The following is a 57,671-nucleotide window of genomic DNA, read 5'->3' on the forward strand; positions in this document are numbered from 1 at the left end:
AAAATATAAATGGGGGCTGCCAACTGGCAAGCCTAAAACCCCAAGGCACAGTGGTCTGTAACGGTGGAGAAAAGCTCTACTCCCCAGAAAACCAATACGGAGCAATCGGAAGCTGCGGCACCGTACTCCAAGATACAATGACAAACGTCTCTGCCTACACCCAAACAGTCAATAACTCCCAACTTGTCAACGGCCAATCAATCGGAGCCCCAACCTTTCAAGGTCTAAGCGGAGTTAACGACTTTAGCTGGAACGGCAGCACCAATAGCCACTGGGTACAAACTCTATATCGCCCCCGAGACGGTCAAGGAAACGAAATCACTAACCCTCAAATCGTCCGCGGAATCGAAGACCTCTCTACACCAAGTAACCGCACCATCTACGAGCACGTAGACGGAAACTGGCGCCCCGATAAGACCTACTTTAATTTCTCCCTCGGCGGAGAAGTCGGTGGACCAGACTTCTTTGAAACTCGCGTAAAACGCCTGGAACTAGCAAGCACAACACAACGCCCTATCGAAGCCGTCTACCCGTTTAATCAATCCGAAGCCTACCAAATCCCAGATTGGGGCAGCACTAGCTACCAAAATCAATACGACTACAACCGCGACTGTAATCTTGACTACGAATGCGAAGGCCGAAACGGCACCTACCTAACCCTAGAAGAAAGACTTCGCGCCTACGCTGCTCTAGAACTTCCCGTAGCAAGCGACCCACAATATACATTTGCCTACAACGACCAAATGCTACGCACGGTAGAAGCCTCCGAAGCTACAAACCTACCAGCCTGTAGCCCATTAAAACCCTACTGCTCAGTGAAGACAGAAACCTCAGTCGACCTCGGAGTATTTCGCATCAGCCAATACCCATCCGGCCCTCCAGCCTGCCACGATGGCACCTACACCCGCTGTACTAGTGAAGTTGTCGGCAATATCGAAGAGCCCGGCGACCCAGACCGCTACGTTGACGTGGAACTAGCCAAAGCAGTAGGTCTTCAAGAAATCGAACGCTTTAATCCCGGCTACGAACGCGATTGTCAGGATCCGTCCTGCGCTAAAATCGAAGTTGAAATGACCTCGCCAATTACCGCCACCGTGAAAGCAAGCTACGAAGTGCCGCTCTTCTTCCCACTCGATATCCTCCTCGGACATCCCTCAATCAAAGTGTCCTCGGAAAAAGAAGAAGTCTATGAAATGGCTTCAGTCGGACGCGGATAGGAAAGCTCGGATTAAGCTGTTTTCTACCGTATAAGGAAACAACTTGAGTAAGTCTTTTTACCGCGAATTAAAATGACTCAAATTTGTCCCTGTAAAACATTCAAATTGGACAATTTATTCTACATTGGCTAGTTTCAACAGTGACGCTGGTGCAAGAGAGGACCGCAAACCCCGCCAGGACCGAAAGGTAGCAACGGTAGCGTGCCCTCCTCTGTGTCATCGGCGTCTTTTGAAGTGTTTCGAAAAACACTTCTTCCGCTGCAGCCCCGATTTTATGATTAGGCGTAAGTGGATCTGTCATGCATAGCTTCCAATATGTCGCACTTAGTCCTTGCTCGAAAATGCCGTCCTCAAACCTTTAAGTCCTTAATCGGGCAAGATTATGTTCGCACAGCTCTTGCCAATGCAATCTTACGCGGACGAGTGCCCCACGCACTCCTACTTACAGGACCACGTGGAGTCGGAAAAACTAGTACAGCACGAATCTTTGCCAAGGCTCTAAACTGCCAAAAACGCGCTGACGAATTTAGCGCTGAGCAAGTCGCGCAAAATAACTCCGACCTCGTCGAACCTTGCGGCCAATGCCAAAATTGCAAAGAAATCGCGCATTCAAATTCATTAGCAGTCTGGGAAATTGATGGCGCTTCAAATAATAGTGTGGAAAACGTCAGGGAATTAATTGACTCCCTACACACACTCCCGCCACCCGGTTCACGCTACAAAATCTATATTATCGATGAAGTGCACATGCTTTCTGCTGCAGCATTTAATGCGCTGCTAAAAACTCTCGAGGAGCCTCCTCCACAATCAATTTTTATTTTTGCCACAACTGAGCCGCATAAACTACCTGAAACCGTGATCTCACGTTGCCAGCGACATGACTTTTCTGCACTTTCCACAGAAACTATTTTTAACGAACTCAAAAATATTGCCCAAAACGAAAATTTCAAAATCGAGGACAAAGTGCTCGGACTCTTGGCAAGAAAAGCACGCGGCGGAATGCGCGATGCTCAATCTATGCTCGAACGCATTATCGCTCTTGGAGATGAGTCGCTCACACTAGAATCAGCAAATAAGATTTTTGGCTTTGTTGACCGCGAGTTCTTTTTTAAACTCTTTGACGCAATTACTACTAGTAACAGTGCGCTGGCCCTCAAACAACTCTCAGAAATGTTTCAGCAGGCCTTACACATCCGGACATTTCTCGAAGATTTTCTGCTACATTCAAGAAACCTATTAGTTTCTGCAGTTGAATGCACCAAAGCAAAACCCGATCATGAATTATTAGCTCAAATACTTATGTGCGATAGATCTGAAGTTGAACGCTTCATCGCCCAAAGCACTAAACTAAGCTTATTCGAGGCTCAGCGCTTATTTGATGCTGCCGAACGTGGCGTGAGTATTGCCCTGACTAGCCCTGACCCAAGATTTTCACTAGAAGCAACAGTAGTCAGAATGTCTACACTTGAAGACTTAAAACCTATTGCCGAGATTTTACAGCAATTAACACAAGGCGGTTTGACTAGCACCAAACCATCAGCCCCAAGTAAATTCGAGCCCTCTGGTAAATCAACCAGACTCGCCGCCGAAAAGAATCAACCCGTGGTGACCCAAGCCCGACAAGAATCACAAGGCTTTAACCCCTCCTGGGAGGCATTTGTTCATTTCGTCAACAGTCACTCCGAGCTAATGCTCGCCCAGCACTTACGTCGCGTTTCAGTCAAAGAATTTAATCCTGGAACACTACACTTGGTGGGATCCGAATTTGATGTTAAGTCGCTTGAAGATGCTGCAACAGCAAAACGACTTAAGGAGATTTTAGCCTCATATTCTACCCACCCTAAATGGGCACTAAAATTAGAAATCCTTACAACACCAAACCAATCAGCTGTAACATTTGGCGCACAAGGGTCAATTGCTCATACTGAAGCTCAAATCAATGAAATGCGTAAGGCCGAACTCGACCAAGAAGCGCGTAGTCACCCCGTGGTTCAAGAAGCACTATCACTTTTTTCTGGCAGCACAATTGAAAAAGTGCAAATCATTAAATCCTAATGAACTATCCAGGTTTTCCACAATCGTTACGGAAGCTCGTAAACGAATTATCCAAGTTACCTTCGATTGGCGAGCGTAGCGCGCTGCGTCTGGCATATCACTTAATTGTCAAAGATAAGGATTTAGCATTACGCATGACTGAATCAATTGCAGAAGCCCTAGCAGCGGTAGCACTCTGCAAGGAATGCTTTTCATTGGCCGAGACGAACAATCGTAACGAGGCGCGCTGTGAAATTTGCCTTGATACTTCGCGTAATCCCACAATGGTTTGCGTAGTTGAAAAACCAGTCGATGTTTTATCGATTGAAAGAAGTGGTCAATATCGTGGTCTCTACCATGTGCTCCATGGACTCTGGTCACCAGTCAGGGGCATCACACCTGAAATGTTAAAATTTAACGAGCTTTTAACGCGCATTAAAAATTCTAATCCACGAATTTCTGAAGTAATTCTTGCAACCGGCACAACTGTCGAGGGAGATGCAACTGCACTTTATCTCGGGCAAGCCCTTGCAGAGCTTCAAGTCCAGACAACTCGATTAGCGCAAGGACTGCCTAAAGGTGGAGACTTGGAGTACGTTGATGATGTGACTTTGAGCTACGCACTTTCCGGAAGGCAAGAACTGGGAAAAAGCTAACCCCTAGAGGGTTAGAGCAGTTCGCCGCGCGATTTCTTTCCCAGATAACCGCCATGATGACGCTGCGCGAAATCTTCTTTGGTAAAACCCCGCTCCTCCATTGCGACTAACGCAAGGGCATCTGAAAGCGCAATCATTGCTGAGGTACTGGCTGAAGGTGTCATTCCCAATGGACAAGGTTCTTTAATATCCCCGATCGAAAGCACTAGATCACTTTCTGCTCCAAGTGGAGTATCGGGATGCGAAGTAATTGAAATAACTGCATCTGCGCCAAGATGCTTAGCGAAACCAATCACCTCAAGAACTTCTCGAGTTTTCCCGCTATTCGAATAAGCAATTAAAATATCGCCGGGAGTGACAACGCCAATGTCCCCGTGCGGGGCATCACCGGGATGCAAAAACACAGCAGGGGTTCCAGTTGTAGAAAACGTTGAAGCCGCCTTTTGTGCCACATATCCAGCCTTACCAATACCGGTGGTGAAAACCTTGCCGCGGCATTTGACAATCATTTCAACAGCGCGCACAACATTTTCATTGATGGGCACGCCCTTAATTGCTTCAGCTTCTGCTGTGAGAATTCGAGAAATGCGTTCTTTAATCATGCATCTTTTCTACTAGAAATTAGCAAGAATTTCAAATCACGTCGGTCTTAATCTACGCGAGCTTGAACTGTTGAGCAGTTCCTACAACTAACCCGTGCCTTCAGTGGAGTTTTTGCAAGATCTCCCCTGTATGGGAAAAGACCTCGTGGCAACTTATACTCGCCAATAGATAGGGCTTCAATCGTAGTTGGCCCCAGCGCCTCAATCCATTTTCTAGTGAAAGGAACTAAGAATTCAACGACCATGCCTTGTGCTTCAATCGCCGCGGTGTTTCTCAGCGTAAGATGTAATGCCTCAACATCCTGATCACGAACTTCGTTTTTAACGCTAATCCCAATAATCTCTCCTGTTCGACTACTCAGCTCTACTGGACTGACCTCAACTCGCACTTCTCCGCACGCTTTGCGATAAGCAAGAATTGCATCTTTGTACCCATCAATGCAGATTACGCTGCCATCAGCATCTTCCCTCAAACCGCAGTCAACACCGCCATGATCATTGCAATTTGCTGGAATTGACTGCTTAATCGACTTAATTTTTGCATTAATATTTTCGCGACTAATTTGTGGCAGCTCTTTTGCTTCAGCACCAGGGTTTAAAGCCTTATTTGAGTAATGCACCCGTCCCTGACTATCGGTCCAGCTATAAGCCTGCGCGCGTAATTCCAGTGGGGGTAGAGCGCAGCAAAAAAGAAAAAGAAATTGTATTAATACTTTAAATGTCCAAGCCATAATCTTTGATCTTATTTTGCAAAGACTTCAAACTAATTTCCAATAACTGCGCCGCTTGAGTACGGTTACCCTTTGTCACAGTTAGTGCTTGAGTAATTAACTCACGCTCCATTTTTCGCACAGCTTCAGGGATCGATAGATTCTCTGCAGCGACTTGCGGGTTAACTTTTGTCCGCTCTACATCTAAAATTCCATAGCGAATATTGAGTGGCAAATGTTCAAGCTTAATTACCTGTCCGTCAGAAAGGATTAAGGCCTGCTCAATGCAGTTTTCAAGCTCGCGCACATTACCTCTCCAACTATAAGCCGTCATTGCCGTTAAAACTTCCGGCGCGAATCTTGCCTCAGGCATGCCGAAATTACTCCGATGTTTTTGCAACAAAGCCTCAGCCAAAACCAGAATGTCATCTAAACGCTCACGTAAAGGTGGAAGCGTAATATTGACCACGTTTAAACGGTAATAGAGATCTTCACGAAATCTTCCAGCTTGTACGTCATCAAGTAGATTGCGCAATGTTGCTGCAATCACACGCACATCGACCTTAATTGCGGTATTTGCACCAACCGGTCGAACCTCGCTTTCCTGCAATGCACGTAACAGCTTTACCTGTAGATGAATTGGCAATTCTCCAATCTCATCCAGAAATAGCGTTCCACCACTTGCTTCCTCAAAAAGCCCTTTCTTATCGCGCGTAGCATCTGTAAACGCTCCGCGCTTGTGCCCAAACAACTCGCTCTCTAATAAATTCTCAGGAATCGCCGCACAGTTTACGGCAACAAATTTTGCATCTTTGCGATCCGAACTATAGTGAAGCGCACGAGCGACAAGTTCTTTGCCTGTTCCAGATTCGCCTTCAATTAAAATCGTAGCTTTATAATCAGAGACCTTTTTAATTTTCTCGAAAACTTCCTGCATCTTTGCGGATTTTCCAATAATCGCGGTGAAGTCATAGGTCTTTTGCAGCTGAGTTCTTAAGGCACGGTTTTCTGTTTTGAGACGCTCTCGCTCTTTTGCTTTATCGACAGTAAAAAGTATTTCTTCAGGAGAAAACGGCTTAGATATGAAATCGTGGGCTCCAAGTTTAATCGCTTTTAGCGCGTGCTCTGCAGTACCATAGGCAGACATCAGCACAATCACGGCTTGCGATTTGATCGCTTGCAAATGTTTAATAAAAGTTAAGCCATCTTCGTCCTTAAGCTTCAAATCTGTAATAATTAAATCAAATGGTTGTTTTTCGAGTAGCGCTTTTGCTGAACTAATATTGTGTGCAGAACTTACAGTATATCCAGCCTCAGAAAAGACGGCAGCAAGGGCATGCGTTACATCAATTTCATCGTCCAATATCAGCGCATTTTCGTTAGCCATAATCAGAATTTAAAGAACGGCAGATCGAAGAACATATATGAGAGAATTCCAGCAGAAAGCCAGGGCCCAAAAGGAATTTCTAAGTTCCGACCTTCACCTTTGATAAACATCAAACCGATACCAATAATTGAACCCAGAAGTGACCCAACAAAGATAGCTGGAGCAATAGAGCGCCAGCCTAATATCGAACCCGCCATGGCCATGAGCTTGATATCTCCACCCCCAAGACCTTCCTTGCCGGTGACGCGATAGTAGACTTCAGCAATCACAAAGAAAAATCCACCCCCGGCAAGAAATCCGAAAAGCGAATCGGCTAGACCAGTTGTAATTGGGAATTCAAAGATATTTAGAAATTGACTTAGTCCGCCAATAATAAAGCCAATAATAATTCCTGGTAAGTCAATTACGTCGGGAATAATTTTAAATTCAAAATCAATAAATGTAATTACAATTAAAGCCGCTGAAAATAAATAAACGACAACGCCAGTTGGAGTAAGGCCGTAATAAAAATACGAGGCTAAAGCTACACAAAGTGAAAGTACTTCAACTAGCGGGTAAACAGGAGAAATCGGCAAGCGACACTTACTGCACTTGCCCCAAAGTATGAACCAGCTTAAAACGGGAATATTTTCCCACCACAGGATTGTTTTGTTACATTTTGGACAAAATGAGCGGGTCGGAAATGCGACTGACAATTTTCTGGGGACACGATAAATACACGCGTTCAAAAAACTGCCAATTCCAAGCCCGAGAATCACAACATAAACTAGACTTAAATCAATCATAATTCCTCTTGATTAGGCTATTTGTACACGCACTTTGCCTCGTTTGCACAGCTTGTTGTTGTTTTAATTAAGAGTTAGATGTAAAAAATGTAGGCAAACACTAATTAGACATGGGCAAACTCAAGAAATTACCATCTCCAAAAATCCGCAAAATCACAGGCGGTAAGGAACCGGCAAAGCTCGTTGAAGAGTTTTTAGTAAGTCGTGGATTTAATCCGGAAGAATGCCTACAGCAGCGCTCAGCTGATGCCGCAAGTTGGTCAGTGCCGATTGCTCCCGAAGAAGAATTAGAAATCAGCATTGAAGGCTTAGGTCGGACGAACGAAACTACGATCTACATGGGGATTAATATCATGACGATCCCGACAAAGAATTTTCATAATGCCTTAGTTGCAGCTTTAACAGTTGCAGATACTTTAATTGGTGCAAAGCTAAGTCTAGTGAATTATGACCTAGTGCTGAGCATCACTTCTTACGCCAATGATATTGGTGCTCACGACCTTGATTATTTATTTGAATTGATCAGTAAGCAAAAGACCCACATCTACGATGCCTTGATTGATGAGATTAAGTAGATCTTCATCTGGCTGTTTGAGAATTGAGTTTGCTTTTTCGATAATTAAATTTCGAAATTTTCCCTGATCACATAATAGCGTTTGATATAGCTCTGTTTCCATTTGTCGTCCTGGAATCGGCATGACCACCAATGAACTGGGGTCTTCACTCATCTTCATCCTGACAGGGAGATCCTACACACGGCACGGTATCCGCTCATGAGGACGAGCTGTTTTGAGCTCAGTTCCCGCGCTTTCCCATATCAACCCAAAATTACTACTTTTTTAGGTGTCGCTTTTCTAATTTAAACTCGTTCTCAATTTGCCATAAATTCTCAAAATTCCTCAATTTTTCTCTGCTATCGAATAATTTATTGAAAAATATTTGATGGCAGCGTATAAATTGCGAATGCGTTATGCGAGAACTCTTAACCTACTACAGTTATTGGATAAGAAATCGTTTTTCCTTTTTGGACCTCGTTCTACCGGGAAGACCTCTCTCATCGAAGAGCAGCTTGGCGAAAAGGCGACGATTGTTGACTTACTAAACGCCGACACTTTCATCCGACTCACAAACCGACCTTCCGAACTCGAACAGATTATCGAAGCAGGGGGCCAGAAACTCGTGGTCATCGATGAAGTTCAGAAACTGCCAGTTCTTCTGGATGAAGTGCATCGCCTGATCGAGAAAAAGAAAATCTGCTTCCTGCTCACCGGTAGTAGCGCTCGCAAACTCAAACACGGTGGGGCAAATATGCTCGGCGGTCGGGCATGGGAGGCACGGCTCTTTCCTCTTGTTACCAAAGAGATCACCGATTTCGATCTCGACCGATATTTGCAGTTCGGTGGGTTACCACAGGTGTATACTTCAGCACTCCCAAGCGAAGAGCTAAATGCGTATGTAAACGTTTATCTCAAAGAAGAGATTCAAGCTGAGGGGCTCGTGCGTGATGTTGGTCGTTTTACAAAGTTCCTTCATCTTGCCTCGCTCTCAACGGGAGAAGTGCTTAACTTCTCCAAACTCGCCAGTGATGTCGGTTCAGCGCCGTCAACTGTGATCGAACATTTTCGAATTTTAGAAGATACCCTCATCGGTTTTTTTATCGAACCCTGGGGACGGTCAAAAAAACGGAAAGAGATCTCCACAGCAAAATTTTATCTTTTCGACACCGGTGTGACGAATACTCTCGCGCGAGTAAAACATTTGGAGCGAAATTCGAATCTCTACGGACGAGCATTCGAGCAATTTATTGCAATGGAATTGCGGGCAGCCTTATCTTACCACCGTGTGCCAGAAGAGCTTACTTTCTGGCGTACATACGAGAAACATGAAGTAGATTTTGTTATTGGAGAGCAGTTCGCTGTAGAGGTAAAAGCAACGGTAAAATCTTCCGACCGCGATGCAAAATCCTTGCGCCTCTTTGCTGATGAGACCTCTGTCCCGAGGCTCTATCTAGTCTCCCAAGACCCCATCGAACGGGTCGATGGTAGGTTGCACTTCATCCATTTTGAAAAATTTTTGAAAAATCTTTGGGATGGTAAATTATTCTCCTGATTTTCATTCAGAACAATTCAGGATTCTATGTAGTAAATAGTTAGATGCTCTAAGTAGCGCTTGCAACCAGTATAATCTAAAGCGTTTCTTAAGATATTTTTCTGTCTAGGCGTAGGCAAGGCTTTTGGGGCTACCCCAAAAAGTGAAACGCTCTAGTCTGTCGCCCTCCCTAGATACTCGCAATCGCCAAGAATAAACAATGGTGGCGGAAGCTTAACAATCCAACATACCAATTAGCTTACCTAAATGGATAAAAAATGGATATATCATGGAAACGGGCGCGTTAAAAATATCGCCAGAAATGCTCCGGCTGATCGCGGAGATCGATGAGTTCAAGGGAAGCTGGCGGACGCTGACAACGCTGGCCCCGGAAAAGCTGGCCGTGTTGAAGCGCGTCGCCACCATCGAGAGCATCGGGTCTTCGACGCGCATCGAGGGATCGAAACTGACTGACGCGCAGGTCGAGACTTTGCTGGGGCGGCTAGAGACAAAGTCTTTCGTCAGTAGCGACGAACAGGAAGTCGCCGGATATGCCGCGGTCATGGACGTGGTGTTCGATACCCAGGCCTCCATCTTACTGACGGAAAATTATATAAAACAGCTTCACGCCATGTTGCTGTGCCATTCGATCAAGGACGAATGGCACAGGGGCGAATACAAGAAGCTGCCGAACAATGTCGAGGCGTTCGACCCGGACGGGAAAAGCATCGGCATCATCTTTCAGACCGCTTCGCCCTTCGATACGCCGTTCAAGATGCAAGAACTTGTCGCCTGGACGCGTGAGGCGATGACAGATCGCGCATGGCATCCGCTGATCGTCGTCGGGCTGTTCGTCGTAGTGTTCCTGGAAATCCATCCGTTCCAGGACGGCAACGGGCGGCTGTCGCGCGTGTTGACGACGCTGCTGCTGCTCCAGGCGGGCTATTCCTATACGCCGTATTCGTCGCTGGAAAGCGTTATCGAAGCAAACAAGGAAGGCTATTATCTGGGGCTGCGGCGAACGCAAGGAACGCTGACGCGTGACAAACCGGATTTCGAGCCGTGGCTGTTGTTCTTTATGCGGTCGCTGAAAAAACAAAAGGACCGGCTGGCGGAGAAGATCGCACGGGAGCCTGGAGCGGAAGGGCTGCACCCGGACGCGATCAAGATTCTGGAGGAAGCGCGGCGCGCGGGGCGCATTACCACGGGCGAGGCGGAGAAGCTGACGGGCGCGCCTCGGCCGACTGTCAAGACGCGGCTGGCGGAGTTGGTGAAGCGCGGGCTTTTGATGCGCCAGGGGAAGGGCAGAGGGTCTTGGTATGGATTGCCGCCCCGGTAGCCCGCGCTTATCCCGACGATACCGCGTTAAAGTCTCCTATCATGGTCAGCTACCAGATCCTCTAACGCCGCTCGTTGGAGCTTCTTATCGTACAGCTTGGTAGTTCTGGAGATTGTTGAGCCAAAGAACAATCCCGGTGCGGCTTTCGGCGATGATACTAAAAATTTCTTGAATAACCTCAGTTCTGAGATTTAATCAGATAGATAATCTGTCTTTTTCAAAACTCACATGAACTCGCTATTTACTATGTGAGATAGCGTGAGATTATGTGAAAAAAGTGAAGATTTCTCTGCTACTAAATTATTTCTGAACAAAATTAGTATCTTAATAAGCGTGATTTCTGCCAGAAATTAACTCGACTGGAATGTCTCTTAAAAATCTAGACGGTATGCCGCCAAACCAAGAATTTCCGCGATAGGCCTGACGATCGGCAGCACAAGAAATAAATAGTTTTTTACGTGCACGAGTAATTCCCACATAACAAAGTCTGCGCTCTTCCTCAGACTCTCGAGGATTATCGAGCGAGCGCACGTGCGGCAATAAACCTTCCTCGAGCCCAACCATAAAGACGGAATTAAACTCCAGGCCCTTAGCTAAGTGTAGTGTCATCATCAAGACTGGTCCAGTAAACTTCTTAGCATTTTCACCTTGAGAACTTGTATCGTTTTCTTGGTCGGTTGCAAGATTGGCGCGATCTAAAAATCCAACAATTGACGGCGTTAAGCCTTCCTCAATACTAGCACGCACGAATTCGACGGCGACGTTTAAAAGCTCCATAATGTTCTCTTTCCGAGCTTCAGCTTCAGGTGTTTCTTCCTTGTCGAGCTTCGAAAGATACTGCGACTTATGGGCCAAAGTATTTAAAAAATGCGCCAAGATTTGCGTGCGATCATCAATCCCTCGGCACTCTTCTGCAAGTTGCAACAATACACTGTCGACTCGCACCGCCTCATCAATAAAGCCAGAAATTAATTCGTGAAACTCACGAAAGCGATTTTTATTTGCCGTGCTAATAAAGCTACTTGCACCTGACTTTAGGCCTTCACGCAAAGCTTCAAAGAGTGAGAGTTTGCTCTCGTCTGCATATTTAATCAGGTTATTAATCGAATTCGCACCAAGTCCGCGCGTAGGAGTGTTAATGATGCGTAAAAATGACTCGTTATCTCTCGGGTTAATACTAAGCTTTGCATAAGCGAGGATATCTTTGATTTCCTTACGCTCATAGAAGCGTCTGCCGCCGATAATCACATAAGGAATTGCGTATTCAAGTAGGCATTCTTCGAGTGCGCGTGAGAGCGCGTTAGTGCGATAGAAAATTGCGATCTCACTAGAGTTTACACCCTGGTCGACAAGGCGCAGCACTTCACGCGCAACAAACTCCGCCTCATCACGTTCATCTTCACCTTTAAAAAACGAAATTTTCTCGCCCGCTTCATTCTCAGTGCGCAGTTGCTTATCTTGGCGTCTAGTATTCTTAGAAATCACAGCCTGGGCTGCATTTAAGATTGTTTTAGTTGAACGATAGTTCTGCGAAAGGGTAATAATTTTTGCTTCAGGAAAGTCACGCTTAAAGTTTAAAATATTCTCAATTGTCGCACCACGAAAAGCATAAATTGACTGATCGTCATCGCCGACAACGCACAAATTGTGATTTTCTTCAGTCAATAATCGAATTAACTGATATTGCACACGATTGGTGTCTTGATACTCATCAATCAGAAAGTAGCGGAAATGTTCTTGGTACTGTTGCAAAACATCTGGAGCTAAACGAAAGAGCGTCACAACATTACAAATTAAATCGCCAAAATCCATGGCATCGGCTGTTTTTAGTTCTCGCTGATAACTCTCATATAATTCAGCAATTAATTCCGCCTGTGGCCCGCGCGCCCAGTTATTTTTTCTCAGGTCATCAGGAAATAAATATTCATTCTTGGCACGGTCAATCTGCGACATCACGGCACGTGGTTCAATTAAACGAGAGTCAATATTTTTCCTTTTAAAGACGCGCTTCATCGCTCCTTGAGAGTCACCATCGTCGTAAATCACAAAGCGCTTAGAATAATCGAGCATTTCTGCATGCGTGCGTAAAATGCGCACACACATTGAATGGAAAGTCGAAACCCAACTCGGCGGACGTTCCCTTGAGAACAGGCCCGCTACACGTTCTTTCATTTCACGTGCAGCCTTATTCGTAAAAGTCACGGCTAGAATTCTCTCTGGAGCAACATCCTGAGTTAAAACTAAATGTGCAATTCGTCGTGTCAAAACACGAGTCTTACCACTTCCAGCTCCAGCAAAAACCAAAAGCGGACCATCAACCGTAGTGACAGCTTCGAGTTGTTCTGGATTTAAATTTTTTAAATGCTCGCTAACTTGAATCACGAATGGGCAGTAGCTGATTCATCTGAATCAAACAAGAAGAGCTCTAAATCTGAGTATTTAGAGCTCTCTCTTTTAGAGGGTTAATAAAAATAAGTTGGAAACTGATTTAATTTCTTAAAACTGTTGGCGGCTGAGAGATTTTTTCGGCAAGAATAGACTTTTACCTACTTGAGATGAACACCAAAGCGGCACTAAAAATCTATCTCTCAAAGCTTCATTCCCGTTTTCGATTGCTTGCGGGTTAATCACTATTAACCGAGCAAAATAGCAAAGAATTGTAGCTAACGTTGCAAGTTGGAAAACTATTAGAGGGTCTCGTAAGATAATTTCCTGTATCATTTCCTTTCTCCCGCAAATTGGATAATAAAAAAGCAGTTTACTGCGAACTCAATGGCAAATAGTAAGTAGCTGCTTTCTATTTTGATTATATAGAAAAAGAATAGAATAAAGTCAATAGAAAAAATGTCTGGCAAATATAACAGAAAGGATCACTTATATAATCGAGCAAAATCAGAGGGTTATAGATCTAGGGCAGCATATAAACTTCAAGAGCTACAGAAAAAGTATAGAATTTTTCACTTATCTGACTCAGTTCTCGACCTGGGTTGCTTTCCAGGTGGATGGTCGCAAGTAGCTTCTGAGTTTATCGGCCCCAAGGGAATAGTCCTTGGAGTAGACCTTAAGGCGGTAGAGCCCCTGACGAGCGCAGTAAACCAGTCCCCTGTCCACTTTGTCATGGCAGATATTTTCGACCCAGCCACATTTGATTTCACCTCACTGCCCAGTGATTGGTCCCAAGCATTAGCAGCAAAGTTTAATGTTTTCATTTCCGATCTAAGCCCCTCACTTAGCGGCGTTAAAGACCGTGATATTGCCCAAAGCGTTGAGCTTGTAGCAAAAGTATTTGCGCTAGCTAAAACTTTACTTAAACCACAGGGAACAGTTGTAGCAAAAATATTTCCTGCCCCTGAAACAGATGAATTGATTAAGGAGCTTAAGGGCAATTTTTCACAAATTACTCGTGCGCACTTGAAGGCAACGCGCGATACTTCGTCTGAGTTTTACATCGTTGCGCAAAAATATCTGGCGAGGAATTAAAATCAATGTCTCTGGAAATGACTCAAGCTAAACCGTTTTTTATTTCACGCCTCGGAGCATCGGCAATCGAATCCCTAGAGAATCTAGGGAATGCGACAATTTTTTTATTGAAGATCATGCTGCGCTCCCTAACTCCACCCTACCGCCTAAAACTTGTAATCGATCAGCTTTATGTAGTGGGCTTTCAATCGCTTTCAGTGATTACGCTTGTGGCAATTTTTACGGGTGCAGTGCTGGCAGTCCAAGGCGAATATACTTTGTCAAAATTTGGGGCCACTGCCTACACTGGCCCCGCTGTTGCCTTGAGCTTAATTCGGGAGCTTGGTCCCGTGCTCACTGCCTTGATGGTAATTGGCCGCGCTGGCTCTGCAATGACTGCGGAACTTGGGATTATGAAGATCACTGAGCAAACCGACGCACTTGTGTCGATGGGGGTAGATCCGCTGCGCTATTTAATTGTCCCACGCTTCTTAGCTTGCTTGATCGCTGTTCCCCTGTTGGCCTCAATTTTTAATGTAGTTGGAATCCTTGGCGGGTATTTGGTTGCTACGGCAACACTAGATCTTTCTTCGGGAACATTTATTTCGCAAATGGTTCAGGCAATTCGTGATGTCGATGTAAATTCTGGTTTAGTAAAATCAATCTGTTTTGGGCTCTGTATCGGATGGATTGCCTCCTACAAGGGTTACACCTCCGGCTTAGGTGCTGTCGGCGTTAACCGAGCAACAACGCAATCGGTTGTCACAGCCTCTGTTACAATTCTAGTGCTCGATTACTTCTTAACATCAATTCTTACGCAAGTGTTCATGTAGAATGATTTCTATTCAAGCTGTTTCCAAACGTTTTGGCACCTTGCAAGTTCTCTCGAACATCTCACTTGAAATTGAAAGTGGAACGACAACGGCAATTGTTGGTCCAAGCGGCACGGGCAAGAGCGTTTTAATTAAGATCATCATGGGGCTGCTCGAACCAGACACTGGCCAAGTGCGGATTAACAGCACCTCAATTACTCAAGCCGATGAATCCACACGTAATCAATTACGTAAACGCATGGGGGTATTATTTCAGCGTGCAGCTTTATTCGACTCTTTAACACTACTTGAAAACGTCGCCTTCCCGCTTCAAGCTCATCAAATCTGTTCAGAAAAAGAAGCCTACGAGCGCGCCTGGGCAAAGCTTGAAGATGTCTCCCTAACTAAGCACGCAAATTCACTTCCTGGAGAAGTCTCGATTGGTATGCGCAAACGTGCTGGCATCGCACGTGCCCTTGTAACCAACCCCGAGCTTGTGCTTTTCGATGAACCAAACACGGGGCTTGATCCCGAAACCGGACAAGAAATCTATGATTTAATTAAAGAGACTAGCGAGCGTTATCATTTTACTGGCCTCGTAATTAGTCATGAAATCCCGGAAGTTTTTCAAGTTTGCTCGCGCGTAGTTGTGCTTTTTGGTGGTCAAATCGAATTTGACGGCAACATTGCCGAGTTTAACAATTCTTCAAGTGCAGTGGTGAGGCAATTTGCCCAAGGTTTAATCGAAGGACCAATTACGATTTGATAGTTATGTTAACGTTTAGATCTTATTCAGAATATTATAGTTTGCCCAGTACTTGATTAAATCATAAAAAGGTTTAAAGTCAGAGCTTGGGATAAACAAATCGTAGGGGATCGTCAATTGACTCCGACTATTGGTATCGTAATTGCAGGTGGAACAATCTTAATGGAGCGCAATCAAGTTGGCGCTCTGATACCAGCCAAAGATCCCTTCGCCAGATTTACCGAATCATACGGAAAAACATTAAATACAATTACCAATTCAAAAATCAGCTTAGTCGTCAATAAAGATAGTTCGAATTTAACGCCCTCTGATTGGGAAGAAATCAACGCTGCAATTTATAAATTTATCTGCGACCCTGAAGTTTCAGGTGTTGTCGTCGTGCATGGCACAGATACTCTAGCCTATAGTGCCGCTGCCGCTGCTTTTGCCCTGGGGCCAAATTTAAATAAACCGGTTGTTTTCACTGGCGCGCAAGCTGCTCCGGATGTTGCGGCAGGTGATGCGGAAATTAATTTAATCAATTCAGCGCAAGTTGCGCTTTCGCAATTAGCTGAAGTCGCAATTGTTTTTGACCGCTGCATTATCCGTGGAGTTTCGGGATCGAAAACCGATGAACGTAGTTATCGTGCCTTTCGATCGGTAAATATGCCCGCCGGGTTAGGCACGGTGACAGCTCACGGAGTAGAGTTAAGCCCCTTAGCAAAGAGGCGTGTTGAACCTAAGCTTGAAAAACCAGTTCAATTTTTGAATAACTTTTCTAACCGCGTAATTTCACTACAACATTCGCCAAATAACACGCTTAATTGCGATCACTTTAAATATTTTCTTGAAATCCCAGATCCTGAGAATCAAGGCCTTGCCTACTATCGCGCGATTATTATTACCGCCTTAGGGGCTGGAAATGTTGCTGAACCTTGGATTGATTTCATTCAAGAAGCAACTAAGCGTGGAATCGCGGTGATCTTAACTAGTCCTTTCCCTGGGCATTCAACGCTCAACAGCGATTACGATGCTGGCTATAAAGCTGTCCAGGCTGGGGCATTACCTACAGGTAACCTCACGCATGAAGCAGTTAAAGCTAAAGCTCCTTGGGCGATTGGTTGTTTACTCAAGAACGGCCAGAAGCACGGATACGATTTCATCAAAGCGCTAGGTGAGACCCTGAACCTCCCCTATATTGGCGAAACTGGCGAAGCGATTAAAGCATAAAGCCGCTCCTTTCGTAGATATTTTCCAGCTATTGTGTCGATAAATTAAACCACAGTATATACGTCTAATTGATTTATAGGAGGACGGGGTGGCGGAAAACGCTCAATATACAATTCCCAAAAAATTATCGACAGAATTTTTCGTTGGCATTTTTGTGCTGATGGGTTTGCTGGCCTTTGGTTATCTGGCGATTAATCTTGCCCGGATTAAACTTTTCGACCGTGGTTATTACCACGTCACTGCAGTCTTTGGCAGCGTTGCAGGGCTGCAAACTGGTGCTCCTGTTGAAATTGCAGGCGTTGGCATTGGCGATGTAGAAAAAATTAATCTTGCAGCAAACGAAGCTTTAGTGACCTTGAAAATTAAAGATACTGTAACCTTAACAGCAGAAGATGTTGCGGAAATTCGCACTAAAGGGATCATTGGCGATCGCTACATCATGATTATTCCTGGCCTTGGTGAAACAATTAAAAACGGCGGGAAAATCACCCAAACCACCCCTCCCGTTGAACTTGAAGATGTTGTTAAGAAATTTGTAAGTAAAGTCGAATAAAGATTAGGGATAAATGAGGATGAAACGGTTATTATTTTTATTTTGCTTGCTCAACTTAGCCTGTGCTTTCTCGGTCAGCGCTAAAGATCTTGTCACCGATCCGGGTAAACTCGTGCAAACCACAGTCTTACAGGTGCGCGAAACTGTTAAGTCAAAAAAGTCGGCGATTCCTCTCGAAGAACTGGATCGTTTACTAGAGGCGCAAATTCGCCCAGTTTTTAGTTTTAATGAAATGTCCAAGCAAAGCTTAGGCATCCATTGGACCAAGGGAACTAGTGCTGAGCAAGATGAATTTGTCAATCTTTTCAGCAATCTCTTAGCACGTACTTATTTAGCTAAAATCCGCGATATTGACCAAACTGAAATGGAAATGGCCTCGGAATCGATTGATGAGGAAAAGGCAATTGTAAAAACAATTGCTACATCTAAAGGTGAAGACTTCTCGATTGATTATCGCTTGCGCAAGGAAAATGGCGCTTGGCGCGTTTACGATGTAATCGTTGAAAACGTCAGCATCATCAGCACCTATCGCAGTGAGTTCGGTGAGGAAATACGTAAAAATCAATTTTCAGGTTTGATCAGTAAATTGCGCGATAAAATTGAGAAAAAGCAAACTTCTTAAAACTTAGAGCAATTCACTATTCGATGTAATGCGAATAGCGAATTGCTCTAGAGAAGAGTTGACACTAAGTCCTGAATAATTCGATCAGCAAGTCGCATCCCGCCGCGGGTTAATTTAAAACGTGCTGGGTCGGACCGGTCCACTACTCGGTGTTGTGCAAATTCTTCTAGAATTTGCAGCAATTTATCGCGGGAACTAGCGGCAAAATTACGCTCTAAGCAATCTCGGCTTAATCCTTCTTCGAGCCGCAGTGCTAAATAAATCAATTCAATTTGTTGCTGCCTGTCTGAAAGTTCTTCACGCATCTGCTCTGGTAAAAGTCCTTGCCGGATACGCTCGAGATAAATTTTTGGTGCCTTAATATTCGAATAGCGAATCTCTGAAGCAAGAAAACCGTGGGCACCTGCCCCCAGACCTAAATAAGGCACGCGCTTCCAATAGTTTAGATTATGCACGCATTGAAATCCTGGTCGGGCATAATTTGAAATTTCATATTGTGGATAACCTGCTTGGGCTAAAGCTTCTTGAGTGTATTCGAATAAATCGGCATGCAGATCTTCATCTCCAGTCAAAACCTCGCCACGCTTACTACGCACTCCAAACTCTGTATTTGATTCAATCGTTAAACTGTAAGCCGAAAGATGTTCGGGATTTAAGGCAATCGCAGTTTCTAAATCAGTCTGCCAACTTTCAAGAGTTTGACCAGCAGAGCCAAAAATTAAATCTAGATTGATGTTTTTAAAGCCCGCGCGACGACAAGCTGTAAGCGCCTTGGTCGTATCCTCAGGATCGTGAATTCGACCAAGAAATTTAAGCGTCTCAGGATTAAAACTCTGCGCTCCGATGCTAATACGGTTTATCCCCGCAGCTTTAAATCCGCAGAGCTTTTCAAATCCGAGTTCTTCAGAGACTGTGCCCGGATTTGTTTCTAGAGTAATTTCGCAATTAGAAGAAAATTTAAATTTACTTTTAAGTGCTACAAGCAACTTTTCAATTGATTCGACCTTACACAAGGAAGGCGTGCCTCCCCCGAAAAATATAGAACTGCAATGCTGCTCTAAGCGACAGGCTAGCTTGGACTGGTCAAGAAAAAGTTCAGAACGTAATTGAATTTCTTCAACCAACGCTGCGACATAGTCATCCTCAGCCGGTAAGATTGCACTAGCGCTAACTCCAGTAGAGCTAACTGACCCAACTGCATAAGAATTAAAATCGCAATACGGGCACTTCTGCAAGCAATAGGGCAGGTGGATATAAATACCAAAATTTTTCTTCTCAAAAGTCTCAGACATGGGCCTAGGATTTATACTCTAACTGAGCAGTGTGACTGGTGTGCCATTGACTGTCAAACTTTGTCCAAGCTGGCGGGAACGAATCAAGGCCAAGCCAAAAGATTCGCCACTTATAGGGTCCTGGGCAGCAGAAGTAATTGCTCCAGCAACTTCGTTATTTTGTGTTAAGATTTCAACGCCGACTTCACAACTACTCGCCTTGATGAGTTTAAACACTCGTGGAGCCTTACCAATCGCAGAGGCCTTTTCGATTACTTCTTGACCTGTGTAACAACCTTTATTGCCTGAGATATAGGGGCAAAGTGCACGCTCGTCTAAAAGCTCAACTGCCGAGACATGTTCATCAAGATCGATACCATAATGTGGCTGCTTAGCTTTGATACGGCATAAATGGAATTCTGTTTTAGAGCTTGCAGCAAATAAATCTCGATTAAGCCCTAGTTCTACTAAATTTACTTCCGCGAGTGACATTTTTATTACTTCAAATCGATCTGCAACTTTAAATTGTAGTAAGGCCTGAAGAAATAACTCGGCTGGTGAGCTTGGACTAATATCAGCAAGGATTAAAAATTGATCTTTTGCTTTGCGGAAAATTAAACATTTCCCCTGCAATTTCCCCTGAGGAGTTGTAATTAGGGCCTCGCGACTTTGCTCGATTTCAAGAGCTTTAATGTTTTGTGTCGTGCGGTTATGTAAATAACGTTCGGCATCGGGGCCGCTAAGGCAAAACAATACAAAGAAATTGTCGAACAATAGGTTCTGCATTAAAAAAATTTCAAAAATTTATCTGATCAAACTAAAAATTCGCCCTGATAATGGCCAAACCCAATAAAGAAAAATCGCACGGCCTTTGATTTTCTTTACATCGAGAAATGGACCTTCAGGCCAAAAACGCGAATCATAAGAGTTATCGCGGTTATCACCCATTAAAAAGACATGCCCCGCAGGGACTTCTATTGGGCCAAAGTCCTTCACTCCTCCATGAATCCAAACCGCTTGCTGATCATCTACTAAAGGGCTGCCATTGATATAAACTTTTGTGCCCCGCACCTCGACCGTATCCCCAGGTAAGCCAATCACGCGCTTAATGATTGCCTGGGTGCGTTCATTAATCTCCGTTGCTGGATCGTCAGGGATACCTTTAGCAAATACTACGACATCCTTGCGCTCCGGGACAGACCACTGCAGCACTGATTCTAATTGGAAAAAAGGCAAGCGCAATCCATAGGAGAGCTTATTAATCATTAGGTGATCATTAATTTGTAGCGTTGGCTCCATCGATTGCGATGGGATCTTAAAAGGCTCAATCACAGAGCAGCGCAATAAATATGCGACAAGCAACCAAACAGCTAATTCGAAAATTATTTTTACAGACTCTTGGGTCGTATACTTGTGTGACAAACTTCCACCATTAAACTAAGCCTTTTGCCAAAACACAGTTTTAGCAAAAGACTCCAAGATTATGAAAGTAGTGTTATTTTTCGACTGCTTTATGCAGAGTGAGATGAGCTTTTTCCAAAAACAATTGTCTGACAATCAATTTCAATCAATGGGACAGTTTTGATAACTTTGGCAATAAAAATTCCAGGTTCGAATGCGCGCGCTTTAAGCATTTCCAGTTTTTCTGCGCTCGTAATACGAATGTGTGCGTGAATTGAGTGATTAAGCTCTAAAAGAGCATGACCTTCATCTGACTCTAAAATATTGGTAACCATCGCAAGAATTGGATAAGTATTACCTACCTCCACCTCGCTTGGCGCTACTTCCAATCGTAACTGACCTGAATCACTAGATTTTAAATCTATCATAGAAAGTCCAACATCACTTTAACTATGTTATGGCAGGATTTCTAAAACCGTGCGCTTCAATCAGATATCGCTAAATCAACTTAGTACAATCGCTTTTAAGCAGGAATTTTACTTTTCCAAAAATCAGAAAAAGACGAGTAGCCTTGAAGCCTGCTTGCAGAAACAGCTTGGGAGTCAGCTTCTGTATTCCCAACACCAACCAGCAATTCGACCCCGGTGCCAAGAGTTTGTGCATTCGGGGCAAGGCGTTCTGTAATTAAACCAATCGTTGATTGGGTAACTTTTTCTTTTGAAACATGAAGGGCAAGTTCAACTACAAACTTTCCATTTTTCTTGTTTGACTTGTCTACCCCCAACTCATAATCAATCTGCGAGACTGTGCCAACCAAACTACTTTCCAAATAAACTGGAGAACCGGTCTTAAGCCCGTTGAGTTGTTCGAATGTTACTTGCACAGTTTGAAACGGCATGACTGGCAATTTGCCAGAGGCAAATTGCGCTGCAAGGGAGATGATTAAATAGAAGCTAAACATTTATACAGCAAATAATTGTGCAAATAATTATTAGTATTCTCTCACTTACACGCCAAAGTGTGTTCGGGCAATACTAAATCCACACAAACTAAGTGCGCCATCTAAGGATTTTCGAGTTTTTTTCCTTCTACAAGCAACATGAAGTCGATTCTGGCCGAAAATAAGATTGATGGAAATTCAATCGGCTACTGTTCAAAATGAATCACGTCAATGCGCTGAAGCTATCTCAAATTCGTATAGCCTTTTAGCGCAGGGTAGAGATCCGTACTCTCAGCAGCAAAGCCTGGGGACATATCTTTCACTTCCAGAACTACTCTGTCGCTGCTCCTCTGCAGAGGCACGATCAATTATCCCGCAGGAAATCGCCAGCACTTATTCGATCCTGCCTCTGGCAATTAACTCCACAAGCTCAGGGGACACAATTTTCCATGTATTACTCCCTGCCGATAACCTCAGTTCAACATTACACTACCTCAAATTCTACACCGGATTTGAAATTGTTTACGAAATCGCCGAGCACGACGAAATTCAACAAGCAATTGAAATCGCTTACTCGAGCTCTGCTTTAAAATTAAAGCAAATCAATCTACAATTGCTCGACAAAGATATTGAGCAAGGGGTAATTCCGGATTTACTCGAGGAACTTGTCTATCATGCCTTAGCTCAACGTGCTTCAGATATTTACTTAGAACCACAACAAGAAACGACTACTATCCGTTATCGCATTGACGGTGTGCTCCGTGAAGACAGCATCATTAAACTCTCTACTCGAGCAAGTAGTTTACTTTTTCGTCGTATTAAAATCGTAGCTCAAATGGACTCAATTAATACGCTGCGCCCCGACGATGGGTCATTCTCACTCAAGCGACGTGGCACAGATGTGCGGGTGAGAGTTTCAAGCCTGCCCACACCCAATGGTGAACATTTAGTTCTGCGCATCTTGGATCATGCAATCCTCGATCGTATTGATCGTAATCACTCTGCGCTAACTGAGCTGGGAATGACTGCAGAGCAATATAAACTACTCTTAGGCCATTTAGCGCAAACTCAGGGATTAATTCTGATTGCAGGGCCAACGGGCTGTGGAAAATCGACCTTACTGCATGCCGCTATTAGTAAACTTGCCAACGGCACGCGCCATATTATGACAATTGAGAATCCCGTTGAACGAATTTTGCCGCATGTCACGCATACCGAGATCCGCCACGATCTCGGCTTAGGTTTTAGTGAGCTACTCAAGGCAATTTTAAGGCAAGACCCAGATATTATTTCAGTCGGCGAAATCCGCGAGCGTGATGTGGCACTGACAGCTGCGCAAGCAGCGCTTTCTGGACACTTAGTCTTAAGCACGATTCACGCCAGCGATTCTGTGCAGGCTTTAATTCGACTACAAGAGCTACTTGAAGAAAAATCACTGCTCAACTCGACTTTAAATCTGCTGGGGTCTGTGCGGCTTCTTCCGCGAAACTGTTTACATTGTAAGGAAAAATTTAGTGCCGGAGAGATGCTAGCCAGTATTTATAACTGTAGCAGAGACGCGGTGCTGGAAATCGGGCGTGGTTGCGAAGTTTGTAACCAAACCGGCGTTTTAGGACGCGTTGGTGTATTTGAATTTTTGCCGATTACTTGCGAGCTCAGGCAAGTTCTCGAGAAGCAAATTGCCGAGTCCGAGCTTCGTGAAAAAATTCATGCGGCAGGATTTATTCCACTCTGGCAGCGCGCACGCGAATTAGTGCTTACTGGAGTTGTGCATCCGGTGATGGCAGTAAGAGTTATGGGGCTTCGCGCAGATAGCTAGAGCGTTTCACTTTTTAGTGTAGCAATATAAAAGGCCTCGTCTACGGCGAGATAGAAAAATATATGAAGAAACGCTCTAGATTATATTGGTTGAGTAAAGATAAATCTTTACTCAACATTACGGGGACTAAATCGGTGTTTTAGTCCCCGGGAGCGCCTTGTAAGCGCTCCTTAGAGTAATTCACTATTCGCGCAACATAGAATCGTGAATTACTCTAAATATGCCAGTCATCTTCTACCATAATGGAGTTAAATTCTTTTTCTTTTCGAATGAAGGCTCTCCGCTAGAATGCATACATGTCCACGTTAGAAAAGATGAAAAACTTGCGAAAATCTGGGTTGAGCCAGAATTACACTTAGAAAGTTCTTACGGATTCACATTAAAAGAAATAAAGGCTATAATGAATGTAGTAAAAATACGAAAAGCTGAAATTATCGAGGCCTGGAATGAGCACTTCGACTCTTAATCCAAAAGCACAAAAAGTAAACTTTGATTCACGTATGATGTGGGTTGAACTTAAAGACGGCCGGCAGATCGGAGTGCCGCTTACTTTTTTTCCGCGGCTTAAAAAAGCTTCTTTAGCGCAAAGAAAAAAATATAAAATTAGTGGAGGCGGCCTGGGTTTACACTGGGATGCTTTGGACGAAGATATTTCCGTAGCGGGTTTACTAGCTGGCAAAGTCGATCAAACCAATCGCAATCTCAAACGACGACGGTCTCAAATTAGGAAAGCTGCTTAATGCTTTAAAAGTTAAGCGGGGACGAGGGTGCTTCAAGAACCTTATTTCATGAACCTCTAGAACCTTCTTCCCCGCTATTAGCCATTGTGACCCGACTTTAGATCCTAAACTGCACACGTGAGATCTGGCGCAGTTCTTCAACTGAAGTTCCCAGATCTGCAAAGTCCAAGTCATAGACAGCAAGTGCATAGAGAATATCGCCAAAGTAGACTTGGTCCATCTGCGAGCAAAGACCGCCATTCTCTCTAAGCTGTTCAAGCGCTTCCATGGCGCTATTAATCGCAGCACTCTCAAACTCCTTACGTATAAACTCTTTGGACGCCTGCGGTGCTTGACCCCAGATAATCTCATAGAATTTAACGTTACCAAGAGCTTGCATTCGCCGCGACAAGTTGTCTTGATAGCGATTGGCATTTTCCTCCTCGCGCTTAGCTTGTCTGGCAAAGGCCATTTGAACAGCTTGGTTCTTAGTCTTAAACCCAGCCAGCAGTTCCTCCGCAGAGAAAACCACTCTTTCACGACCATAGTTGTAGACGCAGTACTCAACCCAAAATCTGTTTTCTGGATTTGCAAGCAGTGCGTTGATAACTTGACTCTTGAGTTTGTCATTTGCTGGAATGGGAAGTCCCCACACCGCATGGGCGTTAAGAATTGCGCCGAAACCTCGCTTTGAAATCGCAGAGCCCGATTTGAGTCGTGCTAGCAACACTTGAGCCTCGCGCACCTCAGTAGCCTTAAGTAGCTCCTGAATGCCGGGTTTAAGCTTTTCCAAAGTTGCATTCGGATCCTTTTCATCAAGCGCTCGCTCTAGAACTTCTCCAAAGTCTTCGCGAATTGAGATCGGAACCTGCCCTTCTGTCCGAATCTCAGAGGCAACAACCGCTGCACTTGGCGGCGGATTAAGATGGCGATAGATGTTGACCGAAGCAAGCCCGGTAACAAGACAAATGGCGACAAGCGCCCAACTATTCAATTTCATTAGTTCCTCTCCTGGCAGTTATGCCTAGTTGTCAGGCCTTGATAAAATGCCCTGGCAACTAGGCACAAAAAATGCGCCTCGGAGTAAAAAACCTTAAGAGCCCCTCGTCTACCCAGATGAAGGAGCTATTATAATTGTTAATTTCCTAACAATCTAGATATAGACAGTAGTTTAGAGCAATTTGCGATTCTATGTAGCGAATAGTGAGTTGCTCTAAAGAGCGCTTGCAAAGCGCTCTCGGAGACTAAAACACCGATTTAGTCTCCGTAATGTTGTGTAAAGATTCATCTTTACGCAGCCAGTATAATCAGAGCGTTTCTTCAAATATTCTGAAGAAAAAATGCCGAAATCGGGACGATCTCGGCATTTTTATTGAAATTACATACCAGTTGGAGTGGTAGTAGTCGTAGCTGTCTGCGTGGCAGTGTCAGCGGCAGTGGTATTTGCTGCGCCCGGAGCCGGTGTTGTTCCAGCTGCTGTTCCCTGCTTTGCAGCCTTAGCTGCTTTAGCTGCTTCAAGTTTTTGCTTAAACTCTGCCATGCGCGGATCGCTTGTATCCATAGTTTTTAACGCATCAACTTTTGCAGCAGTTGCAGGTGCTGCAGCCATTGCTTGATCTTTACATTTCATCTGTAACTTATTCATTTCATCAATCGCAGGCATGCCTTTAGTACAATCAACTTTTGCACCAGCATCCTTCAAATCTTGGGTGCAAGTAGGGTGCTTAGCTAATGCGTTCTTAGACATGTTGCAGGCTTTCTCCATGCTAGCAGTGTCTGCCAGGGAAATGTTTGCAGCAAAAACCATTCCAGCAGATAAGATGATAATTTTTTTCATAAATTGTTCCTCGAAATAATTAAACTTTCAAAAAGCGCCACCCTAAAGATAGGCTCGCTGAAGTATCCTGCTCCGATCATAAAACGTCAATACAATCCTTGAGCTGCAAGCACCTTGACTCGACAGCCGCAGTGCTATGATGTATCAATTTAGCGGTGAATTTAAGTATTGAAACCAACTCAGAAAAAAGCACTGAAAGTCAGGCCTACAAACGTCAAACGCGAATTATCCCACCAGTTGAATTTAACAAAATTCAGGCCTCAGAGTTGCTCCAAAACGAGTTGGGGGTTTCTAGGCTAGTCGCTGAACTATTAATTTGTCGTGGCTACGAAACTCCGCAAGCAGCAAAACACTATCTAGCCCCATCCTTAAAAGAACTCTTGCCCGATCCAAGTAATCTTAAAAATTCTACCAAGGCTGCAGAGTTAATTCTTCAGCACATCAAAGCTGGCAGTCAGATCACCGTTTATACTGATTTTGACGTTGATGGTATTACTGCTGGCGCACAACTTGCCCCAACACTCAACGCCTTAGCACGAAGCTTTGAGACCAATACAGTCATCACATTCTATACTCCAAATCGTTTCAGCGAGGGTTATGGTTTGTCCTTGGACGCAGTTGAGCGCATTGCTAAATCTGGCACAAACCTGCTGATTACATTGGATTGCGGAATCAGTAGCCACGCCGAATTAGCACGTGCCAAGACCTTAGGGCTTGCATCAATTGTGGTCGACCACCATCAATTTTCAACGCCCCCCCCGGCTGATGTGATCATCAACCCACTACAAACAGGCTGTGCTTTTGGCGATTATGGGCTTTGCGCTTCGGCTTTAACCTGGTTTCTAATTCTAGAATTGAAACGACAAGCTAGTGAATCACAAAAAAACTTACCTGACCCAAAAGAACTTTTAGATTTAGCAGCGCTAGGCACGATCTGCGACATGGTGCCCTTGACGAATGTCAACAGGCTGCTTGCTCAGCGTGGGCTTGAAGCCCTCACCAGCACCAAACGCACTGGGTTAATTGCACTCAAAAAAGTCAGTGGCTTCGCTGAGAAATCTCTGCGCTCGAGCCACGTACTCTTTGGCCTCGGGCCGAGAATTAATGCTAGTGGGCGCGTTGATGACGCACGCTTGATGTTTGAGCTCTTAACAACTGTCAGCGAAAGAAAGGCTCTGGAACTTTCCGAATACGCCGATCGTTGTAATCGCGAACGTAAACAACTTGAAGATTCCGTTAAAGAATTGTGCTTTGAGGAAATTTCAAAGCACCCAGAACTTTGCGAAAACCGCGGGTTTGCGCTTTACAATGAAAATTTCCATCAAGGTGTCAGCGGCATCGTTGCCCAAAGAATCGTGGAACAGTTTGGCATGCCTGCAGCTGTCATGGCTCCAAGTGAAGAACTTGACCGCGAAGGGAATAAAATCATCAAAGGCTCGGTGCGTGGCATTCCTGGTTTTCATGTAGCTGAAGCCTTGAGCAGTTTAAAAACCGTCTTAGATAAACACGGCGGACATACTCAAGCTGGGGGATTTAGTCTCACTCAAAAGATGCTGCCAGATTTTCAAGCACAGTTTAAGTTACTGTGCCGTAATGCCGTAACCGATGAAATGCTGATTAGAAAAAAGCATGCTGACGTTGTTGCAGTTTTTAAAGATATTACCTTTGATTTAATCAAAGAACTTTCTCAGCTTGAGCCCTTTGGCATCGGAAACCCTGAACCGTTATTCATGACAACAGATGTTGAGGTCGTAATGGTCCAAACAATCGGCAAGGGCCACTTAAAGCTTCAGCTCCGGCAGCAAGGTGTGACAATTCCTGCAGTAGCCTGGAAAATGCATGGCCACTCAGAGCTTTTTAAGGGGAATTTTATCTCTATCGCTTACAATCCTGAAATCGAAGATTATAAAGGATTCTCGAGTGTTAGGCTTAATATTCGAGAAATCTGGAAATAAAAATTTTAAAATTTCTCTATAATATCAAATATTTACCTGCAAAAGAGATTTCTCTCATCTTTATTCACTAGAATGTCGAATGTACGACTAGGACATAAATGATTATTTTCTTTAATAGACTTCTTTCGAGTTAGGATTTTAATAACAGATTAACATCTTGATATGATTGAATAAATAAGGAAAATTTTTAAAAATTTTCAATCTTTTATCGAAAGAAGTCTATTTTGTTTAATGATCCATTTTTCTTACAAAAAATGGATCATTAAACTTCTTTTGAATTAAAAATTCAAAAGAAGTTTAATTATTTTAGGTGATTAGCCAATAATATTAATGGACACAGACATTTATCACTAAGAAAGTCATAGAATAAGAATCATTTAGAAAGTTATAATCATCAAAAGAATAGACATGTTTATTAGTAGCCAATATGTGGCTTAGTTTGGAAGACTCAAATTCAAGGTGAGCAATTTTAGGTAAAGGTTATGTCAGAGCTTCCGGGAATAAATAGATTTAATAACAATCAAAACCGCGGTGTGGTGATGAGTGGCCGTTTCAATGGTCAACAGCAACACTCAGCACATTCAAGCATGCATGAAAGACTGCTTTACATCGGCGGCGGAATACTAATTTTCGCAATGGCTATTATCGTGGCTGTTGTAATTTACAGTTACAATGAAGTCGAAGCGCGACAAACATTAACTTCAAACTCAAGTGATCCTTCCGACGTTGCCTTTGGAACTATGGCTTTATTGTCTCCAGCTAAAATTATCCCAGCAGGTACAAAGCTCAACGATGTTCCATTGGTTCAAGTAAACTGGCCACGCACTGAAGTGCCTGAAGGGGCAGTGCGCGATGCTGCAGATATGCGGGATATGTATGCCAAAGTCGATCTTCAACCAAATCAACCAATTATCAAAAGTAGTTTATCTTCTGTGCCAATCATCGGCGGAGTAGCTGATATTATTCCACCAGGACATCGTGCCACGACAATCGAGGTAGATTCAACTTCGGGCGTAGAAGGTTGGGCGACTCCAGGCGCGCATGTTGACGTAATTGTCACATACCAAGACTCAACTGACGGTAAGAAAAAGAGTCAAATTGCTATCGAAGATGCAGTTGTTGTTTCTTATAATGGCCAAACTAAAGTTGGCGACACTAAGGAAGGGACAATTGGCAGATTGTCTCAGACCGCAACAGTCACCTTAGCTGTTCCGGTGATGGATGCAGTTAAGCTGCACACTGCTCGCGCGATGGGTAAAATTAGCTTGATTCTTAGAAATACGAGCGACGTCAGAAGTGTTGGCGATGCCCTAGTGACATCTACAGATTTATCAAAAGTACAACCCGACCCGAAGAAATCACTTGGCGACCCACAAGGCTTTGTCCGCTACAAAGATGGAAAAGGTGGAGAAATGCACATGGAGCTACGTGATAAAAAGTGGTGGGAACTTGCTAAGCCGACAGAACAACCTGCTCCCAGTGAATAAAAAGCATTAAGCTGGCATGCTCTAAATTGATCACTACTGCCTGCTATTCAAGTTATCCGAAAAAGTGTATTCAGGTCTGAGTGAATACTGCAGAACTCACACAAGCGCATCAAGCTGCAATTAGCCTTGCACGCGAAGTCGGGACACGACTTCGTGAGGTTCAACGTTCTAGTCAACAAATCGCACATCAATTTAAAGCTCATCAAGAAATAGTAACAGAGTTAGATCTCTGGGCTGACCAGTTGATCGTCGAACGAGTTCGACAGCTCTTCCCCAAGCATTTTGTGATTGGGGAAGAATCCTATCAAAAGACGTGTCAGGACTTAAATTCTACAATCGAACAAGTCTGTGCTGAAAAGGTTTGCTGGGTTGTCGACCCGATAGATGGCACAAGAAATTTCTATCGCCGCATTCCGCACTTTGGCGTTTCAATTGGAATTTTAGTGAACGGAGAACGCCAGCTTGGAGTTGTCTACGACCCAATGCGTGATGAAATTTTTACCGCGATCAAAGGTCAAGGTGCAAAGCTAAATGGAGTTCCCATTGCAGTTTCTGATATTGCAAAACTCGAGAAAGGGACGGTCGTTGGCTATAATGCTGCCCGGCACTTAAGCTCTAAGTGGGAGGAGTTTCATTCGCTGGGCCATAAAATGGTGCTCACTGAGACTGAAGAACGGCATTTTGGGTCTGCCGTGTTAGACCAGTGTTGGATTGCAGCAGGTAGACTTGATGCTAGTATTTTTTATCGTCTTTCGGCTTGGGATGTTGCTGCGGGGTCGCTGATTGTTGAAGAGGCGGGTGGTAAAGCTTGGAGTTTATCCAAACCACAAGCAAAAGCGTTTTCGATTTTCGATAAATCATTTGGCTTTGCTACACCGGCAATCTTTGAGGCTTGCTATGCTACTTAGCCGGCAGCGTTAAGTTCCATAAATATTCAAAAACTGAACCAAGATTTTCTGCTAAAACCTCATCGCGAATTACAGTCATCGCGTGTGGAGAAGTCCGAGTATGTAAAGTAATCACATAATATCCGACAACCCAGATTGTGGAGCTAAAAGAAATACCAGATGGCAGTGGGCGTAATTGGCGTTTATCGCCTGCATATTCCTTTGTCCTAGAGGCAATATCTTTATCTGCCTTTGTGGCATTAGAAAATAGTTTTACTCTATCGTACTGTGCATTCGGTGCATTCTTATAGCGCTTCCAATAATCTACTACCCATTCTCCATAACTTACCAAGTATGAATCATCTTGGAATCCAGTCCAAACTTTTCTGGTGCTGATTAATGCATTACGCCACATATCGATTTGATCATATAGGGCAGCCCGGACAGCTCGCTCTCCTTCGTAAATTTGAATTTTTGATTGACTAAGTGCATCTCGCCCAGAAGCCGTCTTAAGTGCTTCGGCAACTTCGCGAGCTATCGCCAATCCATGTTTCGCTTTTTCAAGTTTTTCTTCTGCTAAACGTACAATACTTTCCGAACTAGCAGGGATAAACCTTTGACCATGGGCTCGTTTCTCTGATCCTACAAGCCCAAGCTCCGAAAGCCTTTTAATAACTGAGTAGACTGTAGTGCGAGGTAATTGTGCATGTTTAGCAATGCGTGCCGCATCACCTCGGCCAAGCTCAAGCAAAGAAGAATAAACTCTTACGTCGGTTTCTTGGAGGCCGAGTCCTTCGGCAATTGATTGTAATGATTTTGAAAGTTCCATGTTTTAAAACCGTGCTGTTGTCTATCTATATCAACAATTAAAATCATAACAAATACAATATATTAAGTATAATTTTATTCTATAATTCGAGAGAGATAAACGACATTCCTGCATATTTCCGGTAATTTTCTTTTTCCTTAAGGAGTATCGAACAGTGAAATCTTTATTATTTTTTATAGTTGTTCTTAGTTTGATTGGCTGTGGCGATGGAAGTGCCAAACAGACTTCATCTCAGTTTCCACAAAGCCAAAGTACTTTTGACCGTATTGTTCTCACCAATGAAATCCGCTGCGGCTACTCACTATGGCCTCTTGCCTTTGATCGGGAACCTAATCGCGGAAATTTTTCTGGTGCTTTTTTTGAAATTACAGAAGAGATTGCCAAACGCTCTGGACTTAAAATTATCTGGGAAGAAGAGATTCCAATTGGGGATGCGGCACTAGCGTTAAATTCAAATAAAATCGATCTCTTTTGTAGCGGGATTTGGCCTTCTTCGATGCGGGCAAAGTTTATGACTTTTTCCAATGCGGCATTTTATAACGTTACAACTGCTTATGTCAGTGCCAATAGTCCTTATCGAACAGCCGATGATTTACTACAGAATGCCAATACACTTACGTTTGGCACAATTGATGGTGAAATGTCAGAAAGATTACAAGCTGCTTACTTTCCCACTAGTAAAACATTTTCATTATCTAAAGAATCTGATGGCCCAGCATTACTCTTAGCAATTGCAACCAACAAAGCTGACTTGACGATCACCGATCGTACAGTGGCCCATCTCTACGCACAGAAAAATCCAAACTCCATTCGTGAGATTGAATCTGCTCAGCCATTTGCAGTGTTTGGAGATATGTACGCGATGAGTAAGGGTGAGCAAAAACTAAAAGATTTCCTAGATGTCTCGATTGAAGATCTAAAAAACACTGGCTTTATTAATAAAGTCTTAACTAAGTACGATCCTTCAGGGAAATTGTTGGTTCCAGAAAAACCTGCATTCTAAACTTATGACACTGCTATCCATTTTAGTTGAATACCAAGAGGCATTTATCGATGGTCTAAAGACCACGCTGGCAATGGCTTTGATTACTTGGACCTCGGGTATTATCGGCGGAATCCTTGTCGGCTTTCTTGCCAGTTATTTTGAAAAAACTATCGGAAGTTGCTTACGGCTAATTGCCTTCATCCTTTCAGGCTTACCGGTTTTAGTGCCGCTCTTGGTGCTGCATTATCCAGCTCAGGCAAATGCGAACATTCGCGTCAATCCTTTCTACACGGCAAGCTTAGTCTTTAGTTTGGTTAATATTGTTGTCGTAGGAATTTGCACTTTTCAAGCGATTAAAGATTTTCCACGGCAATTTATTGCCGTCGCTAAAATTTCGGGATTAAGCCCTCTACAAATCTTTCGCTACATACAACTACCATTACTGCTGCGCTCATTAATTCCGACGTTATTGTTTATACAAGTTGCAGCTCTGCATCTGACAATTGTTGCCAGCTGGATTTCTGTGGATGATTTATTCCGCCAAGCCCAGCGCATTACCATGAAAACCTTTCACCCAATTGAAGTCTATAGTGTTGTCGGCGGATTCTTTTTGGTAATTTGTCTACCCTTAAATGCTTTTGCGCTAATTCTTCGCAATAAATATACACGCGAATTATCGGAGCGCTAAAATGATCTCCCTTAAGAACATCTCTAAAGCTTATGCTGAGCAAGTTGTGCTCAAGGATGTCTCCTTATCAATTGCTCCCGGTGCAATCACTGGGCTTGTGGGCCCCAGTGGTTCAGGAAAGACTTCTTTACTGCGTATTGCTGCCCTACTGGAAGAACCAGATAGTGGAACTGTAGCAACAAACCAAGAAAATTTAGAGCATCAATTGGGAATTGTTTTTCAACAACTTTTTCTTTGGCCACATTTGACTTTGCACGAAAATATGACGCTTGCTTCAAGGGTGCGTAAGATTGATTTCAATTCACGTTACCTAACACTATTAGAAAAACTAGATTTAGTTGGTGCGATTTATAAATATCCCCGCGAAGCCTCGCTAGGTCAAAAGCAACGCGCTGCTTTAATCAGAGCACTACTTACCAGTCCTAAATATTTATTCCTTGATGAGCCGACTTCAGCACTCGATAATCAGATGGCTACTCAAGTTTCAGAAATTATTTGTACGGAAGCAAAAAATGGTGTGGGGATTCTCCTGATTTCCCATCATCAAGAGTTGGTGCGAAATATTGCTGACGCCATACTGCATATTTCAGATGGTAGATTTAGCCCTTTAGGTCATGCACCATAATTGCCAGGGCGATCCTATGTCTGTTGAGGAAAATTTGATTATTCAAGAAAACTTTTGACAACAGGTTTAGAACTACAGATCTGAATGTTAAATTAGCGCTATTTTAAAGTGCCTAGTCTTGCTAGAATTGCATGGAAATGATCATTCAAGTTTTCTTCATTGGTTTTACCGCTGCATTATTGAGTTCAATTAGCGGAGGTGGGTCAGCGCTAGTGGCGACACCGCTCTTGATTATGCTGGGCTACCCACTACAACTTGTGATTGCATCAAATAATTTATCTGGTGCTTGCTGGACACCTTTTGCTGCAAGAAACTATTTAAAAACCTTAAAAATTGATTACACGCTTGTTTCTAGCTTAGTCATTTTAGGTATAGTCGGCAGTTGGCTTGGAGCTACGGTCGTAACAGGCTTCGATGAAGCTTTGCTAAAAATTATCGTCGGAACAATTATTTTTTGTCTGTCGATATTAGTCTACTTTAAAAAAGATTTTGGCCTAGAAGAAAAAAAGGCGACATTAAGTAAAACTCTCTGTAGTCTATTTGCTTTGCCCTTGGGGTTTTATGAGGGATTCTTTGGCTCGGGTAATGGGCTATTTACGTCTGCCGTACTCACTCGTTTTCAGGGTTTTAGTTTAATTCGCGCTCTAGGCACGTACTACATCATTGCCTTCTTTTGGTGTAGCATCGCGGCGGCAACATACATTTACAAGGGATTTTGGGATACAAATTTAATGCTGCCTGCGGCCTCAGGTTCAATCTTAGGTGCAAGTTTAGGATCTAAACTTGGCAAAAAATACGGCGCGCCATACGTGCGCAAATGCTTTGTGGCAGTAGGCTCAATACTCGGCCTTGAGCTATTGTTAAATGGATTTCAAAGCATGTAGACTGCTTGTATGAAATATTTTCTTTCGATCTTTCTTTTTGCTCTCCCTATATTTGCTACTGCCGATACTAAACTTAAAGTTGGCGTAGTCGCTCCCTTAAGTGGCCCAGCTGCCTCTGCCGGCGAGGCAATTCGTAATAGCATTACACTTGCTTCAAAAAATCTAGATCCGACAAAGAAAGTTAACTTTATTTTCGAAGACGACCAAATGCTTCCTAAGAACACGGTCACAGCTGTTAATAAATTAATTTTAAGCGATCAAGTGCATGCACTAATTGTCTTTGGAACGCCTACAGCTGCTGCTGTAAATTCAATTGCCGAACAGCAACAAATTCCGATGATAGCACTCTCGATTTTAGATACGATAGTTAACGATAAAAAATTTGTTGTTAAGCACTGGGTTCGTGCTGAAACAGAAAATCAATTAGTCGTCGGAACTGTGCGTAAGCGTAATTATCAGCGCGTTGCTGTTGTTAGTACAGTTAATGATGCAATGCTGAAGTTAAAAGATTTATTCCAAACTGCGCTACCAGAAATCGTGGTAGCAAATGAAGAATTAAATAAAGATGACATGGATTTTAAAACTGTGATTGCAAGGCTTCAAGCCAGCAAACCTGATGCAGTCTATGTCTTACTTTGGCCTCCGCAGCCAGGGTTATTTGTCAGACAATTACGTGAGGCTGGATATAAAGGAGAGGTTTTTGGCGCACACAATTTGGAAGATCTACGTGAAGTGAGTTCGAGTAATAATACCTTAGTTGGTTCTTGGTTTGTTACTGGTAATGACAAAAACGCTAAAGATTTTTATGCCAGTTACCAAAAGACTTATGGGGACTTGCCCGCTGCAGGTGGCGTCAACGCCTATGATGTCGCCTATATGTTAATCCGCGGTTCATCTGCCGAAAATTTAAATCATTACCTACATAACATTAATAATTTCACTGGCCTCTACGGCTCATACACCTCAAGCGGTGTAAACGACTTTACAATTCCTGCTGCAATTAAAGTTATCAAAAGTAACGGGTTTGAGTTGCAAGCAGAGCTTCCCTAGAGCGTTTCTTAAGGTTTCAACTTGAAAGAAGTTGGTACATAGCAACATTTTCGTTTAAAGTTCCAGTTTGGCGTTGGAGAGGAGGCGCGGAAATTTTTTATAATATTGCTTGCTGGTTATAAATTCGTTTTCTTTGGTCCTACCTTTCTTTTCCGTAAAAGAAAGGTAGGCAACGAAGTGTTCAACCCAAAATGGAACTTTAAACATGGCATCATATCAAAGTCATATAAATGTCAGCGCCATCACTGGACTGCTCTACGCGATCATTGGAGTAGTGCTCATTAAAGCTAGTGCTGAGTTGGCTCTGCTTGCGGCTGGATTGATTGTGGTGACTGGAATGCTTCCCGATATTGACGGCGGAGAAAAGAGCCCGGCTCATGAGTTTGGCTGTTTTCTTGGGGCACTTGTGCCTTTTATTTTATTTCAGTTTCATCCAGAAATTTTTAATGGCTCGGCAATTCGCTTAGCTTCGATCTTACTTGGCTCATATCTAATTAGCAGAATCTTTGTGGTCAGGATTCTTAAGGCATTCACGATCAGACGTGGGCTTTTTCACAGCGTCCCTGCAGCTTTGATTGCTACTGAATTGACATATTTGGTATTCTTTGACGCAAACCATCGGGAGCGACTTTATTTAGCCGTTGCTACGATGCTTGGCTTTATGTCGCATCTAATGCTCGATGCCACGTCCAATGTAGACTTAATTGGGAACGCTTTTGGCGGCGCAGAACCTAAGCCAAGAGCCTTAAAGTTCCGTGGAAACTCTAGTCTAGCAACGGTCGCTGTCTATGCAGTGCTGATCTTGTGCACTTATCTGGTCTTACAAGACCTCACAGTCGGCAATAAAATTGTTGCAAAAAATTAACTCAATCAAAGTCAAGCGCTTCAGGCCTCTACCCCCTTGCCCAAAGTTTTTTCGGTTAACGAAACTTTCGTCAACGGGTAAGTATTTATTTAGTCTAGTAAAATCAGCCTGCTCCCCCTCATTTGTTAACTATTTAAATTCCATCAGGCAACATTGAACTTAATTTGGCCAATAATACATAGGGCATTTAACTAGAGCGTTTCATTTTTTGGTGTAGCAATACCAGCTTAGTGCGATATGTTCCTGAAGCTCAAAGAGGTAAATTTCACAGACACTTATTTTGACACTCAGTCTAAATCACGAATTTGTAATATGATAGCGCTTCTTAGCCTCACCCGCGACAAGCGGAAGTAGTACGCCGATGACAAACAAAGAAAAAACTAATTTAGCTGCAGCTAGAAATGTTAAACTAATTGGGAAGGCATACATCGCGTCAATTGGCCCAAGCAAATATCCCTCAGGGACAGGCCATTGCATTAAATAAATAGTAAGCAGAATGATCGCCCAGGCAGAATAAACTAATTCGCGTTTAATAATTTCTTCCTGGGCAACTCGTCGCAAAACATAAAGAAATATGAGCGCATAAACACAACTTCCGATAATCCGTGGTAGCGAGTTCAGCAGTAGCGCATCACTTGGAGTTAAAACCATTCCTCCATTTAAAACTGTCGCCGAAAACTTAACGGTCTTCTCGCTAAAAGTTACAGTCTCGTGCAACCACTGGCCGGCAGCAAAAAACGCATTGGCGATAGAAAACGAATTAAGTGAACTGGCACGAATTGCCGGCCAAATTAAAATTCCAAAATAACCTGCAAAAATTCCAGATAACGAACCCAGGCTGACTAAAAATAATTTAGCAATCACTTGCAAATCGCGCGCTAGCGCTGCACAGACACTTAGCGGAAAAAGTGTGGCAAAGAGAAAGAGTAATCCTTTAACCGCGTACTGCCAAATGAACTGAACTGTACTACTCGACTGAACTGCAGCAAGACTACGTAAATTAATTTCCAAAAATGCGCTCTCATATCCGATAAAATACTGAGTTTTAAGAAATTTAGCTGCATACCAAAGAGTTAGTGCGAAGCAGAGGCTAACAGTTGTCACACTAAGCAGACGCTTGTTAATCGGGCTGAGTAGTGCAAAAACCAGCGGTTGCTTTTTAATTTTAGGCAAGGCAATGCGTCGCAAAGTCACATGCTTAATTTTAGAAGCCATTCCAATAATTTGGTTCTGGATTTGACCTTGATTTACTGTCCCAGCTTGAGTCTCGCGTGTAGTTTGCGTGGTTGCAAGTTTACTTGCCGCACGCTGCGAACGTTCCTCGAGAGATTCCAAGTATGCTGCCGCAATAGTCGTCGAAGCTGAAACTTCACCAGCAAGCGCCTGCAAACTAATGCGCGCCGAATCCCCGCCAACACGCTTAAGCATTTGGATAATTTCAACTGCCGAGCGTGGACGGTTGTACGCAGATTTTTCTAGCAATCTTAAGATCAGCAAATTCAGCCACTGTGGAATATTGCGATCAAAATCTCGCGGTGGTTTGGGTTTCTGATAGAGATGCTCTCGCATTACCGTTGCAGGAACTTCCGCATCAAACGGCAGTTCCTGCGTCACAAGTTCGTATAAAATAATTCCAAGACTATAAAGATCGACACTAGCGCTAAGCTTTTCCCCAAGCCAAACCTCCGGAGCCATGTAGGGGGCTGACCCGACAATCTCATTATGTGCCGTTAACTCCGAGGTTTCCGTGCGCGCAACCCCGAAATCAGTAATTTTCGCAGTTCCGTCCTCAAGGATTAAAATGTTCTCCGGCTTTAAGTCTCGATGTAAAATCCCTGCCTGATGAATCGACGCCAAGCCAGAACAAATTTGCATAATCAACGACACATAGGAGCTTGGTTGAATTAATTTTTTTTGAATGCACTCTAGTAAGGACTTTCCTGCGACAAACTCCATCGTAAAGTAAACAGCTTGCTTGTCTGCCCCAAAGTCAAAGGTGCGCACAACGTTAGGATGATTAACTTTGCGCATTAACTGCACTTCGCGCAGAAAGCGTTCTGAATACTTTTCATCAAAAGAGAGTTGCTGATGGAGGATTTTGATCGCTATCCGTTCACTCTTTAACGCCGTGTCTTCAGCTAAATAAACACAGCCCATACCACCAACACCCAGCAGCCGAATAATCTTATAGCGACTTGCCACCATCTCACCGGCAGAAAAACTTTGATTTGGCGCAGTGCCTTGTTTTTGAGTGGTATCCAAATGCTTATTCGCTACCTACATATCATTCTATTGATTAGACAAAAGTCTGAGCCTTTAGCGATCTTTTGGCAAATATTAATTACAATCAGCGGACAAAAACAGCTAAATTCTAGGAGGAAATGCCTGATGCTGACGGCCGTATTTCATAAATTCTAATCGTGGGATTATGAAACCCATAGCTATAGCGTGGCTTTGAGAAAACCTTCACGGGCTGAAGATTCTTAAATACCCAACCGTATAGCTTGCCAAGCCCAGAGTGCTTTTCTGGATTCTTCACAAAGCGATCATAAAAAAAACTAGATACGACTAGATATTTCGCACCGGTATCCTGCAAAGCTGTTGCGGTCGGTAAAATAGAAAAGCGCGAATCGCCCAATGCTGAAATTACAGGATAATTTTTGCGACGAATCGGCGGAGCATAAACATTAGCATCAACAAGAATCAAGGTCTGTTTGGCGATATTTGTTTCGATCCAATGTTTGGCTTGAATGCGCGTGTCTTCGAGAATCGAAAATGTATGTGGAACTGAATAAAGTGCTGCAGAGCCGACAAAAAGTGTAACCAGTATTAACTTCAGCCTGGGATACTGCTGCTGCAACAAGTTTGATAAGTTTGTAATCACAACCGCCCCAGCTAAGGCTAAAAAAGGTAAGCATGGAAGAATATAGCGGTCGGGCTGAGGCTCGGGTTTTGCGCGTACCCACTCCGCGGGAAGATAAAATAATAAAATTGCAGTGATCACAATTAAATCCTGAAAATTTCTGCGCTTCAGTAGGAATCCACAGCCAAGTAAAGCAATGCTCATCGTCAAGGGAGTCATTCCCTGAAAAATGCTGCGTTGTAGGTGATACATCCAAAACCAGTCGCCTGGTAAAATCGCACCATTATGTCCTCGTGTCATATGGCGTTGTTCTGCGCCAAAGCCCTGAAGAAAACCCTCAAAATCTAGTAAGGCATAAGGTGTAATTAATAAAAACCCTAGTGCCACCGTGCCACAGGCAACACTACCTATTAACAAATTCACAGTTGCAAAATGTTGCGTAAAAATCGCATAATTCCCTGCACGGAGTGCTTGATAAATAAGCCCAGCAAGGGGAATCACTATGAATAAGGCGCTCAGCACTCCTGTATATTTTGCTGACATTGCAAAACCAGCAAATAAACACCCCAGCAGATAAATTGCAGTATTTTTCCTACGCTGCCCTATGAGAATTGTCAGCAAGCTAAGTAAGATAAAAAACACAAGACTTGCATCTTCTTTAACGTAGCGACTACAGACGACATGCAGGGGCAGCACTGCAAGTAAACTTGCGGCGAGCAGTCCAATCTGCGCACTAAAAAGCTCCTTGCCCAAGAAAAAAAGTAAAGCAACAGATAAGCTCCCCAAAACGCAGCTAAGCAGGCGACCAAGATAGCGTAATTTTACCGGAGCCCCTTCTTTGCCCAGCCTTTGGCCGGTTATGCTTTTGTAGGCCTCACCTAAGAAGGTCATGCCGTAAAGCGTAAAGCTCGGATGCAAGAAGTAGTGCGGGTTGTAGTCTTGAGACCGGATCATACGCTGCGCGATGCGAACTTTGCGACCCTCATCAGGGTGCAGTCCACTTGGCAATCCAAAATTTAAACCTGTTAAGCGTAGCGCAAATGAAAAAATTACAAGTACTAAAACAATTTTCCATTGCTGCCTAGCAAGCCACGTTGGCGTAGCGCTATCTGCAATGTTTGATTGTGGAATACGCATCCCCAGCCACAAAAAAATCGCTAAAAAAACTAGCCAACCAAAATGTGGAGGTCCAATTATAAGCGATAAAACTTGACAAGTGATTAATGTGACGGCTTCAGCCAGTAGTCTGAGGTGTTTTTTTTCAGTCAAACTTTTCATGCACTGTAAGTATGTCGAGATGGGGAGGCATTAAAACCAAAATTCGACAAGCGGCTGTGAGTGCCAAGACTATTAACTTAAACTAACTTGGCACTCCGCAGATAAAACCCAAAAACTACAACTTTCCAAGTCGATTTAAAGTTGCAATATCATCCCGCAAAATTCCTTCGATTTCAGACATTCCCTGGGCAATCGTTGAAGCTGTTCCTGGATTGGTTGCTGTGCGATTTAATGCACGCAAGCTGTCAAGCGAGTAGCCATTTTTTGCAACCAATGTTCTAAGTTGAATCGTAATACCTTTCTTTGAAGCTGTGATACGATCGAAGATTGATTTGCGTTCGGTAATTAATTGCTGAATCGAATTGGAAGACTGAGTGATTGCCGCCTTAAGCGTTGTCATGTTCGTCGCATCAACTTGTTGCGACTCAGTGCGAGCGCTGCGTGCTAAATCAAGCGAAGCGCGTGCTTGAATTTGAGCAGTGCGTTGATAAAGTGGCGCTTCAGCAATTGAATTCTGTGCATACTTTTGTTCGACACTAGCGGCTTGACTTTGAGCTAGCGTAAGACTTTCAGCTTGAGTAGCAAGCTCAGCACGAAGTTCTTTCTCTAACGCAGCATATTGGCTTAATTTCTGACCTTGGTGGTCCAACTCGGATTGCATCGAGGCGAGTGCTTGTGAGCGACGATCGAGTTCAGTCTGAGTTGTCGTCAATTTGTCATTTAAATCTTTGATTTGACCGTAATACTCTTGCTCTTTAGCGCTAGTATTGGCGTTACTCGCAGATAACAAGGCAATTTGCTGTTCCAGTGGTCGCTTCACTGCCGCATAGTCGCATTCTAATGTCGGGCATTCAAACTTCGGGCACTGCACTTGTGGCTGATTTGCCAGGTGCGTAACCTCAGCTAAACGCATTTCTTTTGTACGCAAGGCAGATTGAAGAGTTGTAATTTCACTTTTCAGCGCACTTGTTTCAGGAGCACAATCCCCACGAGCATAGTCGGTTGCGGCTCTAGTCGTCGGAGTTACTTCCGTTGTAGCTTTAGCTTTGCCCAATTTGTATTGGTTCAGCTCACGGTCTTTTGCGCTGACTGTATCTTCAAGCTCATTTAGCTGTTTATTTAAATCATCAATTGTAACTTCGAGCTCAGCAATGTGATCAGTTAGTTGATAGCCGGCAGTGTCTGTGCGGTAAGCTTTGCCATCTGGATAGCGTCCACGCGTAGGTTTTGTATCAGCATAAGCTAAAGATACAAGAATCAATGAACAAAGAAAAACAACTAACTTCTGTCTCATGACTGATACTCCTTTGCGTTCGTAAAGCGCTTAAGTTTTTATTGATAATATGGTTTTTTACACACAAACTTAAAGTAAAACAAATTGGATTTCCAATGATTTTAGAGCTAAAAGTGTATTTCCCAAATTGAGCAGATCTTTGCTATAAATAACAAGTGTTAAGTGATACAAACAACTATTAGGTTTAATAATTATGCATAGCGAAACCTGGAAAGAATTTGGAGAAAATGAAGTGACGCACAGTGCGGCTCATCACTTACTTGCCATCCATGAGCTAATCGTCCAGCGTGGATACGCCAGAGTTACTGACGTTGCCAAGCATTTAGATATCACAACAGGCAGCGCTTCGACTAACCTGAAAGCTCTAAAAATCCGGGGACTAGTGCTTGAGGATGAAAATAAATTTCTTACGCTTTCAAGTGAAGGCAACAAACTTGCCGAAACAATCTTGCACCGTCGTTCAATTTTACAGAACTTTTTTGCCGAAATTCTTGGTGTAAGCCCCACTCAAGCTGAAATCGATGCTTGTAAAACGGAACACCTACTTAGCCGAGAAACTACCGAGCGCATGGCTAAGTTTATGAAAAAAGGTAGTGCTAAGTAGATCTAGTTTTTCTTAAAATTGAGCTTATCTCGCTTAACGCTAAGGATCAGCCAAAGTTCAAGCCTAAAAATTTATCACCAGCTACCACGGTAAAACTTTATTCATATGAAAGAGCTTCCCCGAAGGGCCGTTAGCGGGAAGGGTTGCCAGTCGAATTGAAGTTTTAGCTCCTGTAGCAACATCAACTGGCCCTTTAGCTGTGCCCATGCGCGTGCGCACCCAGCCTGGGTGCGCAGCGTTGACCTTAATTTTTGTCCCTTTCAACTCATAAGCAAGATGCACTGTGAGAGCATTCAAAGCAGTTTTTGAAGCGGAGTAACCTAAAACATTCCAACCATAAATTTCTGAATTTGTTTTTTGCAGTAGCGTGAGTGAACTGGCAATACTTGAGACATTGACAATTCGACCTTGAGAGCTTTTCTTCAGGAGCGGTAATAGTTTTTGCGTTAGCAGAATTACGCCAAAGAAATTGGTTTTAAAAGTTTGTTTGATTTTCTGATAACTTGCTTGTGATGGAGGGGTTGTCCAGGGCTCGAGCAAGACTCCAGCATTATTGACCAGGACATCAAGCTTTTTATACTTTCTCTTAATTTGCTGAACAGCTTTAAGAATCGAATCATCACTGGAGAGATCAAGCTTAACTAGCTCAGCAGAAACGCCTCTATTTTTTAGTGCCACAAGGGCGCTCTTCCCGAGCTTTTGGTTACGCACGCCAAGCAAAATGTGCATTCCCTTCTGACCAAGCCCAAGGGCGGTCTCGAAACCAATTCCTCGATTTGAGCCCGTGATCAGTGCTACTTTCCTAGCCATATTTCCTCAAAATTAATTAATAATTTCAATATATTAAGTAAATTTCTATCTGGAATTGCAATATTCACAAACAAGTGCGATTATCCCGCCTCCCAAATATTGAATAATTTGAGGCTTATATGAATCTTGTTGAAAAAATTGCTGCATCGCAGTGTAAAGAATCTACCACGAAATTTCGCACTGGCGATACTGTCCGTGTTCACCAACTAATTCAAGAAGGTGGCAAAGAACGCGTCCAGATTTTTGAAGGCGTAATCATTCGTCATGCTGGTGGCGGCATCAGTGAAAGTATCACGGTGCGTAAGATTTCATATAACGTTGGAGTTGAGCGTATTTTCCCAATCAATTCACCACGCGTTCAAAAAATTGAAGTTAAACAACGTGGTAAAGTCCGTCGTGGGCGTATTTACTACTTAAGAGGTTTACGTGGTAAAGCTGCTAAGATCGAAGAAGCACGCTACGAAAGCCCTTCAAGTTAACAGTCATTTGCTTTCTGTCTAAGAGCCAAGTTGAGTCTTTTCGGAACGCACCTGTTGTGGCTTCACCTAGGCTGTAGCCTAGGCCCACACACAGGGTGTCATCTTGAGCGAGTCTTGTGATAAGCGAAGCGAATGCAAGACGAGTCGAAAGATCTCCAAATCACTCCACAGCAGTGAGAAGGCTTTTTTGGAAATCCATTCGACTCTTTTTATGCTCGAATACTTCTCGCATAAAAATCGCTCAGAATGACAAATTTTGGAATTGTATACGATTGTCCAAAATCGCCCCTTATTTAGACAAGTTGCAGTAGCCGTTAAAGGCCCCCCCATCCTCAATCACCAGGCGCTTTACTGTGATATCTGCATCAAGACGGCCGCCACGGCGAATTTCAATCAGATCCTCTACCTGGATATCTCCGGTCACAGTACCAAGCACAATCAATGTTCCCACACGTACTTTAGCATCAACAATTCCATGACTTCCTACAATCAGGGCACTTGGTGAAGTCACTTCACCGTGTAATGTGCCTTCAACCCTTACCGGACTATCAAAGCTGAGCTTTCCTTCGATTACCGTTCCAGTGCCGATCGCAGCACGAATGTGCGTGCCAAAGCGCCTCTGCAAATCGTCTTCCAATGTTAGACTTGGGTCGCTGGTTGGAACTTTTGCAAATGATTGCGCCAGGCTTCCGGAGGAAGCGCTAGTCCCACTTGAATATGTAGTTGATTGCTGAGTGCTAAAAGTCGGCTGCGCGTAACTAGTTTGTCGCTGTGTAAACATATCTGTTTGTGCAGATGTGCGCGAACTGCTTTGCGCCTGATCTGAGAAGTCTAGGTCGATAGTTGCCCCAACTTCCGAAGCATTTTCAGTTTGCTTGCCAGTGAGCAGCACAACATCGTCATCAAATGAACTATCACTCGATGTGCCTTGAAGAGCTGCAGCGTGCCAGCGTTTTAATGTATCGTTAGTTTTTCCGAATCCTAGTTTCATAACTTCTAAACCTTACTGCTTAATCGGCCCCCCAGCGGGGCGCTTCAATTGGGTTAAAGCAGTACCATTATTTCCCCTTAAATGCCAGGGGGAATTGTGGTGTGTGATTTTTGAGTTTAGAAATTTATCTTTATTTCGCGGCCCAGCAGGCTGTCCGAATCAAGGTTTACCTGAATAAACTGCACTTCTTGCTGCTTGCCACCACCGAGGTCCTCTACAAAACCTGGTGCTGGAGATAATCTGACACCTGCAATATTAGGCTTTAATCGCGGATGGAAACGATAGCGCAGAATGGAACTAATACTTCTTGGAGTGAAACTTATCCCCGAATCATTTGATTTAACTTCTCCAGCTCCGATAACCAAATAGCTTGTAGTTTTAGGGGTGCGCACAAAAAGCCTAAAGCGCCCTGCTTCGAAAACTTGCTTGTAGTTTGGTTGTGCAAGGAAATATTTTGCCCAAATTGAGTTATGCGAGACTACGGCAGTGGCATAAATCAGATCGAGAAAGGACTCAATGCCCTCTGGTCCGCGATCGCGAAATGACTGCGGGATGGGGTCAACAGCCGTCCACTTGCTATGGTAAAAATCCGAAGCATAGAGGTCTTTCGAGGTAAACGCTGCAAGCGGCGCAATATGCCCCCCATCTTGACTGGCAAAAGAGCTGCTGCAAAGTTCATGCAAGATAAATCCGGCAAAAAATGTTCGTCCCTTGCCTCCGTGAGTTTCAATTGCCTGGGCAAGATTCTGAACAGCATCATCGGCAAGTTTAAAATGAAAGTACGCGCGATTAGAATACGCGTTAGCTGGAATAATTACGCTCAAAAAAACAAACCCCAGCGGGATCACTCTTAAGGCAGCAAGGGTTAATTTATTCCAACCAAGTAAATTCTTATTTTCTAAAGATTGGTTTAAATAAATCGCCGCAATTACCAGCATCAAATATGAAGCTGGAATAACCATGCGCTTAAGCTCAAGCTGAGGTTTAAAGGTATCACCCAAGAGTTGTAGAAAAATCACCCAGACAAGGTGTAGGGCTATTAACTGCACACGTTTATCTCGGCCAAGATAGTAGAGCGCTGGAAGCAGCAAGAAAATAAAAAGTGGGTTAGTTTTCTTCAAACTCTCATTCAGTGATTTAACGCTTTTAGCAATTTTTTTAGAGATTATTGGTTTAGGTTTATTAGTAGCTGAAGTTTGAGCTGCTAAGCTTTCTGCTTTAGCGTTTCCAGCGGACTGAACTCCATGCACTCCGGGAAGCGCTTTGAGCTGCAGGAAATCAAAAACTCTCGATTCACGGATAAAGGTAAAGACCCATAATGAATGTATCGCTCCGCAAGCAAAAAGCAGTGCTAGTATTTTCCTGCGGCGAGACTTTTCAAAAACAGTTCGAAACTTGATAAGGGCAATTAAAATCAATGGCAGGTAGAGCGCAATTCCAAGCGGCCAAAACAAGCCCAAACTAGAGATGAAAAATAGCGCAATAATTTCTTTCCAACTCGGCGGCATTTGCCCAAAGCAAACTTTCCAACCTAAAGCCAAAATTAAGGGATAGAATCCAACCGCAAGACAAAAACCCAATGTTCCGTACTGGAGCAGCCACTCAAGAAAATATGTTGACGGTGCTAAGGCAAATAGTCCTGCTAAGCTAGCCGCAAGCGATCCAAAGCCAAAAACGCGTAGCGAAAAAAAGACCGCCCAGGGTGTGATAAAAATATAGAGATAGGGAATAATTAGATTATAGAGCAATGCGCTTTGCACACTTGAGAAATCAAAAAAATAGACAAATGGCGCAGTTAAGAAAAAAACATTTAAAATTCCTGAAGGGAAAAATTCACGCGCCGAATAGCCCGCATTCCAGCGCGGATTATAAAATGGAATTTCAGGAAAGTGATCTTTGAGTAGCTTTAAGCGGTAAAGAAAGCTCGGGTGATCATCACTAAAAATTAAATTTGCCCCTGTATAACGTAAGAATAGAATTGTAATAATTAGCTGCGCGCCGAATAAGACAAAAGGTGAAGCCAGGCGCTTGTCTACTTGCGCATGGATAGCGCTGAAGCATGCTCCAGCGCAAAGCACTATTCCTAAAATTGGATATTGATTTAAGAAAGTAAAGTTTCCAGTAGTCCAGGGGCAAAAAAAGATTGCTGCCAGGCAGAGATTTGCCAAGATCAGGGGGGCAAGCTCAAAAGCTAATATTTTACAAATTTTATGCATTCGAAAGTAATTCTTTGGCAGTTTTCTTATGTTGCTTTTGCACTAACATCAAAATCAAACCACCGAGTATTGCAATTAAAATAGTCTTTGCCCGAAGCACCAGCGCAAGACCTAGACCTTGGGCCTTTGTAGCACCAATGCGTTCAAGTAAAAATACAAATGCACCTTCCTGCACACCAATTCCCCCCGGAGTGACAGGAATCATTCCAATTAGTAGGGCCAGTGGCACAACCACAAACAGCTCGGAAATATTTTGGGTTTCCCAGCCAACAGCTCTTCCCGCAACATAGGTATTTAGCACAGCAATTAAATGATATAAAAATGAGAGCAGCAGAGTATTAAACATTAAGCGTGGGTTAGCCTTAACCTCGCTTACATGACCAGAGACTTTCAAAATTAATTTTTCAAGTTTAGCTGTGATTTGCGGTAAAGGAATTTGCTTAATCAGTTTTAAAAATATGTTGAGCGCGTGCTTTGAGAAAATAACCCAGGTGCCAAAAAAAACTCCAAGCGCCACAAGGGTAATTGCAACTTCAAAACCTGCAGCCACATTTGTGCCGCGCATCACAAAAAACAATCCTAGCGCTGTCATTGCGACAAGTCCTGACCAACGTTCAAAAAAAGTTGAACTATATGCAGCGGTATTTGAATTAAGAGATTTTCCTAGATAATAGCTGCGCGCAACGTCGCCCCCAACATAGGAGGGGAAAAACACATTAAAGAAGTAGCCCAGCGTATATAATTTAATTAAGGTCAAAAGTGGCACTGTTTCTCCAGCAACGCTTAAGAATTGCTGCCACTTCAGTGCGCTAATTGTAATCAATATTGCAGAGATCAAAAGTAGTAATAAAATTGAAAATAAATCAATCTCAAGCAGCGCACGTACTAACGCGCTCATGCCGACATGCGCAAGCACGAGATATAAGATCACAATTGCTACAAGAATTTTTAACCAACGCATGTTTTTCTCGAGAACGAGAAGGATAGGTTAGGCCGATCGAAGAATCAAGAAAGTCCCAAACTCTGCGGTAGGTTCATCAAACTTAAGGGCAATATCAGTCACTTTTGCATTATTCGGCCCAGCAGAGACGTATTGAAGCAAGCTCTGCACAGCACTATCACGCCCTTCAAAAACAGCTTCAACTTGGCCATCGAGTCGGTTTCGCACCCAACCTGTCACGCCCTTAGCTAGCGCTTGTGCTTTTGTCGACTCGCGAAAAGCAACTCCCTGTACAAGACCAGAAACGATTACATGAGCGCGAACTGAATTTGCCATAGACTGCTGTGTTTTTTTGCCACACTAAATATTTTGTGGATTGGCTATAATCGCATAGTTTCCTGAATTGAACTAGCAGTGGAGACTAGAATAGGTATTCGGAATTTCCCTCTGAAGAAGTTTAAAATATCGTAACAAATTCTGACATCTCAAGTAGTTATGGGAGTTAACCATTAGTTGTGTTAGTGTTATAACCCAGTATGCGTTAAAGAAATTTTATGAGTTTAGCACAATTGTCTTCATCAAATATTGATTTTGTTTCTGAAATTAATCGACTTAAGCGTGAGAAGTCGGCCGTGCTACTTGCTCACTACTATCAGGAACCTCAAATACAAGATATTGCTGACTACATTGGTGATTCGCTTGGGCTTTCACAACAAGCACAGCAAGCTAAAGCCCCGCTGATTCTTTTTGCTGGCGTAGTTTTCATGGCCGAGACTGCTAAAATTTTAAGCCCCAAGGCAAAGGTAGTTGTACCTGATCTTCAGGCCGGTTGCTCGCTTGCCGATAATTGCCCGGCAGATAAATTTAAAGCTTTTATCGCTGAACGCCCAGATCACGTGGTGATTACATATGTGAATTGTAGTGCTGAGGTTAAGGCCTTGAGTGATATCCTCTGTACTTCAGCAAATGCAGAAAAGATCATTCGCTCAGTTCCAGAGGATGAAAAAATTATTTTTGCTCCAGACCGCCACTTAGGACGTTATCTCATCAAGAAAACTGGTCGCGAGATGGTGCTTTGGAATGGTTCTTGCATTGTGCATGAAACTTTTGATGAAAAGCATTTAGTGCAACTTAAAGCCCGCCATCCAGCTGCTGAGATCATTGCTCATCCAGAATGTCCTGAGCAAATTTTAGCTCATGCCGTGCATATTGGCTCAACTTCTTCACTGCTTAAATACGTCCAAACCTCATCCGCCAGAGAATTTATTGTTGTGACTGAGCCCGGTATTATTCACCAGATGAAAAAGGCCTGTCCGACAAAAATTTTTCACGAAGCTCCGCAAACCGATGGCTGTGCTTGCAATCAATGCCCGTACATGCGCTTGAATACTTTAGAAAAAATCTATCTTGCGCTACGCGATGAGAAACCTGAAATCACTGTTCCTGCTGATATTATTGAAAAAGCGCGAATTCCACTCGATCGGATGTTAGCGCTAAGTTAAGAGAAATTATGGCTCAAACAATTTACCTTGATAACAATGCAACAACAAAACTTGATGAGCGAGTGCTCGATGCGATGGTGCCAGTTTATAAGGAGCATTTTGGTAATCCCGAGAGCACAACGCATCCTTATGGTTGGTTTGCTGAGGAGTTAGTGAGTATTGCGCGGGAGGAAATTTCGGAGGCGATTCGTTCAACGCCGGAGGAAATAATTTTTACAAGTGGCGCAACAGAGGCCAATAATTTAGCGCTTTTTGGCAGTTTGCATAGCTACATTAAAAGTTCAAGGCCGGCGCATGTAATTTCCTGCGTAACTGAGCATAGTTCAGTGCTGGAGCCGCTCGAGCGTCTAAAATCTCAAGGTATTGATGTCACACTTTTAGAAGTTTCAGGAAATGGCTCGATCTCACTTGAAGCTTTAAAAGCAGCACTTCGCGATGACACGGTCCTAGTATCTTTAATGCTGGCCAATAACGAGATTGGAACGATTCACGATCTGCACGCGGTAAGTTCATTAGTTAAGCCACGTGGCATTTTAGTGCACACCGATGCAACGCAAGCGCTAGGGAAAATATCAATCAGCACCAAATCTCTTGGTGTTGATCTGTTATCGCTTTCTGCCCACAAAGCACACGGACCAAAAGGGGTTGGCGCGTTATTCATTAAACAATCTGTGCAGCGCAGTATTGAGGCTCAGCTCTTGGGTGGTGGGCATGAGCATGGACTGCGTGCAGGAACGTTAAATGTGCCTGGGATTGTAGGATTTGGGAAGGCTTCTTTTTATGCTCAGGCTGACCTCACTAAAACGCAAGCGACTTTGCAGAAACTTTCTCGAATGTTTTTAGATGGGCTGACTAAGGTAATTCCTGGGGTTTACGTGAATGGGCCGCTGGAAAACAGGTTACCTGGAAATTTGAATCTTGCTTTAGATGAAATTCCTGCGGTTACTCTTGTCGCTGAGCTTAAGTCGCGTGTGGCTTTTTCGCTTGGTTCGGCCTGTCAGGCCAAGCATGCAGGGCCTTCGCACGTGATTAAAGCTTTAGGTCTAGAAAAAGAGCGTATGCATGAAAGTTTCAGAATTGGCATTTCCAAATTCACAACCGAGGATGAAATTTTTGGTGCTGTGCAGGCTTTTACTGACGCGGCGCAAGCGTTACGATCGCATGCCTAGTGCTTTGCAACCAATCGGTGAGATGCTGTCCTGCTAAATTAGTTGAACCTATTTTCTCTTCACAAAATAACAGTTAAAATAAAAGTGCCGAATTGATTTAAACAACGCTCAATTCAGCAAAGGCGTAAACCTAAACGTCACTTTCAAGCCGTGCGCTTCGTAGATGTAATCTAGTCACACAGCTTATAAAGCTACTAACTTCCCAAGCCAGTCCGAAGGTCGTTCGCGTTCCAAATCAGTCTCCGCAGAGCTTCAACGCTGACAACTTGAACAAGTCCTGTTTGATTCTCGCCAATTCCGACGATGGCCAGATATTCCTGCCCTGGTGCTAGAAACTCCAAGATCACTCCGATGCAAAAAGCGCACGGTTTTGAGGGCTCCCTAGTCCAGACACAAACAGCAGCCAGGTGCTGGTCGGGCAAGCTCAAATGTCCTTGCGCGCTTGCCGTCCAGATCGCATTCCGTTCAGCGCACACTGTGCCACCGTAGGAGGCATTCTCAACATTCGCGCCGGAAGCAATTTTCCCAGCTGACGTTAAGATCGCAGCACCTACAGGATAGCTGCTATAGGGGCGATGCCCACCATTCTCGACAGCACCGTCCGCGGCTCCAAGCAAAGCTTGGAATAGTTTCTCGTCAGCCTCAGGGTTTAACCCCAGAGAACCTACATAAGAGAGAAGCAGCGCAGGAATTTCTTCACGCGGAACTTCTCCATAAAATGCCCACATCGACGGGCATTCGGATGCTCTGTTCATTGTTGATTACCAACCTCACAAATCCCGTCACGTGCTCAAGGCTTTAATAGCCAATCGGACACAACCGCAGATAAGTTTAGCGAATCTATCAAAAATTATGATTAAATTCAATTTTCCAGGTGGAATTTTTTAAAGTTGTAAATGTTAAATCGATCACTAAAGTGATCTTACTGTTAGAATACTAACTAATCTCAAAGCCTCTATACTGCCTAATTAAAATCACACGTCCAAGGATTGAAACCAAGTGCATTAAAGCAACTGGCCAGCCATCTTGGAAACCCATGGTCGCACCAAAGACAACTCCTGAAATGTCTTTCGCCAGTGATAACCCAAGCATTGGAAGTGACAAATTACCAGTTGTTCCACTGGTAGTTAATAATTTTGATTGATGAAAAAATCCCCAGCCTAAATTAATAGAGAGCGCACAGAGGATCAAACGCCAGAGAGGGACTAACGCAGTTAGAGTTGACCTCGAAATAAGCGCAACTACAACAACAGCAATAAGAACACTCAAGGCAGTTAACAAATAATACTGAGATTGTTTATTTTTTCGCTCCTGCCAAATTTCATAAATAATAGCGAGAATAATAACGATCGCTATAATTCTAGGGATTACAAGATACGGATTAATCTGAGGTAAGCTTAGCCCATAAGCAAAGAAGCTATAGATTGAGATGTAGGCAGAAAAAATAAAGCGTAGGTCAATACTTTGTGTTGCTTTTAATTCCGAATTTCCGCCTGCGATTTGATTGGTAGCGCTCTGTTTTACCGTCCAGATTTTTCTGAGTTGATGCCAATATCCAGCAATTGTCAGTAGGAAAAATATTGAGCTAATTAGCCCTGCGATATTCATAAAAAATATTATTTGATATTTTTATACGTCTTTTTTGAGTTTGAGCTTGAGCCAAGGTCGAGGAACAAAAATTTTTTTGATGCCGACTTTATTGTAATAAACGAGGCTGAGAAAAAATTTTCTGTGACGAAGAGATTGGCCAAGATCAAACTCAAAAATTAACTCACACTCATTTCATGAATGATGGCTAAGATATCCTTGGTATCAACCAAGCGTAAGCTATCATTCCAGGGGATTCGCACTCCTGCGTTCTTGGGAATTAAAACAAGCGCATGCAGCGGCACCCCACTGATATTTGCCTCACCTCGAATATCGTGGTCATAAGCACTGGCAACTTCTGTAACTTCGGCAATCACACTCTCATTCATCGCCTCTTTGGCGCCCTCAGGTAAAAAAAGCCCCGCCTCAGTTTGATTTGTATCCTTACGGATTTCTACAAGAACCCGCATCCCTAAAGGACTTACTCTTTTGATTCCCATAAAAACTCCTTCTTGTCTTATTCTACCGTCACGCTCTTTGCTAAATTACGCGGCTGATCTACATCTGTGCCACGACTCACTGCACCATAGTACGCAAATAACTGTAAGGGCACAGTTAAAACCATTGGTAACATGTCTCGTGGGATCGCACCGAGCTCAATTACATGCGAAGCAGCTTCTTTTAAGCCATCAGTAGCACGGTCAGTTATCGCCACAATCTTTCCCCCACGTGACTCAACTTCCTTAAGGTTGGACATGGCCTTTTCATAATTTACCCCGTCATGCCCCAGCACAACTAGTGTCGGCGTGTTCGCATCAACTAAAGAAATCGGCCCATGTTTCATCTCCCCTGCCGGATAACCTTGCGCATAAACATAAGAGATTTCCTTAAGCTTAAGTGCTCCTTCCATCGCCACAGGATATAAAAAACCTCGGCCGAGAAATAGAAAATTGCCAAATCGATTATAGCGTTCAGCAATTTTTTCGATTTCCGCGTCACGTTTAATTGCCTGGTCAATTAAATTTGGCAGCGCAACTAAGGCATTTAACTTTTCAGTAATTTCTCCCGCACTTAAAGTGCCACGAATTGAAGCAAGTTTAACTGCAAAAAGATAAGCTGCCGTAAGCTGAGTTAAAAAAGCCTTTGTCGAAGCAACGCTAATCTCCGGGCCAGCATGCGTGTAGAGCACTTGGTCAGCCTTACGAGCAATTGAAGAGCCAATCACATTACAAATTGCAAATGTTGGAATACGTAACGACTGAGCATAGCTCAGGGCACCAAGCGTATCAATTGTCTCACCAGACTGACTGATCGCCACAAAGAGACTATTTTTCCGAGCTGGAATACTGCGGTAGCGAAACTCCGAAGCATATTCGACTTCGACAGGAATTTTTGCGAATTCCTCAATATAATATTTAGCAACAAGCCCCGCATGCCAAGCTGTACCACAGGCGGCGATATAAATATGATCTAGATTTTTGGCATTTAACAATTGATCGAAATCTAAATCTGGAAGATCAATCGTCTGCTTGTCTTGATTAATACGCCCACGGAAAGTGTCTGTAACGACGTTTGGTTGTTCATGGATTTCCTTCAGCATGAAATGCTTAAAACCGCCTTTTTCTGCAGTAATCGCATCCCAAGTGACATGCAGTGGCTCTCGCACCACGGGTTTTGCATCCTTCTCCAGCGTAGCTGTTCCGCGGGTAACGCAAGCAATTTCACCGTCGTCAACCACAACAATATTTCGAGTGTACGGCAATAAAGCAGCAATATCTGAGGCGATAAAAGTCTCATCTGCTGCAAGCCCAATCACAATTGGAGAAGAATTCTTAGCAATAATAATCCGATCTGGCTCACTGAGAGTAGTAATTAACAGCGCGTAGCTTCCCCGGATGATACTTACCGCCTTTCTCACGGCGCTAAGAAAGGAAATTTTCTCTTGATTAATAAATTCATCGATCAAATGCGCAACTACTTCCGTATCTGTTTCTGAAAGAAATGTGCGTCCTGAATTTTTAAGTTGCGCCTTAATCTCTGCGTAATTTTCAATAATTCCGTTATGCACCAGACAAATACTTCCAGCTACATGCGGGTGAGCGTTAGTCTCATTTGGTCGACCATGCGTGGCCCAGCGCGTGTGACCAATGCCTACATGCGTTTGTGCTTTAACTCCAGGATGGACTGAAACATCTACCTCGAGTTTGTTACCAAGCAGATTTTTTAATTCACTTAATTTTCCCGAGGCGCGGTAAACCTCATATTTGCCGTCAACGATGCGAGAAACTCCAGCAGAATCATAGCCGCGATATTCAAGTCGCTCTAACCCACCGACAAGCACTGGGTAGGCTTCACGTGGTCCGACATATCCCATGATTCCGCACATAATAAACCTCTACGATTTCTTAGTTCTTTTCTGACGTGCCCAATCAGCTAAGTTTTTTTGCGGCGTGCGCTCAATCGCAAGCGCATCAGCCGGCACGTCTTTGGTAATTACCGAGCCTGCCCCTGTAATCGACCCTGCCCCTAAAGTTACCGGTGCAACAAGGCTAGTATTACTGCCAATAAAAGCGCCGTCAGCAATTGTGGTTTGATGTTTCGCGGTGCCATCATAGTTACAAGTAATCGTGCCTGCGCCGACATTTACTGCTGCGCCAATTGTCGCATCACCAAGGTAAGTAAGATGGTTTGCCTTACTCCCTACTCCCAGTGTGCTCTTTTTGACTTCAACAAAATTTCCGATATGCACGTCCCGAGCAAGCTGCGTGCCTGGGCGCAAATGAGCAAATGGCCCAACACTTACATTTGTATCAAGCGTTGCTGAGTCAAGTAGGCAAGCAAGTTTAATCTGACAGTTGTCCCCAATCGTAGAATTCGTGATGATTGAATTCCCTTCGATCCGACAGTTTGTGCCAATTTTTGTATTGGCTCTCAGTCGAGTACCTGAACCCAGATATGTATCTGAACCAATCACTACATTTTCATCAACATAAGTTGCTTCTGGATCTTCGAAGCTCACTCCAGCATCCATGTGCTTTTTAATGATTTTTAAGCGTAATTCTTTTTCCAAAATTGCAAGCTCCGTAATTGTGTTAACCCCACTTAAGACTTGGCTCTCCGGATAGTGCTCAGCTTCGACAGTATAATGGTGGTTGTTCGCAAGTCCAACTACATCTGTAAGATAAAGCTCTTGCTGAGCATTTGTTGTTTTTAATTCCCTTAAGTGCTGAGCTAAGAAATTTGTATTGAAAAAATATAGACTTGGATTAATTTCTGAGATTTTACGTTCTTCTGCTGTCGCGTCTTTTTCTTCACGGATGGCAACGACTTTTTGAGAACTATCGCGGATAATTCGTCCGTAGCCGTAGGGATTCTCAACTGTTGTAGTCAAAAGTCTTACGGGAGTTTTTGGCGTTGGAATTGATTGAGTAAGTGCCTTTAACGCGTGCGCGTTAATCAACGGCAAATCGCAAGGGATAATCGCAACCTGCGCCGCGAGATCTTTTACTTGAGCTAAAACTGTTTGCACTGCATGCCCAGTGCCACCTTGAGTTACTTGTTCAATTAATTCAATTTTTATCTTTGAAATTAAATTATTCCCAGCTTGAGCTTCTGCAAGTGCACAACGGACCTGATCTTGCCCATAACCGACGACAAGAAATATTTTTCGAAGCTTCAGGGCCGCGTTAGATTCTGCCGGTGAGACGGCCTCTAGAGTGCGCACTAATAGGGTCTTATTCAAGAAGGAGTGTAATACCTTGGGGCGCACCGTCCCCATGCGTTTACCCTTACCAGCGGCCAAAATTATGCAGTCAAAATCCATTTATTTAAAATTGAATAGCCTAACAAATTAAATACCTTAGGGCCGCTATCATGCCCGATATGGGCTACAAATTCAAAGCACTCCTAAGAAAGTCTTTAAGTTTCAATCAGTTATAGTCGATAGATATCCTTAGGGTTAGGTTTTTCTCGAGAAGTTCTAAATAGTAATGGGCCAAATTCATCAAGAACAGCAGCAGCAAAATCGGCGCGATATTGATCGCGAGCTTGAAGTGCTTGAAGTCAGAATCGGGGAGCTTAAAGTTTTATATGAGCAACATTTTGCTGATATTTTGCCGCAACCTCCAGACAAAGAGCATCGCGAGCTCAAAATGTTTATCCGGCGTCTATTAAAGGCACCATTTAAAAACTCGCAGTCACGCTTTAAGCTTCGGCACTTAATTAATCGTTTTCAAACTTATAACACCTACTGGGAGCGCGTTAAGAAAGAGCGTGAAGAGGGAATTTACAAAAAAGACCTATTTAAGGCTGAGTTGCGCGAGAAAGAAGCTCAATATGCTCAGGACGCTAAGACCGACAGGAGCAAGCTTGAGCGCGGACTTAAAGATCTTTACGCAACATATGAAGATGCCTTACGTAAGGTCGGCGCAAATATGTCGCATGTAAATTATGACGCCTTTAAGAAGACCTTGATAGAGCGCGCCAAGGAGCTTAAGAAAAAGCATGGAGCAAAAAAGCTCAACTACAAGGTTATAGTTAAAAACGGCAAAGTTGTAATTAAAGCTAAGGCCGGAAATTAAGCACAGTTTTAGTTTCTAACTTCGCCACAGCTTAATTTACAAGGCTCGTGCGGCGATGTGCTTCAATCCGTGCCTTGGCTAAAGCATACTGCGCAGCTGTAGACTGATAATCTTCGTCAAAAGAACTCATTTTTTGAACAATCGGCTCAAGCTCTGCTTTACGTTTTGCCTCAGCGTCGACATTCACTTCATCTGCATTCTCGCCAGCTTGAGCTAGTACTTTAACTTGATTTGACTCGATATGATAAACGCCTTGACTGATTGTGTACCAGTAGTCGTTTCCACCATTAACAACCTTAACAACTCCAGTCCCTAGTAATCCAATAAAGTCCTCGTGACCGGAACGAATTCCAATTTCGCCGTCATGGGAAGGAACAATCACTTCTGTGACTTCACCTGCATAAAGAACTCGGCTTGGAGTGCGAATTGAGAGTTTGAAGGTTGTCATGGCAGCTTCCTATCAATCCTTATTTCTTAAATTGAGCCGCTAAGCGTTCAGCTTTTTCACGAGCTTCTTCAATTGTGCCGACAAGATAAAATGCCTGCTCCGGAAGATCGTCATGCTTACCCTCTACTAGCTCCTTAAATCCACGGATAGTGTCTTCAAGTTTGACAAATTTACCTTCAAGGCCGGTAAACTGCGCAGCCACGAAAAAGGGCTGAGACAAGAAGCGCTGGATTTTACGGGCTCGTTCAACGATCAGCTTATCTTCAGCTGAAAGTTCATCCATACCGAGAATTGCAATAATGTCCTGCAAATCTTTATAGCGTTGTAAAGTACTTTGAACTTTACGTGCTACGGCATAGTGCTCAGTGCCAATTACCTGCGGGTCAAGAATTGTTGAAGTTGAGTCTAGTGGGTCTACCGCTGGGTAAA

57 protein-coding genes and 1 other RNA gene (1 of these 58 running past the window's edge) are annotated in these 57,671 nt (G+C 43.6%); 30 read left to right on the top strand and 28 right to left on the bottom strand.

What is annotated here, in order from left to right:
- The 4 genes from JNK13_09980 to recR form a co-directional block, all read left to right on the top strand.
- The coding region (locus tag JNK13_09980) for a hypothetical protein (protein ID MBL7663065.1) at nt 1-1,217 on the top strand (1,217 nt) is incomplete at its 5' end.
- Nucleotides 1,218-1,356: 139 nt separating this feature from the next.
- An RNA gene (gene ffs / locus JNK13_09985) (signal recognition particle sRNA small type) lies at nt 1,357-1,450 on the top strand.
- Nucleotides 1,451-1,532: 82 nt separating this feature from the next.
- Nucleotides 1,533-3,272 (top strand): DNA polymerase III subunit gamma/tau, encoded by a 1,740-nt coding sequence (dnaX, locus tag JNK13_09990; protein MBL7663066.1) that lies wholly within the window; start codon nt 1,533-1,535, stop codon nt 3,270-3,272.
- Complete coding sequence (recR, locus tag JNK13_09995) at nt 3,272-3,907, top strand: recombination protein RecR (protein MBL7663067.1); 636 nt, start codon at nt 3,272-3,274, stop codon at nt 3,905-3,907. The genes dnaX and recR overlap by 1 nt, the downstream gene beginning before the upstream one ends.
- 11 nt (nt 3,908-3,918) lie before the next feature.
- Here the strand turns inward: recR and JNK13_10000 are convergent, their stop codons facing one another.
- Genes JNK13_10000 through JNK13_10015 form a run of 4 tightly spaced genes read right to left on the bottom strand, consistent with a single transcriptional unit; the run spans nt 3,919 to nt 7,391 of the window.
- Entirely contained in the window at nt 3,919-4,509 is a 591-nt protein-coding gene (locus tag JNK13_10000; protein ID MBL7663068.1) for an SIS domain-containing protein, read from the bottom strand.
- Nucleotides 4,510-4,556: 47 nt separating this feature from the next.
- Nucleotides 4,557-5,240 carry a DUF4124 domain-containing protein gene (locus JNK13_10005; protein MBL7663069.1) on the bottom strand — a complete coding sequence of 228 codons (684 nt, stop codon included), beginning with the start codon at nt 5,238-5,240 and terminating at the stop codon, nt 4,557-4,559.
- A complete protein-coding gene (locus tag JNK13_10010; GenBank protein MBL7663070.1) occupies nt 5,224-6,606 on the bottom strand; it encodes a sigma-54-dependent Fis family transcriptional regulator in 1,383 nt (460 codons plus the stop codon). The genes JNK13_10005 and JNK13_10010 overlap by 17 nt, the downstream gene beginning before the upstream one ends.
- A 2-nt stretch (nt 6,607-6,608) precedes the next feature.
- Complete coding sequence (locus JNK13_10015) at nt 6,609-7,391, bottom strand: prepilin peptidase (protein ID MBL7663071.1); 783 nt, start codon at nt 7,389-7,391, stop codon at nt 6,609-6,611.
- A gap of 110 nt (nt 7,392-7,501) precedes the next feature.
- Between JNK13_10015 and JNK13_10020 the strand changes: the two genes are divergently transcribed.
- From JNK13_10020 to JNK13_10030, 3 genes are all read left to right on the top strand, one after another.
- A complete protein-coding gene (locus JNK13_10020) occupies nt 7,502-7,966 on the top strand; it encodes a hypothetical protein (GenBank protein MBL7663072.1) in 465 nt (154 codons plus the stop codon).
- A 388-nt stretch (nt 7,967-8,354) separates the two neighbouring features.
- Nucleotides 8,355-9,500, top strand: a complete 1,146-nt coding sequence (locus JNK13_10025; protein ID MBL7663073.1) for an ATP-binding protein — start codon at nt 8,355-8,357, stop codon at nt 9,498-9,500.
- A 268-nt stretch (nt 9,501-9,768) separates the two neighbouring features.
- Nucleotides 9,769-10,818 carry a Fic family protein gene (locus JNK13_10030; GenBank protein ID MBL7663074.1) on the top strand — a complete coding sequence of 350 codons (1,050 nt, stop codon included), beginning with the start codon at nt 9,769-9,771 and terminating at the stop codon, nt 10,816-10,818.
- A 324-nt stretch (nt 10,819-11,142) separates the two neighbouring features.
- On the opposite strand, the gene JNK13_10035 is transcribed toward JNK13_10030, so the two are convergent.
- The gene (locus tag JNK13_10035; GenBank protein ID MBL7663075.1) at nt 11,143-13,200 is read right to left on the bottom strand and encodes a UvrD-helicase domain-containing protein; all 2,058 of its coding nucleotides are present in this window, start codon (nt 13,198-13,200) and stop codon (nt 11,143-11,145) included.
- Nucleotides 13,201-13,662: 462 nt separating this feature from the next.
- Between JNK13_10035 and JNK13_10040 the strand changes: the two genes are divergently transcribed.
- The 6 genes from JNK13_10040 to JNK13_10065 all read left to right on the top strand — a co-directional run bounded on the left by JNK13_10040 (nt 13,663) and on the right by JNK13_10065 (nt 18,239).
- Nucleotides 13,663-14,298 carry an RlmE family RNA methyltransferase gene (locus JNK13_10040; GenBank protein ID MBL7663076.1) on the top strand — a complete coding sequence of 212 codons (636 nt, stop codon included), beginning with the start codon at nt 13,663-13,665 and terminating at the stop codon, nt 14,296-14,298.
- A 17-nt stretch (nt 14,299-14,315) separates the two neighbouring features.
- Complete coding sequence (locus JNK13_10045) at nt 14,316-15,110, top strand: ABC transporter permease (GenBank protein MBL7663077.1); 795 nt, start codon at nt 14,316-14,318, stop codon at nt 15,108-15,110.
- A gap of 1 nt (nt 15,111) precedes the next feature.
- Nucleotides 15,112-15,855 (top strand): ATP-binding cassette domain-containing protein, encoded by a 744-nt coding sequence (locus JNK13_10050; protein ID MBL7663078.1) that lies wholly within the window; start codon nt 15,112-15,114, stop codon nt 15,853-15,855.
- A 117-nt stretch (nt 15,856-15,972) separates the two neighbouring features.
- On the top strand, nt 15,973-17,064 hold the full coding sequence (locus JNK13_10055; protein MBL7663079.1) for an asparaginase: 1,092 nt from the start codon (nt 15,973-15,975) through the stop codon (nt 17,062-17,064).
- A gap of 88 nt (nt 17,065-17,152) precedes the next feature.
- A complete protein-coding gene (locus JNK13_10060) occupies nt 17,153-17,617 on the top strand; it encodes an MCE family protein (GenBank protein ID MBL7663080.1) in 465 nt (154 codons plus the stop codon).
- Between the two features lie 19 nt (nt 17,618-17,636).
- The gene (locus JNK13_10065; protein ID MBL7663081.1) at nt 17,637-18,239 is read left to right on the top strand and encodes an ABC transporter substrate-binding protein; all 603 of its coding nucleotides are present in this window, start codon (nt 17,637-17,639) and stop codon (nt 18,237-18,239) included.
- Nucleotides 18,240-18,286: 47 nt separating this feature from the next.
- On the opposite strand, the gene hemW is transcribed toward JNK13_10065, so the two are convergent.
- The 5 genes from hemW to JNK13_10090 form a co-directional block, all read right to left on the bottom strand.
- A complete protein-coding gene (gene hemW / locus JNK13_10070) occupies nt 18,287-19,531 on the bottom strand; it encodes a radical SAM family heme chaperone HemW (protein ID MBL7663082.1) in 1,245 nt (414 codons plus the stop codon).
- An 18-nt stretch (nt 19,532-19,549) separates the two neighbouring features.
- Nucleotides 19,550-20,296 carry a hypothetical protein gene (locus tag JNK13_10075; protein ID MBL7663083.1) on the bottom strand — a complete coding sequence of 249 codons (747 nt, stop codon included), beginning with the start codon at nt 20,294-20,296 and terminating at the stop codon, nt 19,550-19,552.
- 18 nt (nt 20,297-20,314) lie between these two features.
- Nucleotides 20,315-20,932 carry a signal peptidase I gene (lepB, locus tag JNK13_10080; protein MBL7663084.1) on the bottom strand — a complete coding sequence of 206 codons (618 nt, stop codon included), beginning with the start codon at nt 20,930-20,932 and terminating at the stop codon, nt 20,315-20,317.
- Between the two features lie 89 nt (nt 20,933-21,021).
- Entirely contained in the window at nt 21,022-21,339 is a 318-nt protein-coding gene (locus JNK13_10085; protein ID MBL7663085.1) for a hypothetical protein, read from the bottom strand.
- Between the two features lie 95 nt (nt 21,340-21,434).
- Nucleotides 21,435-21,872: an MCE family protein gene (locus JNK13_10090; protein ID MBL7663086.1), complete on the bottom strand. Its 438-nt coding sequence runs from the start codon at nt 21,870-21,872 to the stop codon at nt 21,435-21,437.
- A 169-nt stretch (nt 21,873-22,041) separates the two neighbouring features.
- Between JNK13_10090 and tadA the strand changes: the two genes are divergently transcribed.
- The 3 genes from tadA to JNK13_10105 all read left to right on the top strand — a co-directional run bounded on the left by tadA (nt 22,042) and on the right by JNK13_10105 (nt 24,410).
- Nucleotides 22,042-23,670 (top strand): Flp pilus assembly complex ATPase component TadA, encoded by a 1,629-nt coding sequence (gene tadA, locus JNK13_10095; GenBank protein MBL7663087.1) that lies wholly within the window; start codon nt 22,042-22,044, stop codon nt 23,668-23,670.
- A 220-nt stretch (nt 23,671-23,890) separates the two neighbouring features.
- Nucleotides 23,891-24,136, top strand: a complete 246-nt coding sequence (locus JNK13_10100; GenBank protein ID MBL7663088.1) for a DUF4160 domain-containing protein — start codon at nt 23,891-23,893, stop codon at nt 24,134-24,136.
- On the top strand, nt 24,117-24,410 hold the full coding sequence (locus tag JNK13_10105; protein MBL7663089.1) for a DUF2442 domain-containing protein: 294 nt from the start codon (nt 24,117-24,119) through the stop codon (nt 24,408-24,410). Before JNK13_10100 ends, JNK13_10105 begins: the two co-directional genes overlap by 20 nt.
- Nucleotides 24,411-24,507: 97 nt before the next feature.
- Here the strand turns inward: JNK13_10105 and JNK13_10110 are convergent, their stop codons facing one another.
- Both JNK13_10110 and JNK13_10115 read right to left on the bottom strand, forming a co-directional pair.
- The gene (locus JNK13_10110) at nt 24,508-25,389 is read right to left on the bottom strand and encodes a hypothetical protein (GenBank protein MBL7663090.1); all 882 of its coding nucleotides are present in this window, start codon (nt 25,387-25,389) and stop codon (nt 24,508-24,510) included.
- A 378-nt stretch (nt 25,390-25,767) separates the two neighbouring features.
- Nucleotides 25,768-26,226 carry a hypothetical protein gene (locus JNK13_10115; protein ID MBL7663091.1) on the bottom strand — a complete coding sequence of 153 codons (459 nt, stop codon included), beginning with the start codon at nt 26,224-26,226 and terminating at the stop codon, nt 25,768-25,770.
- Between the two features lie 155 nt (nt 26,227-26,381).
- Between JNK13_10115 and recJ the strand changes: the two genes are divergently transcribed.
- From recJ to JNK13_10130, 3 genes are all read left to right on the top strand, one after another.
- Nucleotides 26,382-28,181 (top strand): single-stranded-DNA-specific exonuclease RecJ, encoded by a 1,800-nt coding sequence (gene recJ / locus JNK13_10120; protein MBL7663092.1) that lies wholly within the window; start codon nt 26,382-26,384, stop codon nt 28,179-28,181.
- A gap of 482 nt (nt 28,182-28,663) precedes the next feature.
- Nucleotides 28,664-29,668 carry a Flp pilus assembly protein CpaB gene (gene cpaB, locus JNK13_10125; GenBank protein MBL7663093.1) on the top strand — a complete coding sequence of 335 codons (1,005 nt, stop codon included), beginning with the start codon at nt 28,664-28,666 and terminating at the stop codon, nt 29,666-29,668.
- 80 nt (nt 29,669-29,748) lie between these two features.
- Nucleotides 29,749-30,576: an inositol monophosphatase gene (locus JNK13_10130; GenBank protein ID MBL7663094.1), complete on the top strand. Its 828-nt coding sequence runs from the start codon at nt 29,749-29,751 to the stop codon at nt 30,574-30,576.
- On the opposite strand, the gene JNK13_10135 is transcribed toward JNK13_10130, so the two are convergent.
- Nucleotides 30,569-31,384 carry a hypothetical protein gene (locus JNK13_10135; GenBank protein MBL7663095.1) on the bottom strand — a complete coding sequence of 272 codons (816 nt, stop codon included), beginning with the start codon at nt 31,382-31,384 and terminating at the stop codon, nt 30,569-30,571. The two genes, JNK13_10130 and JNK13_10135, sit on opposite strands and share 8 nt — an antisense overlap.
- Before the next feature lie 154 nt (nt 31,385-31,538).
- Here JNK13_10135 and JNK13_10140 point away from each other — a divergent pair, with 154 nt between their 5' ends.
- The 6 genes from JNK13_10140 to JNK13_10165 all read left to right on the top strand — a co-directional run bounded on the left by JNK13_10140 (nt 31,539) and on the right by JNK13_10165 (nt 36,481).
- Complete coding sequence (locus tag JNK13_10140) at nt 31,539-32,387, top strand: transporter substrate-binding domain-containing protein (GenBank protein MBL7663096.1); 849 nt, start codon at nt 31,539-31,541, stop codon at nt 32,385-32,387.
- Between the two features lie 4 nt (nt 32,388-32,391).
- A complete protein-coding gene (locus tag JNK13_10145; protein ID MBL7663097.1) occupies nt 32,392-33,057 on the top strand; it encodes an ABC transporter permease subunit in 666 nt (221 codons plus the stop codon).
- Between the two features lies 1 nt (nt 33,058).
- Complete coding sequence (locus JNK13_10150) at nt 33,059-33,682, top strand: amino acid ABC transporter ATP-binding protein (protein MBL7663098.1); 624 nt, start codon at nt 33,059-33,061, stop codon at nt 33,680-33,682.
- A 131-nt stretch (nt 33,683-33,813) separates the two neighbouring features.
- The gene (locus JNK13_10155; protein ID MBL7663099.1) at nt 33,814-34,566 is read left to right on the top strand and encodes a sulfite exporter TauE/SafE family protein; all 753 of its coding nucleotides are present in this window, start codon (nt 33,814-33,816) and stop codon (nt 34,564-34,566) included.
- 9 nt (nt 34,567-34,575) lie between these two features.
- On the top strand, nt 34,576-35,616 hold the full coding sequence (locus tag JNK13_10160) for an ABC transporter substrate-binding protein (GenBank protein MBL7663100.1): 1,041 nt from the start codon (nt 34,576-34,578) through the stop codon (nt 35,614-35,616).
- A 205-nt stretch (nt 35,617-35,821) separates the two neighbouring features.
- Nucleotides 35,822-36,481, top strand: coding sequence for a metal-dependent hydrolase (locus tag JNK13_10165; GenBank protein ID MBL7663101.1), 660 nt, complete (start codon nt 35,822-35,824; stop codon nt 36,479-36,481).
- Nucleotides 36,482-36,778: 297 nt separating this feature from the next.
- On the opposite strand, the gene JNK13_10170 is transcribed toward JNK13_10165, so the two are convergent.
- From JNK13_10170 to JNK13_10180, 3 genes are all read right to left on the bottom strand, one after another.
- A complete protein-coding gene (locus JNK13_10170) occupies nt 36,779-38,743 on the bottom strand; it encodes a serine/threonine protein kinase (GenBank protein ID MBL7663102.1) in 1,965 nt (654 codons plus the stop codon).
- A gap of 109 nt (nt 38,744-38,852) precedes the next feature.
- The gene (locus JNK13_10175) at nt 38,853-40,622 is read right to left on the bottom strand and encodes a glycosyltransferase family 39 protein (protein MBL7663103.1); all 1,770 of its coding nucleotides are present in this window, start codon (nt 40,620-40,622) and stop codon (nt 38,853-38,855) included.
- A gap of 115 nt (nt 40,623-40,737) precedes the next feature.
- Complete coding sequence (locus tag JNK13_10180; protein MBL7663104.1) at nt 40,738-41,916, bottom strand: hypothetical protein; 1,179 nt, start codon at nt 41,914-41,916, stop codon at nt 40,738-40,740.
- Between the two features lie 193 nt (nt 41,917-42,109).
- Between JNK13_10180 and JNK13_10185 the strand changes: the two genes are divergently transcribed.
- The gene (locus JNK13_10185; protein MBL7663105.1) at nt 42,110-42,520 is read left to right on the top strand and encodes a metal-dependent transcriptional regulator; all 411 of its coding nucleotides are present in this window, start codon (nt 42,110-42,112) and stop codon (nt 42,518-42,520) included.
- Nucleotides 42,521-42,601: 81 nt separating this feature from the next.
- On the opposite strand, the gene JNK13_10190 is transcribed toward JNK13_10185, so the two are convergent.
- Nucleotides 42,602-43,330, bottom strand: a complete 729-nt coding sequence (locus JNK13_10190) for an SDR family oxidoreductase (GenBank protein MBL7663106.1) — start codon at nt 43,328-43,330, stop codon at nt 42,602-42,604.
- 119 nt (nt 43,331-43,449) lie between these two features.
- Here JNK13_10190 and rplS point away from each other — a divergent pair, with 119 nt between their 5' ends.
- The gene (gene rplS, locus JNK13_10195) at nt 43,450-43,809 is read left to right on the top strand and encodes a 50S ribosomal protein L19 (protein ID MBL7663107.1); all 360 of its coding nucleotides are present in this window, start codon (nt 43,450-43,452) and stop codon (nt 43,807-43,809) included.
- 289 nt (nt 43,810-44,098) lie between these two features.
- Here rplS and JNK13_10200 read toward each other — a convergent pair whose 3' ends face one another.
- The 4 genes from JNK13_10200 to JNK13_10215 form a co-directional block, all read right to left on the bottom strand.
- A complete protein-coding gene (locus JNK13_10200) occupies nt 44,099-44,800 on the bottom strand; it encodes a polymer-forming cytoskeletal protein (protein ID MBL7663108.1) in 702 nt (233 codons plus the stop codon).
- 116 nt (nt 44,801-44,916) lie between these two features.
- The gene (locus JNK13_10205) at nt 44,917-47,016 is read right to left on the bottom strand and encodes a hypothetical protein (protein MBL7663109.1); all 2,100 of its coding nucleotides are present in this window, start codon (nt 47,014-47,016) and stop codon (nt 44,917-44,919) included.
- Entirely contained in the window at nt 47,009-47,977 is a 969-nt protein-coding gene (locus tag JNK13_10210) for a flippase-like domain-containing protein (protein ID MBL7663110.1), read from the bottom strand. Before JNK13_10210 ends, JNK13_10205 begins: the two co-directional genes overlap by 8 nt.
- Before the next feature lie 27 nt (nt 47,978-48,004).
- Entirely contained in the window at nt 48,005-48,292 is a 288-nt protein-coding gene (locus JNK13_10215) for an acylphosphatase (GenBank protein ID MBL7663111.1), read from the bottom strand.
- Nucleotides 48,293-48,510: 218 nt separating this feature from the next.
- Here JNK13_10215 and nadA point away from each other — a divergent pair, with 218 nt between their 5' ends.
- Both nadA and JNK13_10225 read left to right on the top strand, forming a co-directional pair.
- Nucleotides 48,511-49,458 (top strand): quinolinate synthase NadA, encoded by a 948-nt coding sequence (nadA, locus tag JNK13_10220; GenBank protein MBL7663112.1) that lies wholly within the window; start codon nt 48,511-48,513, stop codon nt 49,456-49,458.
- 8 nt (nt 49,459-49,466) lie between these two features.
- Nucleotides 49,467-50,627 (top strand): cysteine desulfurase, encoded by a 1,161-nt coding sequence (locus tag JNK13_10225; protein ID MBL7663113.1) that lies wholly within the window; start codon nt 49,467-49,469, stop codon nt 50,625-50,627.
- Between the two features lie 194 nt (nt 50,628-50,821).
- On the opposite strand, the gene JNK13_10230 is transcribed toward JNK13_10225, so the two are convergent.
- The 5 genes from JNK13_10230 to glmU all read right to left on the bottom strand — a co-directional run bounded on the left by JNK13_10230 (nt 50,822) and on the right by glmU (nt 56,037).
- A complete protein-coding gene (locus JNK13_10230) occupies nt 50,822-51,355 on the bottom strand; it encodes a cytidine deaminase (GenBank protein MBL7663114.1) in 534 nt (177 codons plus the stop codon).
- 208 nt (nt 51,356-51,563) lie between these two features.
- Nucleotides 51,564-52,235, bottom strand: a complete 672-nt coding sequence (locus tag JNK13_10235) for a hypothetical protein (GenBank protein ID MBL7663115.1) — start codon at nt 52,233-52,235, stop codon at nt 51,564-51,566.
- A 158-nt stretch (nt 52,236-52,393) separates the two neighbouring features.
- Complete coding sequence (locus JNK13_10240) at nt 52,394-52,714, bottom strand: co-chaperone GroES (GenBank protein MBL7663116.1); 321 nt, start codon at nt 52,712-52,714, stop codon at nt 52,394-52,396.
- Between the two features lie 17 nt (nt 52,715-52,731).
- Nucleotides 52,732-54,600 carry a glutamine--fructose-6-phosphate transaminase (isomerizing) gene (gene glmS / locus JNK13_10245; protein MBL7663117.1) on the bottom strand — a complete coding sequence of 623 codons (1,869 nt, stop codon included), beginning with the start codon at nt 54,598-54,600 and terminating at the stop codon, nt 52,732-52,734.
- A 9-nt stretch (nt 54,601-54,609) separates the two neighbouring features.
- Nucleotides 54,610-56,037: a bifunctional UDP-N-acetylglucosamine diphosphorylase/glucosamine-1-phosphate N-acetyltransferase GlmU gene (glmU, locus tag JNK13_10250; GenBank protein MBL7663118.1), complete on the bottom strand. Its 1,428-nt coding sequence runs from the start codon at nt 56,035-56,037 to the stop codon at nt 54,610-54,612.
- A 166-nt stretch (nt 56,038-56,203) separates the two neighbouring features.
- On the opposite strand from glmU, the gene JNK13_10255 reads away from it, so the two are divergent.
- The gene (locus JNK13_10255; GenBank protein ID MBL7663119.1) at nt 56,204-56,794 is read left to right on the top strand and encodes a hypothetical protein; all 591 of its coding nucleotides are present in this window, start codon (nt 56,204-56,206) and stop codon (nt 56,792-56,794) included.
- Between the two features lie 31 nt (nt 56,795-56,825).
- On the opposite strand, the gene atpC is transcribed toward JNK13_10255, so the two are convergent.
- Entirely contained in the window at nt 56,826-57,242 is a 417-nt protein-coding gene (atpC, locus tag JNK13_10260; protein ID MBL7663120.1) for an ATP synthase F1 subunit epsilon, read from the bottom strand.
- 19 nt (nt 57,243-57,261) lie between these two features.
- Nucleotides 57,262-57,671, bottom strand: partial view of a F0F1 ATP synthase subunit beta gene (gene atpD / locus JNK13_10265; protein MBL7663121.1) — the final stretch only. 1,054 nt of this gene lie beyond the right edge of the window; the window shows 410 of its 1,464 coding nt (coding positions 1,055-1,464); its start codon lies off the right edge, out of view — the gene reads right to left on this strand; the stop codon is at nt 57,262-57,264.

The organism is bacterium (assembly GCA_016786595.1).
GTDB lineage: Bacteria > Bdellovibrionota_C > UBA2361 > SZUA-149 > JAEUWB01 > JAEUWB01.

Excerpts from the sequence above, each read along its gene's own strand:
- dnaX (MBL7663066.1), top strand. The coding sequence starts at position 1,533 with ATGTCGCACTTAGTCCTTGCTCGAAAATGCCGTCCTCAAACCTTTAAG.
- recR (MBL7663067.1), top strand. The coding sequence starts at position 3,272 with ATGAACTATCCAGGTTTTCCACAATCGTTACGGAAGCTCGTAAACGAA.
- JNK13_10000 (MBL7663068.1), bottom strand. The coding sequence starts at position 4,509 with ATGATTAAAGAACGCATTTCTCGAATTCTCACAGCAGAAGCTGAAGCA.
- JNK13_10005 (MBL7663069.1), bottom strand. The coding sequence starts at position 5,240 with ATGGCTTGGACATTTAAAGTATTAATACAATTTCTTTTTCTTTTTTGC.
- JNK13_10010 (MBL7663070.1), bottom strand. The coding sequence starts at position 6,606 with ATGGCTAACGAAAATGCGCTGATATTGGACGATGAAATTGATGTAACG.
- JNK13_10015 (MBL7663071.1), bottom strand. The coding sequence starts at position 7,391 with ATGATTGATTTAAGTCTAGTTTATGTTGTGATTCTCGGGCTTGGAATT.
- JNK13_10020 (MBL7663072.1), top strand. The coding sequence starts at position 7,502 with ATGGGCAAACTCAAGAAATTACCATCTCCAAAAATCCGCAAAATCACA.
- JNK13_10025 (MBL7663073.1), top strand. The coding sequence starts at position 8,355 with ATGCGTTATGCGAGAACTCTTAACCTACTACAGTTATTGGATAAGAAA.
- JNK13_10030 (MBL7663074.1), top strand. The coding sequence starts at position 9,769 with ATGGAAACGGGCGCGTTAAAAATATCGCCAGAAATGCTCCGGCTGATC.
- JNK13_10040 (MBL7663076.1), top strand. The coding sequence starts at position 13,663 with ATGTCTGGCAAATATAACAGAAAGGATCACTTATATAATCGAGCAAAA.
- JNK13_10045 (MBL7663077.1), top strand. The coding sequence starts at position 14,316 with ATGACTCAAGCTAAACCGTTTTTTATTTCACGCCTCGGAGCATCGGCA.
- JNK13_10050 (MBL7663078.1), top strand. The coding sequence starts at position 15,112 with ATGATTTCTATTCAAGCTGTTTCCAAACGTTTTGGCACCTTGCAAGTT.
- JNK13_10065 (MBL7663081.1), top strand. The coding sequence starts at position 17,637 with ATGAAACGGTTATTATTTTTATTTTGCTTGCTCAACTTAGCCTGTGCT.
- hemW (MBL7663082.1), bottom strand. The coding sequence starts at position 19,531 with ATGTCTGAGACTTTTGAGAAGAAAAATTTTGGTATTTATATCCACCTG.
- JNK13_10075 (MBL7663083.1), bottom strand. The coding sequence starts at position 20,296 with ATGCAGAACCTATTGTTCGACAATTTCTTTGTATTGTTTTGCCTTAGC.
- JNK13_10085 (MBL7663085.1), bottom strand. The coding sequence starts at position 21,339 with ATGATAGATTTAAAATCTAGTGATTCAGGTCAGTTACGATTGGAAGTA.
- JNK13_10090 (MBL7663086.1), bottom strand. The coding sequence starts at position 21,872 with ATGTTTAGCTTCTATTTAATCATCTCCCTTGCAGCGCAATTTGCCTCT.
- tadA (MBL7663087.1), top strand. The coding sequence starts at position 22,042 with ATGGAAATTCAATCGGCTACTGTTCAAAATGAATCACGTCAATGCGCT.
- JNK13_10100 (MBL7663088.1), top strand. The coding sequence starts at position 23,891 with ATGCCAGTCATCTTCTACCATAATGGAGTTAAATTCTTTTTCTTTTCG.
- JNK13_10105 (MBL7663089.1), top strand. The coding sequence starts at position 24,117 with ATGAGCACTTCGACTCTTAATCCAAAAGCACAAAAAGTAAACTTTGAT.
- JNK13_10110 (MBL7663090.1), bottom strand. The coding sequence starts at position 25,389 with ATGAAATTGAATAGTTGGGCGCTTGTCGCCATTTGTCTTGTTACCGGG.
- JNK13_10115 (MBL7663091.1), bottom strand. The coding sequence starts at position 26,226 with ATGAAAAAAATTATCATCTTATCTGCTGGAATGGTTTTTGCTGCAAAC.
- cpaB (MBL7663093.1), top strand. The coding sequence starts at position 28,664 with ATGTCAGAGCTTCCGGGAATAAATAGATTTAATAACAATCAAAACCGC.
- JNK13_10135 (MBL7663095.1), bottom strand. The coding sequence starts at position 31,384 with ATGGAACTTTCAAAATCATTACAATCAATTGCCGAAGGACTCGGCCTC.
- JNK13_10145 (MBL7663097.1), top strand. The coding sequence starts at position 32,392 with ATGACACTGCTATCCATTTTAGTTGAATACCAAGAGGCATTTATCGAT.
- JNK13_10150 (MBL7663098.1), top strand. The coding sequence starts at position 33,059 with ATGATCTCCCTTAAGAACATCTCTAAAGCTTATGCTGAGCAAGTTGTG.
- JNK13_10155 (MBL7663099.1), top strand. The coding sequence starts at position 33,814 with ATGGAAATGATCATTCAAGTTTTCTTCATTGGTTTTACCGCTGCATTA.
- JNK13_10160 (MBL7663100.1), top strand. The coding sequence starts at position 34,576 with ATGAAATATTTTCTTTCGATCTTTCTTTTTGCTCTCCCTATATTTGCT.
- JNK13_10165 (MBL7663101.1), top strand. The coding sequence starts at position 35,822 with ATGGCATCATATCAAAGTCATATAAATGTCAGCGCCATCACTGGACTG.
- JNK13_10175 (MBL7663103.1), bottom strand. The coding sequence starts at position 40,622 with ATGAAAAGTTTGACTGAAAAAAAACACCTCAGACTACTGGCTGAAGCC.
- JNK13_10180 (MBL7663104.1), bottom strand. The coding sequence starts at position 41,916 with ATGAGACAGAAGTTAGTTGTTTTTCTTTGTTCATTGATTCTTGTATCT.
- JNK13_10185 (MBL7663105.1), top strand. The coding sequence starts at position 42,110 with ATGCATAGCGAAACCTGGAAAGAATTTGGAGAAAATGAAGTGACGCAC.
- JNK13_10190 (MBL7663106.1), bottom strand. The coding sequence starts at position 43,330 with ATGGCTAGGAAAGTAGCACTGATCACGGGCTCAAATCGAGGAATTGGT.
- rplS (MBL7663107.1), top strand. The coding sequence starts at position 43,450 with ATGAATCTTGTTGAAAAAATTGCTGCATCGCAGTGTAAAGAATCTACC.
- JNK13_10200 (MBL7663108.1), bottom strand. The coding sequence starts at position 44,800 with ATGAAACTAGGATTCGGAAAAACTAACGATACATTAAAACGCTGGCAC.
- JNK13_10205 (MBL7663109.1), bottom strand. The coding sequence starts at position 47,016 with ATGCATAAAATTTGTAAAATATTAGCTTTTGAGCTTGCCCCCCTGATC.
- JNK13_10210 (MBL7663110.1), bottom strand. The coding sequence starts at position 47,977 with ATGCGTTGGTTAAAAATTCTTGTAGCAATTGTGATCTTATATCTCGTG.
- JNK13_10215 (MBL7663111.1), bottom strand. The coding sequence starts at position 48,292 with ATGGCAAATTCAGTTCGCGCTCATGTAATCGTTTCTGGTCTTGTACAG.
- nadA (MBL7663112.1), top strand. The coding sequence starts at position 48,511 with ATGAGTTTAGCACAATTGTCTTCATCAAATATTGATTTTGTTTCTGAA.
- JNK13_10225 (MBL7663113.1), top strand. The coding sequence starts at position 49,467 with ATGGCTCAAACAATTTACCTTGATAACAATGCAACAACAAAACTTGAT.
- JNK13_10230 (MBL7663114.1), bottom strand. The coding sequence starts at position 51,355 with ATGTGGGCATTTTATGGAGAAGTTCCGCGTGAAGAAATTCCTGCGCTG.
- JNK13_10235 (MBL7663115.1), bottom strand. The coding sequence starts at position 52,235 with ATGAATATCGCAGGGCTAATTAGCTCAATATTTTTCCTACTGACAATT.
- JNK13_10240 (MBL7663116.1), bottom strand. The coding sequence starts at position 52,714 with ATGGGAATCAAAAGAGTAAGTCCTTTAGGGATGCGGGTTCTTGTAGAA.
- glmS (MBL7663117.1), bottom strand. The coding sequence starts at position 54,600 with ATGTGCGGAATCATGGGATATGTCGGACCACGTGAAGCCTACCCAGTG.
- glmU (MBL7663118.1), bottom strand. The coding sequence starts at position 56,037 with ATGGATTTTGACTGCATAATTTTGGCCGCTGGTAAGGGTAAACGCATG.
- JNK13_10255 (MBL7663119.1), top strand. The coding sequence starts at position 56,204 with ATGGGCCAAATTCATCAAGAACAGCAGCAGCAAAATCGGCGCGATATT.
- atpC (MBL7663120.1), bottom strand. The coding sequence starts at position 57,242 with ATGACAACCTTCAAACTCTCAATTCGCACTCCAAGCCGAGTTCTTTAT.